The sequence below is a fragment of the Actinophytocola xanthii genome, assembly GCF_001921205.1.
GTDB lineage: Bacteria > Actinomycetota > Actinomycetes > Mycobacteriales > Pseudonocardiaceae > Actinophytocola > Actinophytocola xanthii.
The window spans coordinates 1-51,159 of sequence record NZ_MSIE01000028.1 but is presented as its reverse complement, the minus strand read 5'-3'; the positions used below and the strand labels follow the sequence as shown (position 1 = coordinate 51,159).

Sequence of the window (51,159 nt, the reverse complement as noted above, 5' to 3'; positions counted from 1 at the left end):
CGACCCGCACCCGCGGGGCGGGCAGCCCGGAGCCGGCCTCGGCCAGCACCGCCAGGATGCCGAGCAGCACGAACCCCGCCGAGACCACCACCACGACCAGCAGAAGCGGCTCGACGGGCGCCCCGTCGGCGGCGGCCAGTGCGTCGCGCAGCGGGGCCGGCGACAACGCCAGCCGGGGCGCGCCGAGCTGCCGCAGGGCGGCCGCGCCCACCGCGAGGCACACGGCCAGCACCACGGCCAGTACCCCGGCCAGTACCCCCAGCCGCCTGCCGCGCGGGCCGTGTTCGCGCGGCTCCCGCGGCGGAATGCCCAGGAAGCACACGGTCAGCAGGCCGACGGCGGCGAGGAATCCCAGCGGGCTCCCGCCCTGGGGCATGGGCACCGGTGGCGTCGCCGGGGCGATCGCGAAGCAGGACAACACGACCAGGGCGAGCCCCACCAGCACGACCACCGCCGCCACCCGCGTGGCCGCCGTCGATGGTCGCGGCCGGGCGAGCGCGAGCACGGCCACCGCCAGCACGACCCCCAGCGTGCCGAGCACCGGCTGCTCGGGCGTGGCGTAGCGGCCGACCGTTCCGGCCACCGCGATTCCCGCGGCCAGACGTCCGGAGATGCCGAGCAGGCGGCCGACCGGCGCCTGCCCTGGACGTTGCGAAGTGGACAGGGTGACGAGGTGGGCGATCCCGGCCGCCGGGACGAGGGCGGCGAGCAGCCAGGGGCCGGCCAGCGCGGCCGCCGGCGCCAGCCCGGTGAGCAGGCCGGCTCCGACCGTGGACACCACGCCGGAGGCGACGAGGTCCACCCTGCGCGCCGGTTCGCTCACGGGCCTACCGTGGCAGACCAGCGGACCGGTACTCGACGGTGGGCCTGGCGGTGCACGCCGCCGAACCAGGTCGTTAGCATGCGTCAGCAACTCGACCGACAGGAGCAATGCGTTGACCGCGCCCAAGCTGTCTCTCACCGCCACCCCGGCTGACCAGGCAACCGTCGATGCAGTGATCATCGGGACCGTGCGCGACGGGGAGGACCTCGCGCTCGCGCCGGGCAGCGAGCGGGTCGCCGCCGCGTTCGACGGCGACCTCCTCGACGTGCTGGGCAGCCTGGGTGCCACCGGCAAGGCCGACGAGGTCGTCAAGGTCCCCACGCTCGGGCGCCTGGGCGCGAAGGTGCTCGTCGCGACCGGGCTCGGGACCGGTGAGCCCGGCCCCGAGCAGGTCCGCCGCGCCTCCGGCGCCGCCGCCCGCGCGCTCGCCGGCACCGCCAGGGCGCTCACCACGTTGTCCACTGTGGACCTCCAGGCGGCGGTCGAGGGAACCGTGCTGGGCGCCTACCGGTTCGACGCCTACCGCTCCACGCCCGGTGACGCCCCGCTGGCCAGGCTGGACCTGGCGAGCCCGGCCGACGGGACCGCCAAGGAGCACCGGGCCACGGTCAAGGCCGCCACCGCGATCGCCGAGGCCGTCACGACCGCCCGCGACCTGGTCAACACCCCGCCCAACGACCTGTACCCCGCCTCCTTCGCCGAGCGGGCCGCGGCACTGGGCCGGGCCGCCGGCCTCGAGGTCGAGATCCTCGACGAGAAGGCGCTGCGCAAGGGCGGCTTCGGCGGCGTGCTGGGTGTCGGCATGGGTTCGGCCCGGCCGCCCCGGCTCGTGCGCCTGCGCTACCGGGGACCGAAGGCACGCAAGAAGGTCGCGCTGGTCGGCAAGGGGATCACGTTCGACACCGGCGGCATCTCGATCAAGCCGGCCGCGGGGATGGACGAGATGACCTCCGACATGTCCGGGGCGGCCGCCGTGGTGGCGACGGTCGTGCTGGCCGCGCGGCTCAAGTACCCGCTGGAGGTCGTGGCGACGGTGCCGATGGCGGAGAACATGCCCTCCGGCGCGGCCTACCGGCCCGGCGACGTGCTGACCATGTACGGCGGAAAGACCGTCGAGGTCCTCAACACCGACGCCGAGGGGCGCCTGATCCTGGCCGACGCCATCGTGCGGGCCTGCGAGGACGAGCCCGACTACCTGGTGGACACCGCGACGCTGACCGGCGCCCAGGTCGTCTCGCTCGGCAAGCGCACGGCCGGGATCATGGGCACCGACGAGTTCCGGGACCGGGTGACCGAGATCGCCAAGGCCACCGGCGAGGGCGGCTGGGCGATGCCGCTGCCCGAGGAGCTGCGCCGCGACCTCGACTCCAAGCTCGCCGACCTAGCGAACGTCACCGGCCACCGCTGGGGCGGCATGCTGGCCGCGGGCCACTTCCTGCGGGAGTTCGTGCCGGACGGGCTGGCCTGGGCACACATCGACATCGCCGGTCCGGCCTACAACACCGCCGGCCCCTGGGGCTACACCGGCAAGGGCGGCACCGGGGTGCCGGTCCGCACGCTCGCCGCGCTGCTGGCCGACATCGCCGACAACGGCTGAGGCGCCAGCGGCGACTCTCCTACCGCGTCACCCAGGTCGGCCAGCTCTCGATCTCCCGGCCGGCGCCCTGCAGCTGGCCGCCCAGGGTGACGCCCGAGACCGTGACGTCCGCGTCCAGCTCGTAGACGAAGCAGGCGTAGACAGTCGCCCTCGGGTCGCCCAGGCCCGCGAACGGGGGGCAGTTCGGCATGGTGTCGAAGCCGGTCAGCGGGCTGGTCAGCACCCCGCGGTCGTCCCGCAGGTACACGTGCTCGGCAGTACCCAGCGCCGGGACCTGTCCGCGGACCACGACGTACCGGTTGCCGGCGGCCGGGCGGCGGTTGCCGAGGTAGCCCGAGGGCGTGAGCACGACGTGGAAGCCCGCGAGCACCGGAACGCCGTTGACCGTCACCTCGACGGCGGGCTCCCCGAGCCGGCCCACCTGCCGGACCGGGGCGGCCTCGGGCGAGGCGACCGGGACCGAGACCGGGAACCGGACCGGCCGCGCCGCCCCGGCGCCGGTCCTGCCGAACACCACGGCCACGACCGGTGTCGCCTCCGGCACGGGCAGCACGACGCACGCGTCGAACGAGCCACCCGGCTCGACCGACTCCGGCGGCGGCGTCCGCTCCGGCGCACAGGCGCTCACCCCGCCCTGGAGCGGTCGGATCCACTGCCCCCGCTCGTCCAGCGCCGCGACCTCGTCGACCAGGTCCTGACGCCAGGCGGGGCCGGCGACGTTGGTACCGCTCAGGAACACCGTCACCCATCGGTACCCCAGCGGTGCCACGGCGAACGGCTCGGCCGTGCGCTCGGCCCGCACCCCGGTCACGATCAGCTCCAGCGTGGCCCCCGAGGGGTGGGCGTAGCGCACCGGAGCGCCTGGACGACCGGGCGCGTACGCCTGCTGGCCGACGCCGACGAGCTCCCGGCCGGCGACCTCGGGCGGCAGTGCGGAGTCCTCGGCCGGCGGCGGCGGGCCGCTCACCGGTCCCGGTGATCCCGCGACGAGCTGTCCCGGCCCGACCCCGACGGCCACGACCGCGGCGGCCGCCAGCGCGAGCACCAGCAACGCGGCCGCGACGACCAACCGCCGTCGGACGGGGCGCAGCGGGGTGGCCGGCGCGGGCTCGACCTCCTCGACCTCCTCGGCGGGCGCCGTGGTGTGGGCGCTCTCGGCCGGCGCGCTGACGCCGGCGCTCTCGGCGGCCTCGCCCCGGGAGGTGAGCAGCCGCAGTGCGCCGCGGGCGACCGCCTGCTCGGGATCGGCCGCCAGCGCGACCGGGCGTGACACGGCCTCGCCGACCCGCCGCGCGACCAGCGGCATCCGGCTGGCCCCGCCGACCAGCAGCACCCGGTCGACCGGCACCTCCGCCGTCACCCGTTGCGCCGCCTCCACGATCCGCGCGACGTCCGCGGCGACGACCCGGTCCAGCTCGCCGCCGGTCAGGCCCTCCCCCGAGCCCGTGGCGGCCTGCTCCCGGCGGGCGCGTGCGTCGACCTCGGGTCCCAGGTACTCACGCACGCGCTCGTCGAAGTCGTCGCCCCCGACGGCGAGCTCGGTCGCGGCCAGCACCTCGAACCCAGCCCGACCGGACCCGGCCTGATCGGACCCCGAGCGCTGCCGGCGCACCGCGCTCACCTCGCAGAAGACCGCGCCGAGGTCCACGACGAGCAGCGTCGTGCCCGGCTCGGCACCGGCTCCCGCCGCCGCGGCCACCGGGGCCGCGAGCGTGGCGACCCGGCCGGCGAGCCCGGAGGCGGCGGCTGTCAGCACCGCCACCCTGGCCGAGGGCCACCCCGCGGGATGGGTCAGCACCAGCTCGTCCGGGGGCGCTCCGACGGCGCGCACGACCCGGGTGAGCAGCGTGCGCAGCAGACCGGTGACCGGCAGGACCGTGTCGCCCACCATGACCTCGCGCTCGTCGAGCCGGGGCTTGAGGCGGGACAGCAGCCGGGTGGGGTCGGCGGCCGCGGCACGCGCCGCCGCGTGCCCGGCGACCAGCTGGTCCTCGCGGGTCAGCAGCACCGCCGAGGGCTCGACGGTGACCAGCCGCTCGGGCGGCCCGGCCACAACGACCGTGTCGGCGCTGCCGAAGTCGACGACGGCGGTGACTCCAGTCACGCCCCACCCTCTCCGTTGCGCATCGGGGTAATCACCCTTGATACGGCGGCATGAGGCCAGGAGTTCAACCGCGCTCGCGCTTCTGCCTGGCCTGGTACTCGCGCATCCGCTTCGGGTAGCCGACCCGTTCCACCTCGTAGATCGGCATCGAGCGCTTCTTGGCGAAGTCGAACGCGGCGCCCGCGCTGGACACGCGGCGGCGGGTCCACTCCCCGTCGTGCGCGACCAGCAGCACGGTCGTCTCGGTCACGTGCGTCCGCGGCTCGACGAACGCCTCGACGCCGTGGCGTTGTGCGGCCCAGTCGTCGAGGTGGGCGGTGTCCTGCTTGCTCGCGCCCCGCACCTGACCCGCGCCGGCCTTGCGCTTCTTCTTGCGCAGCGAGTCGAAAACACCCACGGCGGCTACCTCCGTCGCAGAAAGTCGTCCCTTCATTGTGCCCGTGCGGCCACCTCGCAAGCCTGCCGCAGGTAGTGACAAGATGATGTGTGGTGGCGGTGTCAAGACCGGAACGACCGCGACCGTCTGGAGCCGCACGTCAAGGAGAACCCGTGACTGATACCTCCGCTGACCTGGTGATCCTGGGTGGCGGGTCGGGTGGCTACGCCTGCGCGTTCCGCGCGGCCGGCCTCGGCCTGTCGGTGGTCCTGGTGGAGAAGGACAAGCTGGGCGGCACCTGCCTGCACCGCGGCTGCATTCCCACCAAGGCGCTGCTGCACGCCGCCGAGGTCGCCGACCTGGCCCGCGAGGGTGACCAGTTCGGCGTGAAGTCCTCGCTGGAGGGCGTGGACATCGCCGGGGTCAACTCCTACAAGGACGGCGTCGTCGGCGGGCTCTACAAGGGACTGCAGGGGTTGGCCAAGGCCAACAAGGTCACGGTCGTCGAGGGGAAGGGCACCTTCGTCGCGCCGAACACCGTCGAGGTCGACGGCGAGCGGTACACCGGCCGCAACGTCGTGCTCGCCACCGGTTCCTACGCGCGCACCCTGCCCGGCCTGGAGATCAGCGGCCGGATCATCACCAGCGACCAGGCCGTGCACCTGGACTACATCCCCTCCAGCGTCGTGGTCCTGGGCGGCGGCGTGATCGGCGTCGAGTTCGCCAGCGTCTGGGCCTCCTTCGGCGCGGACGTCACGATCGTCGAGGCGCTTCCCCGACTGGTGCCGCTCGAGGACGAGTGGGCCTCCAAGCAGCTGGAACGCGCCTTCCGCAAGCGCGGCATCACGTTCAAGACCGGGGTCCGGTTCACCGGCGCGGAGCAGAACGGCTCGTCGGTGTCGGTCTCGCTGGAGTCCGGCGAGACGATCGAGGCGGAGACGCTGCTGGTGGCCGTCGGCCGGGGCCCGAACAGCGCCGGGCACGGCTACGAGGAGGCCGGCGTCGCGATGGAGCGCGGGTTCGTGCTCACCGACGAGCGGCTGCGCACCAACCTGGACAACGTCTACGCCGTGGGTGACCTGGTCCCCGGCCTGCAGCTGGCCCACCGCGGCTTCCAGCACGGCATCTTCGTCGCCGAGGAGATCGCCGGCCTCGCGCCCCGGCCGGTCGAGGAGGCGGGCATCCCGCGCGTCACCTACTGCAAGCCGGAGGTCGCCTCGGTAGGGCTCACCGAGGCCCAGGCCAAGGAACGCTACGGCGGCGCCGAGACCTACACCTACGCGCTGAGCGGGAACGGGAAGAGCCAGATCCTGAAGACCGCGGGCGGCGTCAAGCTCGTGAAGGCACCTGACGGCCCGGTCGTCGGCATCACGATGGTGGGCGAGCGGGTCGGCGAACTTGTCGGGGAGGCCCAGTTGATCTACAACTGGGAGGCCTACCCGGAGGACGTGGCCCCACTCGTCCACGCCCACCCCACCCAGACCGAGGCGCTCGGCGAGGCCTTCCTCGCCCTGGCCGGCAAGCCACTGCACGTGCACGGCTGAAGCCGCGAGTAACAAGGAGTCAGCGAAACCATGGCGTTCTCCGTCCAGATGCCGGCGCTCGGCGAGAGTGTCACCGAGGGCACGGTCACCCGGTGGCTCAAGCAGGTCGGCGACACCGTCGAGGTGGACGAGCCGTTGCTGGAGGTGTCGACGGACAAGGTCGACACCGAGATCCCCTCGCCGGCCGCGGGCGTGCTGCAGAAGATCGTCGCCCAGGAGGACGACACGATCGAGGTCGGCGCGGAGCTCGCGGTGATCGGCGACGGCGCGGCCGACTCGGGCGACCAGGGCGGCGGTGACTCGGGCGAGGACCAGGACTCCGAGCCAGAGCCCGAGCCCGAGCCAGAGCCCCAGCCCGAGCCGGAACCCGAGCAGGAGTCCCGGCCCGAACCGGCCCGCGAGGAGCAGTCCTCCGGCAGCGGTGGCGGCGGGGACGGCACCCCGGTGACGATGCCCGCGCTCGGCGAGAGTGTCACCGAGGGCACGGTCACCCGGTGGCTCAAGCAGGTCGGCGACACCGTCGAGGTGGACGAGCCGCTGCTGGAGGTGTCCACCGACAAGGTCGACACCGAGATCCCGTCACCGGTGGCCGGCACCGTGCTGGAGATCACCGCGAACGAGGACGAGACCGTGCAGGTCGGCGGCCAGCTCGCGGTCGTCGGCTCCGGCGACGCCGCTCCCGCCGAGCCGCGGCAGGAGGAGCCCGAGCCCAAGCCGGAACCCGAGCCGGAGCCGGAGCCGGAACCCGAGCCCGAGCGCGCCCCCAAGCACGAGGCCAAGCCGGAACCGAAGCCCGAGCCCAAGCCCGAGCCGCGGCGGGAGGCGGCCCAGCCTGCGGCGGCCGGTTCGGCGTCGAGCAACGGCCGGTCGGGCGACGCCCCGTACGTGACACCGCTGGTGCGCAAGCTCGCCGCGGAGCACGACGTCGATCTGAGCACCGTCAAGGGCTCCGGTGTCGGCGGGCGGATCCGCAAGCAGGACGTGCTCGCCGCGGCCGAGGCCGCACGCCAGCCCGCACCCGCTGCCTCGTCCGCGCCTGCCAAGGCCTCGGCCGCCCCGGCGCCGCAGGCGGACCTGCGCGGCAAGACCGAGAAGATGAGCCGGCTGCGCCAGACGGTGTCGCGCCGGATGGTCGAGTCGCTGCAGACCTCCGCGCAGCTCACCCAGGTCGTCGAGGTCGACGTGACCAGGATCGCGAAGCTCCGGTCCCGGGCCAAGTCGGCGTTCGAACAGCGCGAGGGCGTGAAGCTGACGTTCCTCCCGTTCTTCGCCAAGGCCACCGTGGAGGCGCTCAAGGCGCACCCGAAGCTGAACGCGTCGATCAACGACGAGACCAAGGAGGTGACCTACCACGGTGCCGAGCACCTCGGCATCGCGGTGGACACCGAGCGCGGCCTGCTGTCCCCGGCGATCCACAACGCCGGCGACCTCAGCGTCGCCGGGCTCGCGCACCGGATCGCCGACCTGGCGGAGCGCACCAGGGCGAACAAGGTCACCCCGGACGAGCTGTTCGGCGCCACGTTCACGCTGACGAACCTGGGCAGCCAGGGTGCCCTGTTCGACACGCCGATCATCCCGCAGCCGCAGGTGGGGATTCTCGGCGTCGGGCTCGTCGTGAAGCGCCCGGTCGTGCTCACCGACGCCGACGGCAACGACACGATCGCCATCCGGTCGATGGCCTACCTCGCGCTGACCTACGACCACCGGCTGATCGACGGCGCGGACGCCGGACGCTTCCTGAGCACGATCAAGAACCGGCTGCAGGACGGCAACTTCGAAGGCGATCTGGGTCTCTAGATGAGAATCGTGGTCGCCGGCTCGTCCGGGCTCATCGGCACGGCGTTGGTCGAAGGCCTGCGGTCCGGGGGCCACGAGATCGTCCGGCTCGTCCGGCGCCCCCCGCGGGCGCCGGACGAGCGCGAGTGGGACCCGCCGGCGGGTCGGGTCGGCGGCGACGCGCTCGCCGGCGCGGACGCCGTCGTCAACCTGTGCGGAGCACCGATCGCGGGTCGGCGGTGGAGCCACGCCCGCAAACAGGTGCTGATCGACAGCCGGATCGAGCCGACCGAGGTGCTCTCCGCCGCCGTCGCCGAACACGGGATCCCGCTGCTGGTCAACGCCTCTGCCGTGGGCTACTACGGCGACGGCGGCGATCGGGAGCTGGACGAGTCGGCCCCCCGCGGGACGGGCTTCCTCGCCGACCTGTGCGGTACCTGGGAGGCGGCCACCCAGCACGCCTCGAGCGCCGGCGCCCGGGTGGTGCGGCTGCGGACCGGGCACGTCCTGTCCCGCCAGGGCGGGCTGCTCGCCATGATGCGCCCGCTGTTCCAGCTCATGCTCGGCGGCCGGCTCGGCGACGGCCGGCAGTTCATGCCGTGGATCACGGTCGACGACCAGGTCGCCGCGATGCGGTTCGTCCTGGACAACGACGCGCTCTCCGGCGCGGTGAACGTCTGCTCGCCCCATCCGGTCACCAACGCCGAGTTCACCCACCAGCTCGGCCGAACGCTGCGCCGCCCGGCGCCCTGGTTCGCCCCGGCACCCGCCATCCGGCTCGCGGTCGGCGACCACGCCGGGGAGATCCTGTTCAGCCAGCGCACGGTCCCGGCGGCGTTGCTGGAGCACGGCTTCGTCTTCGGCCACCCGCGTCTCGACCGCGCCCTCGAGGCGGTGCTCCGGTAGCGCCACAGGACGCCGTCATTCCGGCGGCGTAAGGTCGCGTTCGTGGCTCATGCTTCCTGCCGCGCGTCCAGCGCCCCCGTCCAGGTCCGCCGGCTCGGATCGATCGACTACCAGCACGCCTGGGACCTGCAGCGCGAGCTGGCGACGGCGCGCGCCGCCGGCGCGGGCCAGGACACCCTGCTGCTGCTCGAGCACCCGTCGGTCTACACGGCGGGCAAGCGCACCGAGCCGGACGAGCGGCCGGAGGACGGCACCCCGGTCGTCGACGTCGACCGCGGCGGCAAGATCACCTGGCACGGCCCCGGACAGCTGGTCGGCTACCCCATCGTGAAGCTGGCCGACCCGGTGGACGTCGTGCAGTTCGTGCGCAGGCTGGAGCAGGCACTGATCGCCCTGTGCGACGAGCTGGGGCTGGTCACCGGCCGGGTGGAAGGGCGCAGCGGCGTGTGGCTGCCTGCCGACCACCGCCCGGAACGCAAGATCGCGGCGATCGGGATCCGGGTCCAGCGCGGCGTCACCATGCACGGCTTCGAGATCAACTGCGACGCGGACCTGAGCGCGTTCGACCGCATCGTGCCCTGCGGAATCCGCGACGCCGGGGTGACCTCGCTGTCGCTGGAACTCGGGCACCCGGTGACCGTCGCCGAGGTGCTGCCGCTGGCGCAGCGCCACGTCCTGGCCGCGCTGGAGGGCTCCCTGCCGGTCGTGGACCGCTGGCTGCCGCGCTGGACCCCGGCCACCCCCGGGGTGAGCTTCGAGCTGGCCCAGCACCGCTGAGCGGCCTGACCAACGCTCACCCGGCCGCGGCCCGGCGCATCCCGGTGAGCACGGCGACGATCGTCTTCGTCACGTCGGCCGCGGCTGCCTTCGGGTCCGCGGAGCCGGCGATCGCCTCGGCGCCGGCCGACAGGGCGCCGAACAGGATCCGGGCGGTCACCTCGAGCGGCAGCCGTTCGATCTCGCCGGCCTCGATCAGCGCCGCCACCGTGGAGCGGACCAGGCCGTAGCTGAAGCGCTCCTCGGCCTGGCGCCAGCGCTCCCAGCCCATCACCACCGGTCCCTCGTGGATCACGATCCGCTGGTAGGACGGTTCCAGGCAGAGCCCGACGTAGGCCTCCACGCCGGCGAGCGCCCGCTCCCACGCGGGGCCGTCGCCGGCCACGGCGGCGGTCAGCCGGTCCAGTGCCGCCGTCTCGACCAGGTCGAAGGCGGCCTCGAACAACGCCTGCTTGCCGCTGAAGTGGTGGTAGAGCGCACCCTTGGTGACCCGGGCACCGGTGACGATCGCGTCGAGGGAGGTCCCGGCGTAGCCGCGCCGGGTGAACAGCTCCAGCGCCGAGTCCACCAGCGCCGCCCGCGTCGACTCCGTGTAGTCGACCCGCCTGGACCGCATCGTCACCACGCCCACACCGTACGACAGATCCCCGTCACATACCGGTGGTATGACGGAGCCCGTCGCCGTACTCTTGGTATGTCCAAGACCGATGGTATGCACAGGGGGCGGGGACATGGGCTGGCAGGAGCACTACCGACGCCGGGACGCCCTCGACGCGGTGATCGCGTCGGGCGGGGAGCTGTCCGTTCCGGAGCCGTTCACCGACCTGGACGAGCTGCTGCTCGCCCTGCACCACCGCTGGTCGATGCGCCTGGCCGGGCGCCTGGAGCTCGCCGTGACAGCCGCCGAGCGCGACCCGGACCTCGACCGGGCGCGGGCCGTGGGTGAGGCCTGGCGCGCGAGCGCCGCGGACAACGCCGCACTGCGGCGCATCCTCGAACGACACGCCGACCGGCCGGTCCTGCGCGAGCGGGTCGACGCCGAGCGCCGCGCGCTGGCCGACGTCGCCGGCCTCACCGCCCCCGGCGACGCCGCCGAGGACCGCGCCGCGGTGGGCGCGGCGTTCCTCGCCCTGGTGGAGACCCGGCCGCGACGCAACCCCGTCGAACGCCTGCTGCGTCGGCTGGCCCCGTCGGCCTGACGGCGTCCTACCCGACGGGCCGTCCGTGCTCGAGGTAGCGCGTCGTCCCGTCCTCCCGGGCCTCGAGCGCCGCGCTCACCCGCCGCGCCAACCGCGGGATCAGCCGCGTCCCCACCGCTCCCGGCTCGACCAGCGCGTAGGACGCGAGCTCCTCGGCCTGCAGTACGATCGCCGCCAGCTGTGCCGAGTCCAGCGTCCCGCCGTCGAACACGAACAGCACCCGGTCGCCGAACACCGGGTGCGGGGCCCAGTCGACCACGAGCAGCCGGCCGGGCACGAGCGTGAGGCCGAGCTCCTCGGCCACCTCCCGGACGCAGGCCTGGCTCGGGGTCTCGCCCACCTCCAGCATGCCGCCGGGGATCTCCCAGTTCGGCTTGTAGGTCGGCTCCACGATCAGCACGCGCCCCACCCCGTCGAGGAACAACGCACCCGCCGCGCTCCGTGCCACCAAAGCCACCGGCTCCCCCTCCGACACGACGGACGGCGTCCTCCCCACCTTGGGGGAGGACGCCGTCGCTCGCCAGGCCTATCGGGTCGCGCTCCAGAAGATTCCGTTGGCCACCTGGGCGAACAGCCCCTTCGGGTGGGCGCGGAACATCGGCTCGGTGCCGAACACCAGCACCCGCGCGCCGCGCTCGTCCACACCGGAGACCACGGCGGGCTGGCCGGCCGCGGCGTCCGGACCGCCGGAGCCGTCGTCGTTGGGCAGCCAGTGCCCGGCGACCAGCGGGTTGCCGGTCCCGTAGCGCTGCTCGACGGTCACCCCCGAACCCAGGCCGGTGAACCACTGGGGCGAATACACGAACGACGTGGACGTCGAGCCGGCCAGGACCGAGGCCGTCTCGTTCGACACCGACACGACGCCGTTCGCGTCCCCCCGCCCGGGCACCGCGGTCACCGGCAGCAGGCCGGCGTCGGCGTTGAACCGCGAGCCGGTCGCGCCCCGGGTGACGACTCCGCCCCGGGCGAACAGCGCCTCGACCTGCGCCCGCGCCGCCGGGTTCAGCTGGTCGAACCGCAGGCCGGCCGACACCACCAGCACGTCCACCCTGGACAGGTCGAACCCGCCGTTGAGCACCGCTGTGGACACCGGCCGGACGTCGAAGCCCATCTCCCGCAGGGAGAACAGCTCGTCGGCTCCCACCGCGGCCGCCACGGTCAGCCGGTGGAGCACCGCCCCCGGGGCACCGGCGGGCGCCGCGGTGAACCGCACGCCGTAGCGGTCGGCGACCTCCCGTGCGGCGGCCCGCGCCGCCGCCGGCACGACCACCGAGCCGTCGGCCCGGCGGCGCAGCTCGATGCCCCGGCCCAGCAGGTCGTTGACCGCGCTCGCGTCCCTGCCGTCCCGCACCGAGATCACCAGGTCGCGGCCGGGGGCGGCGTCGACACCGCCGGTTGGCGAGGCGACCACGACCGGACGGCTGTGCACCCGCAGGTCACCGCCACGCACGATGTCGACCGAGGCCCCCCAGAGCAGGCGGTGGCTCCAGCCGGCGATGTCGTACATCTGCGGTGCGTCCGCGGAGAGGTCCTTGCCCGCCTCGAGCATGGCGTTGGCGAGCCCGCGCTTGGGCTGGTGCATGTCCACGAGGTAGGACCCGGCCGGGTAGGACCTCCCGGCCAGGGTGAAGGCCCGGGTGGCCTGACGCACCCGGACGTCGTGGTCCACGAGGTGGTCCACCAGCCGCGCCGCGGCCACCGCGGAACGCTGCCCCGACCCGGCGGGGATGACGTAGGTGCGGGGGAAGCTGGTCGTGAACCGGTCCTCTGGCCCGAAGCCGGGGACGAAGCCGTCCGGGATGAAGCGCTGCCGCTCGCCAGCCGCTCCGCGCCGGAAGATCTCGATCTGGTTGTCCACCAGGTCGACCCGTTTGCGGGCCACGTAGTCCAGCGTGGCGCGCATGGTGGCCTCGGAGACGTCGGTGTTGATCGCCGAGCGGCGCCGCAGCTCCTCCACCGGCAGCGCGTCGTAGTCGGCGTTGTTCACCCGCAGCGGGATCTCCACGGTGTAGGACACCGCGCCGTGGTACATCGCGTACTGCGCGGTGAAGATCGGCGGCCAGCCGTCCCACTCGCCGGGCGGCAGGTCCCTGAAGGGCACGATGACGTCCTGCGCCTCGTCGTAGCCCAGCGCCTTGACCGCCCGCTCCATGGCGAGCCCGTTGGCGTAGCCGTGCCGGATGTAGAGGTCGAAGTCGTAGTTCTGGCCGTGTGGCGGGGTGGTCGGCTCGATCAGTGTTCCGCCGACGTAGCCGTGCTCGTCGAGCACGACCACGGGCTGGCTGTCGATGATCATGTCCCGCATCGCCCGGTTCTCCGGCTGGGAGTTCGTGACGAAGTCGCGGTTCATGTCGAAGCCGGCGTTGTTGGCCCTGGTGCCGGCGACCCGGCCGTCGGGGTTCGCGGTGACGTTGTAGAGGATCCGGGTGTGCTCGAGCAGCCGTCGCACGGCGGGGTCGCGGCTGGTGGCGAGGTGCTCGATCTGGCGCAGTGCCGCGTCGGTGCCCTCCCACTCGTTGCCGTGAATGTTGTTGTTGATCCAGACCGGCGCCTTGTACTCGCGGTCGATGCGGCGGTCCCGGGCTGCGCGCTCGGGGTCGTTCTCGATGAGCTCGCGCCAGGCCTCCTGCTCGCGGGTCTCCCCCGGGCGCTCCGGCGCGGTCAGGGTGACCTGGTACAGGTCGCGGCCGAGACCGGTCTGCCCGACGACCTCGACCGAGACCCGGTCGCTGATCGCCTGCAGTCGGTTGAGCCGGGGCGCGATCGCGTGGTACGGCGTGAGACCGAGCTTGATCGACTTGTCGGCGGGGTTCTCCGGGTAGACCCGCAGCCTGGTCTGGCGCGGGTAGCCCAGCCGGCTGCCGACCTTGTTCTCGCCGGCGGGAGCGGCGACCCTGGCCCGCGGCGCCTGGTCGGTAGCGGCGGTGGTGTTGCGGTCGGCGCCGTTGGCGGGCGCCTCACGCGGAACTCGGGGGCGGTCGGGCGCGCCGGTCGCCGGTACGGTCGTGGTGATCACGGACACGGCCGCCACACCGGCGGCCAGCGCGATGCGCCCGAGGTGTCTTCGAGAGCGGTTGAGCACGGCTTTTCCTCCACTCGTCCGGGACAGGTGCTGCTTATCGGCCCTGCTGGGGCCCCGTCAAGGGCGGCGTAGCCTGATGGGGTGACCGTTGCTCCGGAGGGGCGGAAGCTGCTGCGGCTCGAGGCCCGCAACAGCCAGACCCCGATCGAGAAGAAGCCGTCGTGGATCAAGACCCGCGCACGGATGGGCCCGGAGTACCGGGAGCTCAAGGGCCTGGTTCGGCGCGAGGGCCTGCACACCGTGTGCGAGGAGGCCGGCTGCCCCAACATCTACGAGTGCTGGGAGGACCGCGAGGCCACGTTCCTTATCGGCGGCGAGCAGTGCACGCGGCGCTGCGACTTCTGCCAGATCGACACCGGTCGCCCGGCGGCGCTGGACCGGGAGGAGCCGCGCAAGGTCGCCGAGTCGGTGCAGGCGATGGGCCTGCGCTACGCGACGGTGACCGGCGTGGCCAGGGACGACCTGCCCGACGGCGGCGCCTGGCTCTACGCCGAGACCGTCCGGCGGATCCACTCACTCAACCCCGGCACCGGCGTGGAGCTGCTGATCCCGGACTTCAACGCGGATCCCGACCAGCTCGCCGAGGTGTTCGGCTCGCGACCGGAGGTGCTCGCGCACAACCTGGAGACGGTGCCGCGGGTGTTCAAGCGCATCCGTCCGGCGTTCCGCTACCAGCGCTCGCTCGACGTGATCACGCGGGCCCGCGAGGCCGGTCTGGTGACGAAGTCCAACCTGATCCTGGGGATGGGTGAGACGCCAGAGGAGGTCACCGCGGCGCTGCGTGATCTCTACGACGCGGGCTGCGACATCATCACGATCACCCAGTACCTGCGCCCGTCGCTGCGCCACCACCCGGTCGACCGGTGGGTGCGGCCCGAGGAGTTCCTCGAGCACAAGGAGGCCGCCGAGGGCATGGGCTTCGCCGGGGTGATGGCGGGTCCGCTGGTGCGCTCGTCCTACCGGGCGGGCCGGCTCTACGCCCAGGCGATCGCCCACCGCGGCGAGGAGGTTCCCGAGGCGCTGCGCCACCTGGCCGAGGCGGGGCCGGCGAACCAGGAGATCAGCGCGGTGCTCGGCCGGCAGTAGGCCTGCGGGGGTAGGTGGGGTCAGCCCCCGGTTTGATTCAGGGGGAACCCGGATGTGCCAGGCTCGGTCCAACTGCCAGACTCGCATTCGCCGGCCTGGAGTGGGTGGCCACAATGGAGGGGAGCCGATCGTGGCGTTGCTGACCGATGTCCTGGAGTGGTTACAGGCATTACCGCAGCCGGCCCTCGTCGGCGCGACCGGCGCGCTGGTGTTCGCCGAGTGCACGATCGGCCTCGGGTTCATCGCACCGGGCGAGGGCGGGCTGCTGATCGCCGCCACGACGGTGGACTCGGTCTCGCGGTTCCTGGTGCTGTGGGCGGTGGTGACGGTCTGCGCGGGTCTGGGGGACTCGATCGGCTACTACATCGGTCGCAGGTTCGGCCCGCAGCTGCGGGAGACCAAGCTCATCCAGAAGTACGGCGTGGAGGGCTGGGACAAGGCGACGGACATCCTGCGCCGCAGAGGCGCCTGGGCGGTGTTCTTCGCGAGGTTCCTGCCGGTGGTGCGCACCCTGACCCCCGCAGCGGCCGGCACGTCCGGCCTTGCCTACCGCAAGTTCCTTCCCGCCGTGGTCGCCGGCGCGGCCTGCTGGTCGGCCCTGCACATCGCGATCGGTGCGGCGCTGGGCGAGGCTGCGAAGCGCATCGAGGGCATGATCACCACGGGTGGCCTGGTCGTGGTCGGCGGGCTGGCCGTGGCGCTGGTGGTGACCGTCGCGGTCCGCAAGCGCCGCAAGAAGACCGCGGCCCCGATCGTCGTCGTGGTCCCCACGGAGCCCTCCCCCGCCACGGCGATCGCCGGTGACGCGGACCCGCAGCTGGAACCGGCCGGCTAGCCGTTGACTTCGCGGTAGTCGTAGTTGGGCTTGATCCGGAGGTTGTAGAAGCGTCCCTGGCTTTCCGCCGCGAGCAGCCCGAAGAAGTCCTTCGGCGGAACGCCGAGGTACTGGTAGACGGACCCGTTGACCAGCTTCACCTCCAGCACGCGGCGCGACCGGTCGTACCCGACCTCAACCAGCACACTGGAGTCGACGGCCTGTCGGTGCACTTTTTCATTATCCAGATCGATGACGTTGCTTGCTCACCACGCGCAGCGCCAGCTCCCAGGGATAGTCGGCCAGCTGCTCGTCCCCCTGTCCCGGCTCGGCCGGCGTGAACCCCTCGCCGCCAAGCAGGATCTGGACCCCGGCGGCCCGCAGTTCGCCCACACTGCGGGCGAACGCGGGGTGGGCGGCCTGCGCGGAGTTGAGAAACGGCAGCACCACCAGCGGCAGCCCCAGCCCGATCCCCTCGGTCAACAAGCCGAGCGCGAGCGTGTCCGCGATCCCCGCCGCCCACTTGTTGATCGTGTTGAAGCTGGCCCCGCCAACCACGATGGCGGTGGGGGGCGGATGAACGTCCGGGGTGCCGGGCTGCTTGTAGTCGTCGCGCACCGGGTAGCCGGTCCGTGCCTCGAGGACCGGCCGGTCGATGAACCGCGTCGCCTTCGGCGTGGCGATGACGCACACCGTCCAGCCCTCTCCCTGCGCCAACTCGACGAGCGTCCCGACGCGCTGGGCGGCGGGGGTGGCACAGGTGACGACGTAGAGGACACGCGCGTCGGTGCTCAGCGGCTGGTTCTCAGCTGGTGGGTCATCGGAGAGCACCGCACGTCCTTCCGAGCAGACCAGGTCGGCGTCGGCGGAATGCTACCGGCGGAGAGTGGCGCCGCCCGTCGTCGGGGACCGGCGCTGCCGCTCGGCCCGAGTGCCGAGATATCCTCGGGGATCAATCCCGACCTTCGGAACTGGTTGAGCGATGCGCATCGGACTGCTCGCGATATACCTTGCCTTCTTCTTCTCGATCGGCCTTGCGTTCCTGCCGTACCGACGCGTTCCGCTGATCCACCTGTTCCTGTCGCTCGCGCTGGTCGGTTGGTTGAGCCTGGCGGTCCACTGGGGCGTGGGTCTCCTGCTGCTCCTGCTCATCCTTCCCGGGATGTGCGTTGCCTGCGTCCGGATCATTCTCCAGACGTCCGGGAGTAGCGACGAGCCGACGCGGGCCTGACCGTTCGCGGCGGTGATCAGCGCAAAGACGCTGGAAATACGCGGAGCCGCCCGGCGTAGCGGTGCGCTCGCCGCCGGGCGGCCCCTCTCCCCGGTCCCCACCGGTAGTTCCACTATGGACGGACCGGGGAGCTGCCGCCAGCGCTGTCCCCCTATCGTGCGACCGGTTCATCATCGCAGGTCAGAGGGGGTAACTCAGGGTCAGGCGACGCCGGGGTCGGACGTCTGCGGTCCGGCCGCCGAGATGTCGTCGATCCGGTACTTCCTGGCCGCCTCGACGACGGTGGACTTCTCCACCTCGCCCCGCCTGGCCAGTGCGGCCAGCACGCCCACGGTGATCGACTCGGCGTCGACGAGGAAGTGGCGCCGTGCCGCCGGACGGGTGTCGGAGAAGCCGAACCCGTCGGTACCGAGCGTGAGCATGTCGGTCGGCACCCAGGGTCGGATCAGGTCCGGCACCGCCCGCATCCAGTCGCTCGCGGCGACGACGGGCCCCGCGCCCTCGGACAGGACGCGGGTCACGTACGGCCGCCGCGGCTCGGCCTCGGGGTGCAGGAAGTTGTGCCGGTCGGTCTCCACCGCGTCGCGGCGCAGCTCCGTCCAGGACGTCGCCGACCAGACCTCGGCCCGCACGTTCCACTCCTCGGCCAGCAGCTCGCGGGCGCGTAGGGCCCACGGCATGCCCACACCGGAGGTCAGGATGCGGGCCCGGGGGCCCGACCCCTCCGGCGCGGCCTGGTACCGGTACAGCCCACGCAGCAGCCCCTCGACGTCGAGGTCGTCCGGCTCCGGGGCCTGCACGTACGGCTCGTTGTAGATGGTCAGGTAGTAGTAGATGTCCTCCGCCTGCTCGCCGTACATCCGCCGCAGGCCGTCCCGCACGATGTGCGCGATCTCGAACGACCACGCCGGGTCGTAGGCGACCACGGCGGGGTTGGTCGCGGCGAGAAGCAGCGAGTGACCGTCGTTGTGCTGTAGGCCCTCACCGGTGAGCGTCGTCCGGCCGGCGGTGGCGCCGAGCACGAAGCCGCGGGCCATCTGGTCGGCGGCGGCCCACAGGCCGTCGCCGGTGCGCTGGAAGCCGAACATCGAGTAGAAGATGTAGATCGGGATCATCGGCTCGCCGTGGGTGGCGTAGGACGTCCCGGCCGCGGTGAACGACGCGGTCGACCCGGCCTCGTTGATGCCCTCGTGCAGGATCTGCCCCTGCTCGCTCTCCTTGTAGGACAGCATCAGCGACGCGTCCACCGAGGTGTAGAGCTGGCCGTGCGGGTTGTAGATCTTCTGCGTCGGGAACATCGAGTCCATCCCGAACGTGCGGGCCTCGTCCGGGATGATCGGCACCAGCCGCGGGCCGATCTCCTTGTCCTTGGCGAGGTCACGCACGAGCCGGACGAACGCCATCGTGGTGGCGACCTCCTGCTTGCCCGAGCCGCGGCGGATCACGTCGTAGACCTTGTCGCCGGGCAGGACCAGCGCCTTGGACTTGGACCGCCGCTCCGGGACGAACCCGCCGAGCTGGCGGCGCCGCTCCAGCAGGTACTGGATCTCGGGCGCGTCGGGGCCCGGGTGGTAGTACGGCGGCAGGTACGGGTCCTTCTCCAGCTCCTCGTCGCTCACCGGGATGCGCAGCGAGTCCCGGAACAGCTTGAGGTCGTCCAGGGTCATCTTCTTCATCTGGTGGGTCGCGTTGCGGCCCTCGAAGTGCGGGCCGAGGCCGTACCCCTTGATCGTCTTCGCGAGGATGACCGTGGGCTGCCCGTGGTGCTCGGTGGCCGCCTGGTAGGCCGCGTAGACCTTGCGGTAGTCGTGGCCGCCGCGCTTGAGGTTCCAGATGTCCTGGTCGCTCATCGGGGTGACGAGCTCCTTGGTGCGCGGGTCGCGCCCGAAGAAGTGCTCGCGGACGAAGGCGCCGTCGTTGGCCTTGTAGGTCTGGTAGTCACCGTCCGGCGTGGTGTTCATCAGGTTGATCAGGGCGCCGTCACGGTCGGCGTGCAGCAGCGTGTCCCACTCGCGCCCCCAGATGACCTTGATGACGTTCCAGCCGGCGCCCCTGAAGAACGCCTCCAGCTCCTGGATGATCTTGCCGTTGCCTCGCACCGGCCCGTCGAGCCGCTGCAGGTTGCAGTTGACCACGAAGGTCAGGTTGTCCAGGCCCTCGTTGGCCGCGACGTGCACCAGGCCGCGGGACTCGGCCTCGTCCATCTCGCCGTCGCCGAGGAACGCCCAGACGTGCTGGTCGGCGGTGTCCTTGATGCCGCGGTCGTGCAGGTACCGGTTGAACCGGGCCTGGTAGATCGCGTTCATCGGGCCGAGGCCCATCGACACCGTCGGGTACTCCCAGAAGTCCGGCATCAGTCGCGGGTGCGGGTAGGAGGGCAGGCCGGCCCCGGGGCCGCCGTGCGAGAACTCCTGCCGGAACCCGTCGAGCTGCTGGGCGGACAGCCGGCCCTCGAGGAACGCACGCGCGTACATGCCCGGCGAGGCATGTCCCTGGAAGAACACCTGGTCGCCGCCGCCGGGGTGGTTCTTGCCGCGGAAGAACCAGTTGAAGCCGACCTCGTAGAGCGTCGCGGAGGACGCGTAGGTCGAGATGTGTCCGCCGACACCCACGCCGGGGCGCTGCGCCCGGTGCACGGTCATGGCCGCGTTCCACCTGATCCACGCGCGGTAGCGGCGCTCCACCTCCTCGTCACCGGGGAACCAGGGCTCCCTGTCGGTGGGGATGGAGTTGACGTAGTCGGTGCTGGTGAGCGCGGGGACGCCGACCCGGCTCTCGCGGGCACGCTCCAGCAGTCGGAGCATGAGGTAACGAGCCCGTTGCTGGCCGCCGGCGGCGAGCATCGAGTCGAACGACTCCAGCCACTCGGAAGTTTCGTCCGGGTCGATGTCGGGAAGGTGGGCGGCCAGCCCGTCACGGATGACCCGAACCCGCTCGGGTGTCCTACCGTTCCCGCTGTTCTGCGTAGCCAAGGGATCTCCAGTGCCTGCGCTCGAAGGCCAACTCTGCCCTTACTCTGCCATCGTCGTCTCGACGAGCGCTCGCGTCATCGTTACTCATGGGTAACACCGGACACGTGCCCGTTCATGCCCAGTCGTGCCCGTTGTCGGGCGTGGGAAACCGGCGTGGGTGGTTGCGCAGGCGGGCAGGGGCAGTGTTCGCTATCCCAATACCGTTGCGCGGGGGCTGGTCCGGCCCCCGCGATGGCGTCGAGGAGGAGTGGAAGCCGTGGTCGCCGCGGGAGACGCCGGCAAGGCTGGCGTCGCCGAGAGGCTCGGGATCGAGCTTGGCATGATCGTCCAAGAGATCGGCTGGGACGAGGACGTCGACGACGGCGTTCGCGCCGCCATCGAGGAGCGGATCGGCGGTGATCTACTGGATGAGGACGCGGACGAGGTCGTCGACGTGGTCCTGCTGTGGTGGCGCGAGGACGACGGCGATCTCGTCGACGCACTCATGGACGCCATCAGCCCGCTCGCCGAGAACGGTGTGATCTGGGTCCTGACCCCGAAGACGGGCCGCGACGGCCACGTCGAGCCGAGTGAGATCGCCGAGGCGGTGCCGACGGCCGGGCTCTCACAGACGTCCAACATCGCGGTCGGTGACGACTGGTCGGCGACGCGCCTGGTCTCTCCGAAGTCCGCGAAGTCCAAGCGCTGAGCCGGGACCGGGCGGGTGCCCTAGGCTGGCCGCACATCCCGGACACGGACTGCAGGAGGAAGCCGGATGGCGGTCGAGGTCGGCGCGACGGCGCCGGAGTTCACTCTCAAGGACTACAACCACCAGAAGGTGGCGTTGTCGTCGTACCGGGACGCGTCGAACGTGTTGCTGGTGTTCTACCCGTTCGCCTTCAGCGGCATCTGCACCGGCGAGCTCTGCCAGCTGCGCGACGAGCTGGCGACCTACAAGTCGGCGGAGGTCCAGGTGCTCGGGGTGTCGGTGGACACACCGTTCAGCCTCAAGGCATGGGCCGAGCAGGAGGGCTACCAGTTCCCGCTGCTGTCGGACTTCTGGCCGCACGGCGAGGTGGCGCAGGCGTACGGGGTGTTCAACGAGCAGGCGGGGCTCGCCAACCGGGGGACGTTCCTGATCGACAAGAAGGGCGTCGTGCGCTTCGCGGAGACCAACCAGCCCGGTGAGGCCCGCGACCAGGAAGGCTGGAAGAAGGCGGTGGCCACCCTGAAGTCCTGACGGCCGGCAGGTCGGGGCACATAGCTCAGCGGAAGAGCTCTCGGTTTACACCCGAGCGGTCGCAGGTTCGAATCCTGCTGTGCCCACCGATGATCAGCTCCGCGCCGCGTCGTCGCGGCTCGCCCACAGCCTGGCGCTGACTATGGACATTCCGGGTAGGAGCAGCAACAGGAGCTGGAAGCCGATGTTCCAGTTCGCCGTGAGCCCGAGCACCACGACGAGGGTGATCGAGACCGCCAGGTGGGTCGGCGGGACCCACCGGTACCCCACGAACGCGAAGGCGAGCGAGAGGAAGAAGAACAGGTAGATGAGCAGGATCGGGTTCACACGCGCTCCTGTTCTCCTGGCCGTCGGGTCCACATCCTGTCGCCTGCCGCATCCGGGGAGTAGCGGAACAATCCGTTCGCTGAATCCTCCGTTCGCGCCTCGGAGTTATCCACAGATCACGCCAACCCCTCCCCGGCCCCCCACAAGCCGATACGCTGGCAAGGCGGGACGCCCCCGGGAACGGGTGGGGGTTGTTCACTGGGGGCTGGATCTTCACAACAAGGCGTGGTTGCTGGGTGGGCCCCACTGCGAGGGCGGTTTCGTTGCTCAACGTCGGTGCGCTGGTCGGCGCCTTCCGGGCGGGCGAAGCCGCGCTCGCTTCTGATCACAGGGGCGGAGTGAGCCCAGCTGACCAGGCTTGACCAGGCCGGCGACGACAACCAGTGCCGCGAACACCGAGCACAGGTTTTGGCTGGTGGTCGCGTTATTGTGGGGCATGGTGAAGGTGTCGGAGGCCACGTTGGGAGCGCTGGACCGGGCTTCCGGGAAGCTGGCCTCCGCGGCCCTGGCCTCGATGGACGAGCAGTTCGCCTGGTTCGGGCGGATGCCCGCCGACCAGCGGGCCAGCGTGCTGCTGATCGCGCAGACGGGCGCCGCCGGGTTCACCAGCTACCTGCGGGACAAGCGTGAGGCCATCCGGCTCACCACCGACGCCTTCCGGCAGGCCCCCCGCGACCTCTCCCGCTGGATCAGCCTTCGCCAGACCGTCGAGCTCGTCCGGGTCGCCGTGCACGTGATCGAACGCGAGGTGCCCGACCTCGCCGCGGACGACGACGAGCGGCAGGTGCTCACCGAGGCCGTCCTGCGCTACGGGCGGGAGGTCGCGTTCACCTCCGCCATGTCCTACGCCTCCGCCGCGGAGACCCGGGGGGCCTGGGACGCGCGACTGGAAGCCTCCGTGGTGGACGCGATCGTGCGGGGCGACGCGGAAGAGTCGCTGCTCAGCCGGGCCGCGGCGCTGGGCTGGGACCTGGACGCGCCGGCCACCGTGCTGGTCGGCAACTCCCCCTCGGACGATCCGCCAACCGTGCTCTACGAGGTCCGCAGCCGCGCCGCGCGGGCCAACCGGCCGGTGTTGCTCGGCGTGCAGGGATCACGGCTGGTTGTCGTGCTCGCCGGCCCCACCGATCCGCCGGTCGACGTGCTGGCGCGGATGGCGGCCTCGTTCGGCGAGGGGCCCGTGGTCGCCGGACCCACCGTGGACAACATCGCCGACGCCCACCGCAGCTCGGCGGACGCCCTGTCCGGGCTGCGTGCCGTCGTGGCCTGGCCCTCGGCCCCCCGGCCGGTGCGGTCGACCAACCTCCTCCCCGAACGCGCGCTCGCGGGCGACCCGGAGGCCGAGTGGCAGCTCATCGACCAGATCGCCAAGCCCCTGGAGAACGCGGGCGGCGCCCTGCTCGAGACCGTCGACACCTTCCTCGAGGCCGGCGGGGTGCTCGAGACCTGCGCGCGCCTGCTGTTCGTCCACCCCAACACCGTCCGCTACCGGCTGCGCAAGGCCGCCGAGCTCACCGGGCACAACGCCACCTCACCTCGTGACGCGCTCGTGCTCCGGATCGCCCTCGCCGTCGGGAGACTGTCCAGGTCACGGGGCTTGTGGTAAGGGAACCGGACAATACAACGTCACCTGGATCGTTCATCCCCAGGTAACTTTTGGAGGATTCCTACAAATCGACCGGCGCGACTTGGTCACTCCCGGCATGCGCGTTCTGGTCGTGAAACGTGTTCAGTAGACACGTGCTCGCACTGCTCGCCCCAGGCCAGGGCTCCCAGACACCAGGCATGTTCGCCCCGTGGCTCGAGCTGGACGGCGTCCGCGAACGGGTCGTCGCCTGGTCCGAGCTGACCGGGCTCGACCTCGTCGAGCTCGGTACGGTCGCCGAGGCCGAGGCCATCCAGGACACCTCGGTCACCCAGCCCCTGGTCGTCGCGCTGGCGCTGCTCGCGTTCGAGGAGCTGTCGCGCCGCCACGAACTGCCCGACGACGTGCTGGTCGCCGGGCACTCGGTCGGCGAGCTCGCCGCCGCGGCCATGGCCGGGGCGCTCAGCGCCGACGACGCGGTCGCCCTCGCCGCCGTCCGGGGCCGGGAGATGGCCCGGGCCTGCGAGCTCGAGCCCACCGGCATGGCCGCGGTCATGGGCGGCGAGCCCGAGCAGGTCGTGGACTGGCTCGCCGGGTACGACCTCACCCCCGCCAACCGCAACGGCGCCGGGCAGATCGTCGCCGCCGGTCCCACCGAGCGGATCGACGCGATGGTCGCGGAGAAGCCGGACTGGGTGAAGAAGGTCATCCGGCTCAAGGTCGCCGGCGCCTTCCACACCCGCTTCATGGCCCCCGCCCAGGAGGCGCTCGGCGAGCGGGCCAAGAAGGCCGCCGTCGCCGACCCCGGGCGTCCCCTGCTCTCCAACGCCGACGGCGGCGTCGTGACCGAGGGACAGGACGTTCTCGACCGCCTCGTCGCGCAGGTCACCCTGCCGGTGCGGTGGGACCTGTGCATGGCAGCGATGAGCGAGCGGGGGGTGCGCGCGACCGTGGAGATGCCGCCGGCCGGCACCCTGACCGGCCTGGCCAAGCGCGAGCTCACCGGCGTACGGACCCTCGCCCTGAAGAAGCCGGCCGACCTCGACACGGTCGCCGAGCTGCTCGACGGCGGGGAGGCCACCGCATGACCGCCATCCGACTCTCCCAGGGGGCCGCGGCCAGCAGGATCCTCGGCATCGGCAGCACCCAACCCGAGCGCGTGGTCACCAACGACGAGCTGTCCACGATCATGGACACCGACGACCAGTGGATCCGCGAACGGGTCGGTATCCGCGAGCGCCGGTTCGGCGGCACCGAGGACACCGTCGTCTCGATGGCCGTCGAGGCCGGCTCGAAGGCCATCGCCGCCTCCGGGCTCACGCCGTCGGACGTGGACACCGTGATCGTCGCCAACTGCACGACGACCGTGCCGATCCCCAACGCCGCCGCCCAGGTCGCCGACCTGATCGGGATCAAGGCAGCCGGCGGCTTCGACCTCAACGCCGCCTGCGCCGGGTTCTGCTACGCGCTGGCCTCCGCCTCGGACATGGTCCGCGCCGGTTCGGCCACCAGGGTCCTGGTGATCGGCTCGGAGAAGCTCACCGACGTGGTCGACCCGGTGGACCGTTCGACCGCGATCATCTTCGCCGACGGGGCGGGCGCCGCGGTCGTCGGACCGAGCGACGAGCCGGGAATCGGCCCGGTCGCCTGGGGCACCGCCGGCGACCTCGCCGAGACGATCACCATGCCCAACGGCAGGCACATCTACCAGGAGGGCCAGGCGGTCTTCCGCTGGGCCACCACCAAGATCGCGCCGATCGCGCTGCGGGCCCTCGAACTCGCCGGGCTCCAGCCCTCCGACGTGGACATCCTGGTTCCGCACCAGGCGAACCTGCGGATCGTCGAGGCGATCGCGAAGAAGCTGCGCCAGAAGGGCGCGCGGGAGGACATGGTCGTCGCCGACGACATCGTGACCTCCGGCAACACCTCCTCGGCGTCCATCCCCATGGCGATGGACCACATGCGCGCGGCCGGCCGGATCCACTCCGGTGACGTCGCGCTGCTGGTCGGGTTCGGCGCGGGACTGTCCTACGCCGGCCAGGTCGTGATCTGCCCGTAGTACACCGACTTCCGGCGGTGAGGCACACCGCCCGGAGCAACCAGAAGGAGAGCACACCCATGGCGAACGCCAAGCCCACCGAGGAAGAGATCCTCGCCGGTCTCGCCGAGATCGTCGAAGAGGTCGCCGGCGTGGAGTCCGACGAGGTCACCGCCGACAAGTCCTTTGTGGACGACCTGGACATCGACTCGCTGTCCATGGTGGAGATCGCCGTCCAGGCCGAGGACCGCTTCGAGGTCAAGATCCCCGACGCCGAGCTCGCCAACCTGAAGACCGTGGGCGACGCGGTGAACTACGTCGCCAAGAACGTCTGACTCACGCACGAACTGACCTCACACCACCACGGAGGGGGACATGAGCAGGGTCGATGTGGTCGTCACCGGCATGGGTGCGACGACGCCGCTCGGAGGCGACGTCGCGTCCACCTGGGACGGCCTGATCGCCGGCCGCAACGGCATCCGAACCAACGACGCCGACTGGGTGTCCCGGTTCGAGCTGCCGTCGAGGCTGGCGGCGCCGCTTGCCGTCGAACCGTCCGAGGTGCTCCCGCGGGTGCAGCTGCGCCGGCTCGACCGCTGCGAGCAGGTCGCGATCATCGCGGCCCGCCAGGCCTGGGCCGACGCGGGTTTCGAGCTCCCGACCGGGGAGAGCCAGTCGGTGGACCCGGACCGGCTCGGTGTCGCCATCGGCACCGGCATCGGCGGACCGGTCACCCTGCTCGACCAGGATGACGTGCTGGAGAACCAGGGGCTGCGCAAGGTCTCACCGCTGACCGTGCCGATGCTGATGCCCAACGGGCCGGCCGCGCACGTCAGCATCGAGCTGATGGCCAGGGCCGGGGTGCACTCCCCGGCCTCGGCCTGTGCGTCCGGGGCCGAGGGCCTCGCCACCGGCTGGCAGATGATCCAGAACGGCCGGGCCGACGTGGTGGTCGCGGGCGGTGCGGAGGCCTGCATCGCGCCGATCACCGTGGCCGGGTTCGCCCAGTCGCGGACCCTGAGCCTGCGCAACGACGAGCCGGAGCGCGCCTCGCGGCCGTTCGACATCCACCGCGACGGGTTCGTGCTCGGCGAGGGCGCCGGCGTGCTGGTGCTCGAGCGCGAGGACCACGCGCGGGCACGGGGCGCGCGGATCTACGGCCGGCTCGCCGGAGCCGGCATCACCTCCGACGCCTACCACATCACCGGCAACCACCCGGAGGGCATCGGCCAGGTCAACGCGATCACCGAGGCCATCCGCACGGCCGGGATCTCCCCCGAGGACGTCGGGCACGTCAACGCGCACGCCACCTCGACGGTGGTGGGCGACATCGGCGAGGCCGTGGCCATCAGGCGGGCGATCGGTGACCACGTCGTGCTGACCGCGCCGAAGAGCTCGCTCGGCCACCTGGTCGGCGGCGCGGGCGCCGTGGAGAGCATCGTGACGCTGCTGTCGATCTACCACGGCATCATCCCGGCCACCCGCAACCTGGAGAACCAGGACCCCAAGGTCGGCCTGGACGTGGTCGCCGGCGAGCCCCGCAAGATGGAGATCGTCGCGGCCGTGAACGACTCCTTCGGTTTCGGCGGGCACAACGTGGCCCTGGCCTTCACCGCAGCCTGACTTGGCACCACAGAGGGGACTTCAGATGACTGCGCTGGCCACCCACCCAACCCAGGACGGACCACGGCAGATCGACCCGCGCGAGCCGGAGGTGCGGCTGGGCAAGCTGCTCGACGAGGGCACGCTCGCCCCGCTGCGACCCAGCGACTCCAGCGGCGTCTACGCGGTCCGCGGGCGCATCGAGGGCGTGCGGGTCATCGCCTACTGCACCGACGCCACCAAGATGGGCGGCGCCATGGGCAGCGAGGGGTGCCGGCACATCGTCGAGGCCATCGACACCGCGGTGCGGGAGCGGTGCCCGGTCATCGGGATCTGGCACTGCGGGGGCGCCCGGCTGGCCGAGGGCGTGGAGTCGCTCGACGGCGTCGGCGGCGTGTTCGCGGCGATGATCCGGGCCTCCGGCCGGGTGCCGCAGATCTCGGTCGTCGTCGGCCCGGCTGCGGGTGGCGCTGCCTACGGGCCGGCGCTGACCGACGTGGTCATCATGTCCCCGGCCGGGCGGGTGTTCGTGACCGGCCCGGACGTCGTGCGGTCGGTGACCGGCGAGCAGATCGACCAGGAGGGTCTCGGCGGCGCCGAGGCGCACGGTCGCAAGTCGGGCGTGGTGCACGTGCTCTCCGACGACGAGGACGACGCCTACGTGCGCGCGCGCCGGATCACCGGCCTGTTCGCCAAGCCCGGCCTGTTCGACCTGCACGCGGTGCGCGACGAGGAGGACCTGCGGGCCCTGCTCCCCGAGCAGCCCAACCGCGCCTACGACGTGAAGCCGCTGCTGCGCCGAATCCTCGACCGCGACGCCGACGAGCGGCCCCTGTTCGAGGAGCTGCAGGCGAAGTGGGCGCCCAACATCGTCGTCGGCCTCGGCCGGCTCGGCGGGCGCACGGTCGGCGTGATCGCGAACAACCCGCTGCGCAAGGGCGGCTGCCTCGACTCGCTGTCGGCGGAGAAGGCCGCCAGGTTCGTCCGGATGTGCGACTCGTTCGGCGTGCCGCTGCTCGTGGTCGTGGACGTCCCCGGCTACCTGCCGGGGGTGGGCCAGGAGTGGGACGGCGTCGTCCGGCGCGGCGCCAAGCTGCTGCACGCGTTCGCCGAGGCGGTCGTGCCGAGGGTGACGCTGGTGACCCGCAAGTCCTACGGCGGCGCCTACATCGCCATGAACTCCCGCTCGCTTGGCGCGACCGCCGTGTTCGCCTGGCCGGAGGCGCAGGTCGCGGTGATGGGCGCGAAGGCGGCGGTGGGCATCCTGCACCGCAAGAAGCTCGCCGCGGCGCCCGAGGAGGAGCGCGAGGCGTTGCACGCCCGCCTGACCGAGGAGCACGAGCGGATCGCCGGCGGCGTGGACCGGGCGATGGCGATCGGCGTGGTGGACGAGGTCATCGAGCCGCGCCACACCCGCCGGAAGCTGGCCGAGGCCCTGGCCGCCGCGCCTGCCGGCCGCGGCGCGCACGGCAACATCCCGCTCTGAGCGCGGCGTCCCCTCAGCCGCAGGCCTCGTGCTGGGGGGACGCGGTCGTCGGACCGCTGTCGATCTTCCAGCCCGAGTCCTCCAGCACCAGGGGGAACACCACGTTCCAGTTGATGCAGGGCTCGGGCAGCTCGCTCGGCGCGTCGGCCACGTCCTGGGTGCTGGTGAACCTGAGCAGCACCCGGGCCTGGTCGGTCTCCGCCAGCTCGATGCGGTAGACGACGATGTTGCCGTCCCGGGTGGACCGGTAGCTCGCCCGCCACACCGGCTCCGGCTGCAGCTCGAGCCGGCGCCGGGTAACCGTGTCGGTCCAGCGTAGGTAGTCGCGGTCGTTGATCGCGTCGAAGTAGGACTGGAGCACCCCCCGGACGGACTCGAACAGGGGGTGCTCGGTCGCGTCCAACACCCCGCGCACGGTGCGCGGCCCCGGCGCCTCCTCGGGCGGGACCGAGGAGGCACTGGGCTGGACGACGTCCGAGGGCCCGGTGTCCGGGTCCGCGTAGAGGTTCCGCGCCAGCAGACCACCGGTCGCGGTGACGATCACCATGATGAGCAGAACCGGCACCAGCCACAGCTGGCGACCACGCGCGGGCGACACAGCACCCTAGGGTGCCACAGCCCGCTCAGCCCACACGGTGCAACCAGGTGACCGGGGCGCCGTCGCCGGCGCGGCGGTAGGGCTCGAGGGCGGCGTCCCAGGACGCGCCGAGCAGCTCGTCGACCCGGTGGGCGAACGCCTCACCGGCCCTGCTCGCGGTGGCGAGGGAGCGGAGCTGGTCCTCGCCGACGACGATGTCGCCGTTGGCCGAAGTTCTCGCCCGCCACAGGCCCAGGGTCGGGACGAAGCAGAACCGCTCCCCGTCCACGCCCTCGCTCGGCTCCTCGGTGACCTCGAAGCGGATCATCGGCCACGCCTTGAGGGCAGCAACCAGCTTGCCGCCGGTCCCCGCCGCTCCGGTCCAGCCGCACTCGGCCCGGAGCTGTCCCTGCGTGGCCGGCTGCGCGGTCCACTGCAGGTTCGCCCGGACTCCAAGGGTGCCCGAAATAGCCCACTCGACGTGCGGACATACCGCAGACGGCGACGAGTGGACGTACACCACGCCACGAGTGCTCACTGCTGACCTCCGCTGCTCGACGAGGAACCGTCTTCCCCTACGTCCTCGTCACGGTGGCCTTCGACCCGCACTCTCGATCTCTGTTGTGCCGCTCATTCTGCCCGGAGCACGTCGCTTCCGCCACACCGATGGCAGATTGAGGGCACGCCCCGCGGTGGGTAGCCCTCCAGATACGGTGAGCGGAGCGAGGAGGTGCGCCGTGCGACTGGTCCGCCTGAGCGAGGAGTCCTCAAAGGTCGGTGCGGACGTGCGGGCGGCGCTGGCGTCCTGGGGCCGGGGCGACACGGTCGTGGGCGGGGTCGCGCTGGTCGGCTACCGCCCCGGCGAGGGCTCCCGGCGCCTGGACGCGGTCGTGGTACTCCCCCGCGGTGTGCTGGTGGTCGCCGGCGTGGACCTGCCCGACCCGGCCATGCGCCTGGACGCGCCGCTGACCGGGCAGTGGCGGACCGACGGCTGGCCGCTGAGCCGGCCGGACGGCCTGGTGAACCCCGCGGCCGAGGTCACCGAGAGCATCGAGGAGGCCACCCACCTGCTGCACCGGGCGGTGCGCGACCAGGCTGGCGTGGAGCCCGTGCCGGTCGGCGCGGTGATCGCGGTCGGGCCGTACGTCGCCGAGGTCCACCAGCCGGCAGAGGACCTCGAGCGCGGCGTCCGCGTCCTGCACCCCGAGCCGGCGACGCTGCTCACCGCCGCCCGCGAGCTGGCCACCCGCCCCCGGCCGTGCACCGCCGAGCAGGCCAGGGCGCTGCTGGAGGCGCTCGAGCCGGAGAACCCGGCCCTCGCCGCGCTCGACCTGACCGCGGAGGGCTTCGCGGCCACGGCCGAGGCCGCCACGTCGGTGACCGCCCCATCCGGGACCGGGACATCCAAGACAGGGACAGCCAAAGCCCGGACATCCGAGGGCGGGACAACTGCGAAACCACCGGCCCCGGCGAGCGCGAAGGCGACCTCGCGGGCCCGCCCCGGCTCGCTGCGCTGGCTCCCGGTCAGCGCCGCGGTGCTGGTCGCGGTGCTGCTGCTGGGCGGCATCGTGTACGCGGTCGCCACGTCCGGCGACGAGGACGACGCGGCGGACGCCAGCCCCACCACCACGACCCAGAGCAACGAGGTCGAGATCGGCGGCCGCACCTTCACCCCGAAGGGAACGGTCTCCGACACCGACTGCGCCGCCCACGCCTACGGCGACGTGCAGGTGTGGCTGGAGCGCAACCGCTGTGGCCAGCTGGTCCGGATGCGGTACGAGTCGACCTCGGGTGAGCGGCGGGCGGCGCTCCTGGTCGCCGTGCTGCGGTTCCCGGAGACCGCCCTGGCCGGCGAGCTGAAGGCGGTGGCCGACCTGCCGGGCAGCGGCGCGATCACCGATCCGTCCACCGAGGACCAGCCGTGGCCGGGTGAGGTCAAGCCGTTCTTCGAGTCGGCGGCCTACGCCAGCGGCCGGGAGGGCAACAGCCTCAAGCTGGTGCAGGCCGTGTGGGTCGGCGCCCCGTCCACCCCGGAGGACCCGGATCTGGTGCGGTTGGCGACCCTGGCCCTGGACATCCCGGCGCCCACCTGAGCGCCGCTACGCCACCAGCGCGTGCGCCAGCGCCGCCGCGCCGACGGCGGCGCCAACGCTCAGCAGCACGTAGCCGGCCGCCGCGAGGTAGCGCCGGCGCTCGACGAGCGTCACGACCTCAAGACCGAACGTGCTGTAGGTGGTCAGCGCACCGCAGAACCCCGCGCCGAGCAGCGCCGCGAGCGGTCCGGGCACCGCCGTGCCGAGCCCGCCGAGTGCCCCGAGCAGCGCCGACCCCGCCACGTTGACCAGCAGCGTCCCCCACGGCAGCGCCCGGTTGGCCCAGATCCCGACGAGATAGCGCAGCGGCGCCCCCACCGCCCCGCCCAGCAGGACCAGCAGCGCGGTCACCGGCGCGCCCGCCGCGCGAGCCACCCGCCGGCCGCGACCGCGGCCAGCGCCGCGAGGACCGTCGCGGCCAGGTAGGCCACGGCCGTTCCCGGCCGCGCCCAGTCCAGCAGCGCGCGGACCTCCTCGGCGTAGGTGGAGAACGTGGTGAAGCCGCCGAGCAGACCCGGGCCAAGGAAGACCCGCCACAGCCGAGGTGTGACCAACGCCATCGACAGCCCGATCAGCAGGCAACCCGTCACGTTGACGGCGAAGGTCGCCCACGGAAACCCGCCGGACCGCGTCGGCCAGACGGCGAAGGCGGCGTACCTGACCAGCGCACCGACCGCGCCACCGGCGGAGACCGCGAGCAGCTCGGTTCGGCGGTCGGTACGCACCCGGCCAGTCTGGCCGTCCCATCGGGACACTCGCCACACCGGCCGTACCTCACCCACCGGCGGCGGCCGGGCGGATATCCTCGTCTCGCTCGTTTCGCGATCCCCCCCGGAGGACCCAGTGGCGCAGAAGACCATCCTCGAACTGGTCGACGACATCGACGGCGGCCCGGCCGAGGAGACGGTGGCCTTCGCCCTCGACGGCGCCGAGTTCGAGATCGACCTCTCCGCCGAGAACGCCTCCCGGCTGCGCGACGCGCTCGCCGAGTTCGTCGGCCACGCCCGCCGTACCGGTGGGCGCAAGCAGCGCGGCAAGGCGGCCGCCGCCCAGGGCAACGGCAAGCCCGACACCCACGCGGTGCGGGAGTGGGCGCGCAGCCAGGGCGAGACCGTGGCCGAGCGCGGCCGGGTCCCCCAGGCACTGGTGATCAAGTTCCAGGAGGCGCACTCCTAGGTAGACGCGCGGCTGAGGGCGTCGCCCAGACGCCGAGCCGGCGCACGGCCAGCACCGGGTGCGGCTGCAGCGGTCCGAGCCGAGGCTCGCGGACCAGGCGCCGAGCGGTGCGCTGGGCGGTGCGCAGCGCACCGGAGAACGTGCGGAGCATGGCCGTCGCGACCGGCTTCGGGTAGGGCCGGCGCCCGTAGAGGTCGGTGGCCCACCGCGGCAGCAGCGAGTACGCCAGGTGGCCGACCAGCGGCTCGTACACCGGCAGGCCCAGCGCGAGCGACCCGCTGACCGGCGGGCGGTGCAGGAAGTCGTAGATCTCGTCGGCGTCGTCGGTGCGGCGCAGCAGGGGGCGCCGGTGCGCCAGGTAGGCCCGCATGGCCACCACGTCGCCTGGCACCTCGTCCGGGTCCAGGCCCACCAGGGCGGCCGCCCTGCGCTGCTCGTCCAGGTACTGGTCGGCGTGTGCGGCGGTGAGCGGGAACCCGGCCCGGCGGACGACGGCCAGGAACGACGAGACCTCCGCGCAGTGCACCCACAGCAGCAGGTCCGGCTCGTCCACGCGGTAGCGCTCGCCGGTGTCCCGGTCGACCACCCGCAGCTCCCGGTGCACCTGCCTGACCCGGAGCGCGTGCCGCTCGACCTCGTCGGTCGGGCAGTAGGTGCTGGCGCCGACGAAGTTGGCGGTGCGGACCAGTCGCCCGAGGGGGTCGTTGCGGAAGTCCGAGTTCTGGATGACGCCGGCGACCGTGCGCGGGTCCAGCGCCTGCAGGTAGAGGCTGCGGATGCCGGCGAGCCACATCGCCGGCTCGGCGTGCAGCTGCCAGGTGACCGAGTCCGGCCCGAAGATGCCGGTGTCGGTCGCGCTGGTCACGGACGTCATACCGCCATTGAACCCCGCGGGGCGGGAGCCGGCCGGCCAGCGTCGGCTCAGAGCAGCGAGGGGACCATGGCCTCGATGAGGTGCGGGCCGGGCTCGGCGAGTGCCTTGGCGAACTGGTCGGCCAGCTCCTCGGCGGTGGTGGCCCGGCTGGCGGGCACGCCCATGCCCCGCGCCATCGAGACGAAGTCCAGGTCGGGTCCCGACAGGTCCAGCAGCTGACCGGCCCGGGGCCCGGCGGCCTCGGCGCCGACCCGCGACAGCTCCATCCGCAGGATCGCGTAGGCCCGGTTGTTCAGCACGACCGTGGTGACGTCCAGGCCCTCCCTGGCCATGGTCCACAGCGACGAGACCGTGTACATGGCGCTGCCGTCGGCCTGCAGGCAGACCACGGGGCGGTCCGGCGCGGCGACCGCGGCGCCGAGCGCCACCGGGAGCCCCTGCCCGATGGCGCCGCCGGTGAGCGTGAGCACGTCGTGGCGGGGTGCGCCGGCGGTGGTCATCGGGATCATCAGGCCCGAGGTGTTGGCCTCGTCGGAGACGATCGCCCCCTCCGGGAGCAGGGCTCCGATGACCTCGGTCCAGTTCTGCGGGGTCAGCGGCCCGCTGGGCAGCGCCGGCCGGACGGGCTCCTGGAGCACCGGCGACACCCCGGCGGCGACCTCGTCGGCCAGGTGCTCCAACGCGCCGGTGCCGTCCTCGCCGAGGCCGGACAGCACGTGCACCTGGCAGCCTTCGGGCACCAGCTCGCTCGGCTTGCCCGGGTAGGCGAAGAACGAGACCGGCGCCTTCGCGCCGACCAGGACCAGGTGCCGGACGTCGGTGAGCTGCCACTGGACCTGCTCGGCCAGGTAGCCGAGCCGCTCCACGGTGGGCAGGCCGGCGCCGCGCTCGATCCGGGCGGGGAAGGTCTCGGCGAACAGTCGCACCCCCGTCGCGGCCGCCACCCGGCTGGCCGCGACCAGGCCGCGCTCCCGGGTGGTGCCGTGCCCGAGCAGCAGCACCGTCGACTCGCCGCCGCGGACGACCTCGGCGATCTGGGCCACCCGGTCGTCGTCCACCGGCACCGGGGGCGGCGGCGGGGTGAACGTGCCCGGCTCGCCGCCCTCCGACCACGACACGTCGGCCGGGAGCACCAGGTTGGCCACCTGGCCGGGTGCGGTGAGCGCGGCGGCGATGGCGCTCGCGGCGTCCGCGCCGATCTCCTCGACCGCCGCGGAGGTGCGTGACCAGCCCTGCAGCCAACCGGTGAGCGCGTCGATGTCGGACTCGAGCGGTGCGTCGAAGGCCTTGTGGTCGCGAGCGTGGTCGCCGATGACATTGATGATCGGGGTGTGTGCCCGCCGGGCGTTGTGCAGGTTGGCCAGACCGTTGGCCATGCCGGGGCCGAGGTGCAGCAGGGTCGCCGCCGGCCGGTCGGCGATGCGGCCGTAGCCGTCGGCCGCGCCGGTGACCGTGCCCTCGAACAGGCTCAGCACCGCACGCATCCGCGGCACGGCGTCGAGGGCGGCCACGAAGTGCATCTCCGAGGTGCCGGGGTTGGCGAAGCACACGTCGACGCCGCCGTCGACGAGTGTCCGCAGCAGGGCCTGGGCGCCGTTCACGATGGTTGTCGTCCCCTCAGTCGAAGAGCACGCCCGGGTTGAGGATCCCGCGCGGGTCGAAGGCCTGCTTGATGCGACGCATCAGCTCGATCTTGTTCGGGTCCTCGAGCTCGAGGAAGTGCCGCTTCTTCTCGTGCCCGATGCCGTGCTCGCCGGAGATCGCGCCGCCGAGGCCCATACCGGCGGCGAACAGCTCGTGCAGCACCGTGTGCCGCACCTCGGGGTCCTTCTGGAACACCGCGAGGTGCACGTTGCCGTCGCCGGCGTGCCCGCACCCCACGACCAGGGTCTGGTGGCCCTGGGCGATCTCCAGGACGCGCTCGAAGAAGGCCGGCAGCGCCGCTCGCGGCAGCACCGTGTCGATGATGTCGTCGGCGCCGGCGCCCTTCGCGGTGTAGAAGGCGTTCTCCCTGGCCTCGATCAGCTTGCGGGCCGCGGGGCCGGGCAGGACGTAGGTGTCCAGCGCGCCGAGCTCGCCGAGCAGCAGCCCGACCGACTCCACGTCGGCGTCCAGCCGGTCAACCGAGGCGCTCTCCAGCATCACGACGAGGTAGGCCTGCGCTGTCTCGCGCACCCCGTCGGGGATGCCCAGCTCCAGGTCGGCGGTGTAGGTGATCGCGCCCATCGTCAGCGCGTCGATGTACTCGAGGATCAGCGGGCCGACACCACTGCCCACCACGCGGGGCACGGCGCGGGCCAGCGAGCCCAGGTCGGGGAACGGGGCGAGCACGGTCGTCTGGTGCGACATCCGGGGCTGGAGCTTGAGCACTGCCTCGGTGACCAGCGCGAGCGTGCCCTCGGAGCCGACGATGAGCTGGGTGAGGTCGTAGCCGGTGCTGGCCTTGACGTACCGGCCGCCGGTCCGGATGACCTCGCCGGTGGGCAGCACCGCCTCCAGGCCGAGCACGTGGTGGCGGGTCACGCCGTACTTGACCGCGCGCATGCCGCCGGCGTTGGTGCTCACGTTGCCGCCCAGGCTCGCGGAGAGCTCGCCGGGGTAGACCGGGTAGAGCAGGCCCACCTCGCGGGTGCGCTCCTCGAGCTCGGTGAGCGTGACGCCTGGCTGCACGACCGCGACGTGGTTGTCGGTGTCGATCTCGAGGATCCGGTTCATCCGCTCGAAGGACACCAGGATGCCGTCCGCACTGGGGTTGGCCGACCCGCACAGACCGGTCCCGCTGCCGCGTGCGGTCACCGGGGTGCCGGTCTCGGCGGCGAGCGTGAGCACCGCGGCCACCTCGGCGGCCGTCTCCGGCCGGACCACGTGCGCGGGTCGCGTCGGCGCGGCGGTCAGGGCCTCGTCGTGGGTGTAGTCCTCGCCCACGGCGTCACCGGACAGCACGTGGCCCGCGCCGACGATCTCGGCCAGTCTCGCCCCGATGTCCGCCATTGGAATCCTCCCGGCCGTGCCGAAAAACCAGCGCCGTCCACCTTAGTTGGCTGATCAACGGGGCGACACGGCCGCGGGGGCGGTGGCGCCGAGGACGACCTCGGCGCCGAGCCGCGCCAGCGCCGGGGCCATCTGGATGCCGAAGCCGCCCTGGCCGGCGAAGAACACGAACCCCGGGTGGTCCGGCCACGCCCCGACGACCGGCTCCCGGTCGGCGACGAACGAGCGCAGCCCCGCCCAGGCGCTGTGCACCGTGCGCAGCCCGAGGGTCGTCGCCTGGTTGACCCGCTCCAGGGCGAGTGCGACGTCGAGCTCGTCCGGCCTGGCGTCGCAGGGCTCGGCAGGGCTCTCGTCGGCGGGGGAGACCAGCACCCGCGAGCCCTCGGGGCGGAAGTAGAACCGGTCGGCGGCGTCGGCGACCAGCGGCCAGGCCGGGTCGACCGGGCGCGTCCCGTCGGCGAGGGCGAGCGTGCGCCGCAGCGGCCGCAGCCCCACCGGCGGCACCCCGGCGCGGGCGGCGACCACGTCGGCCCAGGCCCCGGCCGCGTTCACCACGGTGGCCGCCAGGACCGGCCCGGTGGCCAGCTCGACGAGCCAGTCCTCGCCCTCCCGCCGCAGGGCGGTGGCCGGCGCCGCGGTGTGGACCTCGCCGCCGCGCCGGCGCAGCCCCATCGTGTAGCCCTGGTGCAGTGCCATCACGTCGATGTCGCTGGCCTCGTCGTCCCGGGCCGCGGCGCGGACCTCGCGCAGCACCGGGCAGAGCGCGCGGGCCTGGGCGGGGCTGATCGGCTCGGCCGGCAGCTCGGCCAGGTGGGCGGCGGCGAGCTCGTCGGCGGCGAGCCAGAGCACCGGTCGCGGGGAGAGCAGCGGCGGCGTGCCCAGCTCGGCCTCGAGCTCGCGGTAGCGCCCGGCGCTCGCCTCGGTCAGCGCCCGAACGACGGGTCCGCCGTAGCTGGGGAGGTAGACCGCGGCCGAGCGGCCCGTGGTGTGCGCGGCGAGCGCCGGCTCGGCCTCGGCGAGCAGCACGTCCGCGTGCTCGGCCAGCTCGTAGCCGATCGAGACGCCCGCGATCCCGCCGCCGATGACCAGCACGTCGACCCGTCGCATACGGCGGGAGCTTAGGGCGCTAATTCAGTTGCCCGCGCACCTACGGTGATCGGTATGGGAGCCACCTGGGCAAGGTTGCGGCGTCGCTGACGGCGACGGCCCGACCGAGCTGAGACACGAGCTGAACGTCGACCCGGTTCGCCGGGCGCCGTCGCCGTCTCCACGCACCCACGACCACCTCGTGCCTGGAGCGGCTCTCCCATGCCTTCCCCCCGGCGGCCCCGCGCCGCCCGCTTCCGCCCGTCCTCCTCCGGCGTGCACCTGCTGTCCTGCCGCCACGTGATCGACCGCCTGGTCCGCGGCGCCGGCCTGGGCGCCGGCGACCTCGTGATCGACTTCGGTGCCGGACCCGGCACCATCACCGCGCCCCTGGCCGGCACCGGCGCCCGGGTGATCGCCGTCGAGCGCGACGAGGCGTTCGTCGCCGTGCTGCGCCGTCGGTTCGCCGACCGTCCGCTGGTTCGCGTCCTACCCGGCGACCTGCGCCGGCTCCCCCTGCCCCGCACGGAGTTCGCGGTCGTGGCGAGCATCCCGTTCGCCGTGTCCACCACACTGCTGCGGCGCCTGCTGACCCCGGTCCCCGCCCGGCTCACCCGCGCCGAGCTGGTCTGCGAGTGGGGGCTCGCCCGGCGACTCACCGCCGCACACCCCCGCGACCTGGAGACGGCCTGGTGGACGGCGCGCTTCGAGCTGCGCCTGGTTCGCCGGATCCCGGCGAGCTGCTTCCGGCCGGCACCGTCGGTCGACGCGGCACACCTGCGGATTCGCCGCCGCCCGGGCCTGGACGTCGCGACCCAGGCGGTGCTGTGGTCGCTGCTCGGCGCCGTCCACCGGCAGCCGGACCGCCCGGCCAGGCGCGTGCTCGGCGACCTGGTGGCCCACCAGCGCGCCGGCCGCCTGCTCCGCGAGCGGGGGACCGACCCGGCCACCCCGGCGGTCGAGGTTCCGGTCGGGAGGTGGACCGGGGTGGCCGCGGCCCTGGCCGCCACCGGCGCGGTGAGCCCGCCGCCGCTTCCCCGCGCCCTGCGCGGTGAGCGGTGAGCGCGTCAGGGCGTCAGGGCGTCCAGGCCGGGTCGCGGCCGCTCATCCCGAGCACCCGGTCCAGCGGCGAGGCCTCGGCGGGCACCGCGACCTCCGCGCCGAACACCCCCATCTCCCGGCCCTGCGGAGCCATCGTGGAGACCATCCCGTTCACGGCCTCGGCCACCGCGTCGTCGACCTCCAGCCGCTGGCCGGTCGCCCGCGCGAGGTCCCACCCGTGCACGACGAGCTCGCCGACCATCATCGTGCCGATCAACCCCGCCGGCATCGAACCACCGGCCAGGCCCGTCTGGCCCTCGGTCGCGCCGGGCTCGCCCCAGGCCGCGGTCACCCGTTCCAGCCGGCTCTCCAGGGTGGCCGCCCAGTGCGGGTCCCGGGTGAAGTCGGTCTCCTCGGTGACCGGGTCGTCGGCGGGGACGGGCTGCTTGCGCGCGGCCAGCTCCGAGCGGAACGCCGACCAGAACATCAGGTGGTTGACCAGCGCACGCACGTCCCAGTCCGGACAGGGTGTCGGGTCCTCGAGCTGGTCGGGCTTGACGTTGCGGGCGACCTCGACCGCGGCCGCGGCGGCCTTCGCCATCATCTCGTGCAGTTCCATGTGGGCAACGCTATGCCGCCCGCCGTGCCCGCCTCTTGTACGAACGCGACAGACACGAAAGCCGTGGCGGGAACGCCAGGGCACGATCTACATTGCGGCCGTGGCGGAGTTCGAGATCGACGACGACCCCGGCCGGGTCGACCGGGACGTGCTGTGGGAGTTCCTCTCCACCAAGGCCTACTGGGGCCGCTCGCGCGACCGCGGGACGGTGGAGCGGCAGCTGGACGGCGCCTGGCGGGTCGTCGCTGCCTACCGGGCGACCGATGGGTCGATGATCGGTTTCGCCAGGGCGGTGTCGGACGGGGAGGCGCTCGCCTACCTGGCCGACGTGTTCGTGGTCGAGGAGGCCCGAGGTCTCGGCGTGGGCACGGAGCTGGTCCGGGCGATGATCGAGGACGGGCCGGGCCGGGACTTCCGCTGGATGCTGCACACGCTGGACGCGCACGGGCTCTACCGGCGGTTCGGCTTCGCCGAGCCGGACGCGACCTACCTCGAACGCCGGGCCGCCGGCGCCGGCTACACGGTCGACAGCTGACCGGGCGCGACCTCCAGGAACGGCGTGAGCAGGCCGGGCACCGCGACCTCGGCCAACCGCAGCCCGTCCGTCTCGCCGACGTCGCGCACCAGGTACTCGCCGCTGTTGGCCGCCGTCGTCGCGGCGATCGTCACCAGGCCGGCACGGCGCTGGAACGGTGAGCTGCGCACGGTCCAGCCGATGATCCCGCCGCGCAGCAGCGCGACCGTGCGCCGGCTGCCGGCGCCGTACCGGGTGACCAGGTAGTCCGCGGTCAGCCCGTGGCCGAGGTTGCGGTAGTCGTCGAGCGCGAGCGCGACGGCGATCGGGGTGAGGACGAGCACGGCGATCCAGGCGAGATGCACCAGCACCGTCGTCAGCAGCAGCCCGAGCACGACCAGCACCGCGGCGAGGCCGAACACCGAGTACAGCGCCCATCCGACGCGCCGCCGGCGTGCGGCCGGCGGGTGCGGCCGGAGGTCCGCGTCCGCCCAGGGGTCGGAGCCGACCACCTCGGCCGCGACCCGGCGGGCGAACCGGAGGGGTGCGACGGGCAGCAGCGTCTTGGGGTCGGTGCTGTCCTTCTCCGACCGCGCCCGCAGGCCGGTGGCGACGACGTCCACCCTGGCCGCGCCGAACAGCCGGGAACCGAGGGGCTCGAACAGCTCGGCCCCCCGCAGCCGCCGCTGCTCCAGCGAGAGCGTGCGGGTGGTGAGCAGGCCCCGGCGCACCACGAGCGTGCCCTCCTCGCGGGTGAGCCGGTAGTTCCACCACATCTCGACGAACAGGCCGAGCGACCCGAGGACCCCGATCACCACGCCGACGGCGACGAGCACGAGCACGAGCATGGGCACCGACAGGCCGGCGAAGAGGTCGCCGACCCACTGGACCAGCGCGTTCTGCACGCCGAACCAGTCCGACAGCTGCATCACTGCGCCGAACGCCGCCGCGCCGAGGATGGGCGTGCTCACCGAGACCGGCGCGTACCGGATCCAGGAGCGGTCCAGCACGGCGATCGCCGGCGCCTGGGCGGTGCCCGCCCCGGGGGGCACCGGCTCCCCGGTCCCCGCCGGCGCCCGGTCGAGCAGCACCCGGCGCAGCTCCTCGGCCTCGCCGCGGCCGAGCGGGTCGAGCGTGAGCTGGCTGCCCTGGCCGACGACCTGCTGCCCGGTCCCGATCTTGACCTTGGTCAGCCCGAACACCCGCAGCAGCGGGTTGGCCGCCAGGTCGACCGCCCGCACCCGGTCCCGGGGTATCGAGCGCAGCCGGTGCAGCACCCAGGAGTGCCGCAGCTCGACCCGCTCGCCGGTGACCCGGTAGGTCGTGTGCCGCCAGCGCATGAGGTCGCCCGCCGTGCCGAGCGCGGTCAGCAGCACCACGCCGCCGACGGCGATCAGCAGCACCCGGGCCGGCCGGTGGTCGTCGCGCAGCAGGTTCACCACGATGGGGGTGGCAATCGAGACGCCGAGGCCGGCCACGGTGAGCGCGGTGACCACGACCGTGCGCGGGTGCAGCCGCTGCCAGTCGCCGCTCATGTCGCGTCCCCGCGGTTGGCCTGGGTGGTCTCGGTGAGGCGTTCGACGAGGCCGGCGGCCAGCTCGTGGTCCAGGCCCTGGATCTTGAGCGGACCGGCCGCGGACGCGGTGGTCACGGTGACGCTGGCGAGCCGGAACAGCTGCTCGAGCGGACCGCGTGCGGTGTCCACGGTCTGGATCCGCGACATCGGGGCGACCCGCCACTCCTGCCAGAGCCAGCCGGTCCTGGTGAACACCGCGTCCTCGGTGACCTCCCAGCGGTGCACCCGGTATCGCCACAGCGGCACCACCAGCGCGTAGGGCAGGCCGATCCCGAGCTCGACACCCAGCGCGAGCAGCAACCAGGGCCGGGCCGGCGTGATGAGCACCGCCAGCACCACGAGGACCACCGCCGGAACGAGCGTCGTCAGCAGCTCGTTGGTCAACCAGTAGGTGACGGCACGTCGCTCCACGCGGTTGCGCGGCGGCCGCAGCCGTACCACGTCGTCCACTGTTCCTCCCCTGTCGCGTGTGAACCGACCCTAGGGGCGGTCCATCAGCCCCGGCGTCGTCCGAAAGAACGATGTCGTTCGTCGTTCCCCCGGCCGACCCGCCGGGCTATCTTGGCGGCCATGAGGCGTGCGCTGAGCGTTGTCCTGCTGGTACTGGCCGCGGTCGCGAGCACGGTCGCGACCGCACCGGGTGCCGCCGCCGGCACCGGCTCGCTGTCCTGGACCCTCACCCCGACCGGGACCGACGCCCAGCTGCGCGGGCTCTCCGCGGTCAGCCGGCGGGTCGCCTGGGCCAGCGGGGCGCGGGGCACGGTGCTGCGCACGCTGGACGGCGGACGGACCTGGCGGCAGGTGGGCCCGCCGGACACGGCGGACCTGGACTTCCGGGACATCGAGGCGTTCGACGCGCGGACCGCGGTGGCGCTGTCGATCGGGCCCGGCGCCGCCTCGCGGATCTACCGGACCACCGACGGCGGCGCGACCTGGACCGAGACCTTCCGCAACCCGGAGGAGGCCGCGTTCTACAACTGCGTGGCGTTCTTCGACCACCGCAACGGGCTCGTCGCCGGCGACCCGGTGGACGGCAGGTTCCGTGTGCTGTCCACCTCCGACGGGGGCCGCTCGTGGCGGGTGCTGCCCGACGACGGGATGCCCGCGGCGCTGCCCGGCGAGTACGGCTTCTCCGCGAGCGGACAGTGCGTCGCCGTCGCCGGGCGGCGGCACGCCTGGATCGCGACCGGCGGCGCGGACACCGCGCGGGTCCTGCACTCGGCCGACCGCGGCCGCACCTGGACCGCCGCCGACACCCCGCTGGCCAGCAGCGAGAGCGCCGGCGTGTTCGCGGTGGCGTTCCGCACCCCCGCCCAGGGCATCGCGATCGGCGGCGACTACCTGAACCCGACCAGCGGCGAGGACAACCTGGCGCTGTCCCGCGACGGCGGGCGGACCTGGCGTGAGCCGGCGAACTCCCCGGCCGGCTACCGGTCGGCGGTCACCTACCACCCCTTCCTGCACTCGACGCTGCTCGCGGTCGGCCCGAGCGGCAGCGACGTGAGCGTCGACGGCGGACGTCATTGGCGGCAGTTCGACGACGGGACCTTCGACAACGTCGACTGCGGCTGGGACGGCGCCTGCTGGGCGTCGGGCGCACGCGGCCGGGTGGCGGTTCTGCGGTTCGGCTGACCGGCCGCGGTCGCCGGGGCAGAATCTGGCCGTGATCACCGCGCGCCGCCTGCTCGAGAGCGTCGAGGAGCTCCCCGCCACCGCTCGCCACCGCGAGCTCGCCCGGCAGGCCCGGGAGCTGGCCGGAACACCCGAGCTTCCCGCCCTGCTCGACGAGCTGCACGAGGCGGGCGGCGACTACGAGACCCGCCTGGCCCTGCACCTGGCCCACGTGGGCGGGGAGACCGCCTTCGTGGCGCGGTGCCTCACCGCGTCCAGGCCGGCCGTCGCCGGCCGCTCGCTCGGCCTGGCGGTGCGCCTGGGCGTGGACCCCGCGCTCCTGGTCGGACTGCTCCCCGAGCTCGCGACGGAGGCACGGCGCACCCTCTACCAGCACGTGCGCCGCGGCCGGGCGGTCGAGCTGGCCGAGGCGCTGCTGCCGGCGGTCCGGGCCCGGTTCGGCGAGGAGGAGGCCGCGGTCCTGCTGCCGGTGTGCGGCTCGGCGACCGTGACCGCCGCCCTGCCCGACCTCGCGTTCGCGGTGACCGGCTGGGGGATGCTCGCCCACCGCCACCCCACGGTGTTCCTGGACCACCTCGACGCCGAGCTGGACGCCACCCCGCGGGCGGACTGGGAGCGGATCGTGACCAGGACCGGCCGCGGGATCGCCGCCGCCGCCCTGGTCGAGCCGGACCGGGTGCTCGGGCTGCTCGCGAGGGTCGCACCCCGGGTCCAGCTGCCCCGCGCGCTGTCCCCGGCGTTGACCGCACTGGCCCGGCGGGACCGGGCCGGCCTGTTGGCCGTGCTGCTCGACCCGCGCCGCCGGGGCCCGGTGCCGGGCGGGCGGCGGCTCTGGCGCGCACTGCTCAGCGCCGGGGACGGCGACCTGGGGGCCCTGGCCAGGACGCTCGACCCGTATCGGTTGGTGCGGTTCCTCCGCGTGCTGCCACCCGCCCGCCGGGAGGCGGTCTACTCGGTCGTCGTCGGGAACCGGGACCTGACCGCGGACGGGCTGCCGATCGCCCTGCTCGACCTGTTGCCCGCGGCGGCCAGGGCGAGGGAGGCGGAGCGGCTGCTCGGGCTGCGGGCCGTCGCCGACGACCCGAGCCGTCGGCTCGAGATCACCGCCCGGCTGCCCTGGGCCCAGGTACGGGACCTCCTGCGTGCGGCGACCCGGCGTCCCACCGCGGCCGAACGGGCGCAGGCCTACGGCTGCCTGATCGCTGCCGCGGCGCTCAGCCGGGACCAGGAGGCCGTCGCCGAGGCGCTGGGCTCCCTCGACCGCCTGCGCAACGAGCAGGACCCGGTGCGCCTGGCCGCCTTCGAGGCGCTCGCGGCGGTGCCGCCGTGGCTGTTCCGCCCGGCCGAGGCGCCGGCCCTGCTCACCCTGATGACCGACGCCACACAGGCCAGGGACTGCTCGCCGCGGACGCAGAGCCGCGCGCTGGCGCTGATCGCCGCGCTGGTCCGGCACGGCGTGCTGAGCCGCCAGCCCGAGCTGGTGGACACGGGGGTGGCGGCGATGCAGCGGTTGGGCCGGCGACACCCCTGGCTCCAGCTGGCCGGGCTGGACCGCGAGCTGCCGCGCGGCGGGGAGCACCGGGTGTTCGAGGCGCTGCTGCCCAGGATCGCCGACGACGCGCGGCACGGCCGGTTCGAGACCGCGCTGTCCCTGGCCAGGGGCCTGGGCCGGCGGGCGTGGAAGATGCCGGAGCTGCAGCGGTTCGTCGGCCAGGCCAGGGAGGCCGCCGAGGACAACACCGTCCTCTCGGCGATCGAGCTGTGGCTGGCACCGCCCGCCACCCGGGACGCCCGGATCGGCGAGGTGCTGGCGGCCGACCGGTCCACGATCACCGTCCCCGCGGTGCTCAGGGGGATCGGCTGGCGCCGGACCGACCTGCTCGACGAGGTGCTGCGCGAGCCGCTGCACGGCCGGTTCCTGCGGCGGGGGGTGCGGTTCGTGCCGCACTTCGCCGGCTGCTTCCACCGCTGGCTGCCCCGTCAGTGCGCGGCGTACGCGGACCTGCTGGCCCGCATCGTGGAACACCGGAAGAGGATGCCCTGGGAACGGGTGGCCGCGGTGAGCCGGCTGGGTCGGGTCCCCGGCACCGTCGAGCGCCTGCTCCGGTACACCGCGGACCAGGAGGTCGCCGTCAGCGAGGCGGCGCTGAGCGCGCTGGCCTGGACCGACGCGCCGGCCGAGGTGCTGGCGGAGCTACTCGGCCACGCCGACACCGACCGCGCCAGGGTCGCGGTCTACGCGGCCTCCCGCTGCGCGCGGTTCGTCCGGCCGGCCGAGCTCGGTGCCGCGCTGGCCCCGGCCCTGGGCAGTCGCAAAGTGACCTCCCGCAAGGAGGCCCTGCGGCTGCTCGCCGCGCACCGCGCGCCGGACCTCGGCGCGGTCCTCGCGGCCGAATGGGCGCGCCCCGACCAGCACCGCGACGTCCGGCGCGCCCTGGTCTGGGCGGCAAGGTGGTGCCTGGACCACGAGCGCACCTGGGACCTGCTGGCGGCGGCCGCCGGTTCCGAGCCGGAGGTCGCCACGGCGGTGCTCGAGCTGGACCCGACCACGATCGGCCCCCGGCACCGCGCCCGCTATGCCGCGGTGGTCCACACCGTCGCCGCCGCACCCGATCCCGACACGGCCCGCCGTGGCCTCGCCGCGCTGCCGGCCTGGTCCCGCTGGGACGAGGCCGGGACGGCGATGCTCGTGCGCCTGGTCGGCGACCTGACCGGTACCGCACGCTGGCACCATGCGCTGACCGCCCTGGTCGCGGCGTGCGAGGCACGGGAGGACCCGGCGCCGCTCACCGCCGTTGTCGCGGCGTTGCGCGCGGTACCCGAGCCGACGCCGACCGCCGACCGCGACCTGCCGGCACGCCGGCGCGTCCTCGCCGTTGCCGACGCCGTCGCCGCCGCGGCCCCGTCCTCGGAGACGATGCGGGCGGCCGCCGCCGAGCTGGCCGGCGACCTGGCCACCGACCCGACCCTGCGCCGCCCGGTGGTGGAGCTGGCGACCTCGGCGGTCCCGCTGGACGGCGGCGCCGGGGACCTACCCGCCCTCGTGCGGCTCGCCGAGCTGGCCACCGGTCCCCTGCCGGCCTGGCAGGCACGCGACGCCCTGCTCCGACGGGTGTGGGCGACCGTGGCACGGCTGCCCGAGCGGCACCTGCACGAGGTGGCGAGCGCTCTGGCCGCACGGGAGCCGGCCCCGGCGGCGCCGATGCTGGCGCTGGCGGTGGCCGAGGTGGCCGGGCACCGGGCGGGCTGGCCCGAGCACTGGCGGGAGCTCGTGCTGGCGCTGCGCGAGCACGCCGACCCGGACGTGCGGCCGCTCGCCCTGGACATCGTCACCAGCCCCGAATGACCGGCGGCGCCGGGAGCCACAGGCTTCCGGCGCCGCCGTGTCACTGTCGGGTCAGCTCAGCTCGCCTTCCGGCACACGCTCCTCGCCGCGCACGCCCTGGTCATCCTGGGCGGGCGGGACCGGCGGAACGGCCGTGCCGCGAGGCAGCAGCAGCGCCGGCAGGAACGACACCGCGAGCAGCACCAGCGCCCAGACGAACGTGGTCGCGTAGGCGTCTGCCATGGGCGGCGCGAGGAGGTCGCGCACCTGCTGGGGCAGGTCCCGGAGGGCGGTCGTCGCGGCACCCTCCCCGTCGGAGGGAGCCGCGGGCAGCTGCGCGAGCACCGGCGCGAGGCGCTCCTTGGTCTCGTTGAACAGGATCACCGAGAGCATCGCCGTGCCGATCGAGGCGGCCACCTGCTGGATGATGTTCAGGCTGGTGGACGCCCTGGCCACGCTCTCCGGCCGGAGCGTCTTCAGCGCGATCGACATGATCGGCATCATCGCCATGCCCATACCGAGGCCGAGCACGAACAGCGCCGCACCGATCGTCCAGTAGGAGGTGTCCGCGCCGATCCGGATGAACACCACCATCGAGGCGACGATGGTCAGGATGCCGAGCTGGGCCATCCTGGCCGCGCCGCCCCGGTCCACGATCCGGCCGGCGATCGGCATCATGATCATGGCGCCGATCCCCTGCGGAGCGAGCAGCAGGCCGGCGTTGAGCGCGCTCTCCACCCGCACCTGCTGGAAGTACAGCGGGAACAGCAGCATCGCGCCGAAGAACGCCACGGTGAACAGCACCATCGTGATCGAGGCCATCGAGAAGCCCCGGTCCCGGAACAGCTTCAGGTCGATCAGCGCGTGTGGCGTGCGGCCGGCGTGCACGATGAACGCGGCCACCAGCACCGCGCCCGCCAGCGCCGGCCCGTACACCTCGAGGTGGCCGAAACCCCCGTGTGCGGGCACCTGGGCCAGGCCGTAGATCAGCGCCGCCAGCCCCGGCGAGAGCAGCAGCAGGCCAAGCACGTCGAGCCGCTCGGTCGGGCGGGGCTCGTCGGGCTCCAGGATCCTGGCGCCCATGATCAGCGACACGATGCCGATCGGGATGTTCAGGAAGAAGATCCAGCGCCAGGAGACGTCGTCGACCAACCAGCCGCCCAGGATCGGGCCGACGATCGGGCCCAGCAGCATCGGCACGCCGAGCACGGCCATCACCCGGCCGACCCGCTCCGGGCCGGCGGCCTTGGTCAGGATCGTCATGCCCAGCGGCATCAGCATGCCGCCGCCGAGCCCCTGCAGGACGCGGAACAGGATCAGCGACTCCGCCGACCAGGCCGTGCCGGCCGCGGCCGAGCCGAGCATGAACAGGAACACCGCGGTCAGGTAGATCCGCTTGGTCCCGAAGCGGTCCGCCGCCCAACCGGACAGCGGGATCACCGTGGCGAGCGCCAGGGTGTAGCCCGTGGCGACCCACTGCATCTGGTCGAGCGTCGTGTCGAACTCGATGATCAGGCGGTCGAGCGCGACGTTGACGACGGTGATGTCGAGCATCGCCATGATCGCGCCGAGCACGACGACCGACCCGATCAACAGGATCCGCCGGTCGAGCCCCTGCTCCTCCGCCGACGGCGCCGCCCCCGCGGCAGCGGTCGGAGGTAATGGTTCTATCAAGGCCTTACTTCCCCTCGTGATTCAGCAACCGGTTGTCGGTGTCGGTGTGTCCCCCTGAGCCAGGAGGGGCGCCAGGGCCGCCGAGAGCCGCGCACGCTCGTGCTCGGTGAGCGAGCGGACGCAGTCCCGGACGGCCTCGCGGTGGGCGCGGTCCAACCCGGCCACCAGAGCTCGGCCGCGCTCGGACAGGCGAACCCGCTTGACCCTCCGGTCCTGGTCGTCCTCCCGGCGCGTGACCATCTCGGCCCGGGCCAGCGCCTGCACGGCGCGACCGGCGGTCGCCATTGACAGCGCGAGACGTTCGGCGAGCTCGTTGACCGCCAGCTCCTCCTGGCAGTCGGCGAGCACGAACAGGGCACGCAGCTGGGAGAATGACAGATCGAGCCCGGCGGCGACACCCAATATGTGGGCCTCGCCGCTCTGCTTGAGACGGGAGAGGAAACTGACGACGTCGTCGGTCACCGACTCCACCGACGACGCACTTAGTTTCACGGACGCAATCATTTCACTCGTGAAACTATCCGCAAGGGACTGTGAGCGGGAACTCAGGCCGGCGGGGGTCGCGGGCGCGCGCACCGCTGTCGGTGGCGGGCGGCAGAATGCTCCCACGGGGCTCACCGAGCCGCGGAACCCATCGAGAGGGCGGAAGACTGTGACTGCGACGGCCACCCCGGCATCCGTGTTCCGGCGCATCGCCGAGGAGCTCGAGGTCGCCGAGCGCCAGGTGCGTTCGGCCGTGGAGCTGCTCGACGGCGGCTCGACGGTGCCGTTCATCGCCCGGTACCGCAAGGAGGCCACCGGCGCGCTGGACGACGCCCAGCTCCGCACGCTCGAGGAGCGCCTGCGCTACCTCCGCGAGCTCGAGGAGCGCCGCGCCGCGGTGCTCGAGTCGATCAGGAGCCAGGGCAAGCTCGACGACGCGCTCACCGCGCAGATCATGGCCGCCGACTCCAAGGCCCGCCTGGAGGACATCTACCTCCCGTTCAAGCCCAAGCGCCGGACCAAGGCCCAGATCGCGCGCGAGGCTGGCCTGGAGCCCCTGGCCGACGGCCTCCTGGACGACCCGAACACCGACCCGCAGGCCGCGGCCGCGGTGTTCGTCGACGCCGAGCGCGGCGTCGCGGACGCCCAGGCCGCCCTGGACGGCGCCCGGGCCATCCTCGTCGAGCGGTTCAGCGAGGACGCCGACCTGATCGGCACGCTGCGCGAACGCATGTGGAACCAGGGCAGGCTGGTCGCCAAGGTCCGCGACGGCAAGCAGGAGGCCGGCGCCAAGTTCGCCGACTACTTCGACTTCTCCGAGCCGTTCACCAAGCTCCCCTCGCACCGCATCCTCGCGATGTTCCGGGGGGAGAAGGAGGAGGCACTCGAGCTCACGCTCGACCCCCACCCCGACGACGACCAGCCGCCCGGCCCGTCGGAGTACGAGGCTCGCATCGCCTCCCGCTTCGGCGTCGACGACCAGGGCCGCCCCGCCGACCGCTGGCTCGCCGACACGGTCCGGTGGGCCTGGCGCACCCGCATCCTGGTGCACCTCGGCATCGACCTGCGCACCCGCCTACGCCAGGAAGCCGAGGACGAGGCCGTGCGGGTGTTCGCCGCCAACCTCCGCGACCTCCTGCTGGCCGCCCCCGCCGGCACCCGCGCCACGATGGGCCTGGACCCGGGCCTGCGCACCGGCGTCAAGGTCGCGGTGGTCGATGCCACCGGCAAGGTCGTGGCCACCGACACCATCTACCCGCACGCCCCGGCCAAGCGCTGGAACGAGGCCCTGGCGACCCTCCACCGCCTGGCCAAGACCCACGACGTCGACCTGATCGCCATCGGCAACGGCACCGCATCGAGGGAGACCGACAAGCTGGCCGCCGAGCTGCTGGCCAAGGCACCCGAGCTCAAGCTGACGAAGGTGATGGTCTCCGAAGCGGGCGCGTCGGTGTACTCGGCTTCCGCCTACGCCTCCCAGGAGCTCCCCACCCTGGACGTCTCCCTCCGCGGCGCGGTGTCCATCGCCCGTCGCCTCCAGGACCCCCTGGCCGAGCTGGTCAAGATCGACCCCAAGTCCATCGGCGTGGGCCAGTACCAACACGACATCTCCGAGGTGAAGCTCTCCCGCTCCCTGGACGCCGTGGTGGAGGACTGTGTCAACGGCGTAGGCGTGGACCTCAACACGGCGTCGGTCCCCCTGCTCACCAGGGTGTCCGGCATCGGCGGCGCCCTCGCCGCGAACATCGTCGCCCACCGCGACGCCAACGGCCCGTTCCGCTCCCGAACGGCCCTGCGCGACGTCCCCAAACTGGGCCCCAAGGCGTTCGAACAGTGCGCCGGCTTCCTCCGCATCCCCGCCGGCGACGATCCCCTCGACGCCTCGGCCGTCCATCCCGAGGCCTACCCGATCGTCCGCCGCATCGTGTCGACGACCGGCCGACCTCTCCCCGAGCTGATCGGCAACACGAAGGTCCTCAGGGCGCTGTCCCCCCAACAGTTCGTCGACGAGCAGTTCGGCCTCCCCACCGTCACCGACATCCTGGTTGAGCTGGACAAACCGGGCCGCGACCCCCGCCCCGCCTTCCGCACGGCCACGTTCAACGACGCCGTCCACACCCTCGCCGACCTCAAGGTGGGAATGATCCTCGAAGGCGTGGTCACGAACGTCGCCGCCTTCGGCGCCTTCATCGACATAGGCGTCCACTGTGATGGTCTGGCACACGTGTCCCAGCTCTCCCGCACCTTCGTCAAGGACCCCCGCGAGGTAGTCAAGTCGGGCGACATAGTCCGAGCGAAGGTCCTGGAGGTGGACATCCCCCGCAAACGCATCTCCCTCACCCTGCGCCTGGAGGAGGACACCCCCTCCCGCCCCCGCCAGGACCAACGCGGCGCCCAACAACGCGACCGCACCCAACAACGGGGCGGCGCCACCCAGCAACGCACCGGCGGCCAACAACGCCGCAACCAGCGCGACCGCAACACCCCCGCCGCCCCCACCGGCGCCATGGCCGAAGCCCTCCGCAAGGCGGGCTACCGCCCCAACTGACGCGCTCGGAGCAGCCGCCCCCATTGAGCCCCCAGCCAGCCCCAGGTATGCAGTAGCTCGCACTGCCCGAGGCGGCTGGCAAAAGCGGCTTGCAAAGCCGCGCTTAGCGAGCCGCGCTAACCGAGGCAGCTGACCGAGCCACGCCGCCAAGCACGCCGAGCCGAGCCGAGCAAGCCGAGCCGAGCCGAGCCGAGCAAGCCGAGCCGCACAAAGCCGAGCCGCACAAAGCCGAGCCGCACAAAGCCGAGCCGCACAAAGCCGAGCCGGCAGGCCCAGTGCGAGCCCGGCCAGGCTGAACCCGCCCCACCAGCTGCCTACTCCCCCCGGGCTCCCTCGCACAGGCCGTCCCGTAGCTCCGGGCCACCGGTGTCCAGGGTCGAGCGAAGCGAGATCGCGTCAGCGACGC

The 51,159-nt window shown here is 73.0% G+C and carries 45 protein-coding genes, 1 tRNA gene and 2 pseudogenes; 25 read left to right on the top strand and 23 right to left on the bottom strand.

From position 1 onward, the window contains the following. Nucleotides 1–823, bottom strand: a pseudogene (locus BU204_RS16145) (hypothetical protein); the annotation flags it as partial. Between the two features lie 112 nt (nucleotides 824–935). On the opposite strand from BU204_RS16145, the gene BU204_RS16140 reads away from it, so the two are divergent. Further along, nucleotides 936–2,420: a leucyl aminopeptidase gene (locus BU204_RS16140; RefSeq protein WP_075126504.1), complete on the top strand. Its 1,485-nt coding sequence runs from the start codon at nucleotides 936–938 to the stop codon at nucleotides 2,418–2,420. 19 nt (nucleotides 2,421–2,439) lie between these two features. Here the strand turns inward: BU204_RS16140 and BU204_RS16135 are convergent, their stop codons facing one another. Both BU204_RS16135 and BU204_RS16130 read right to left on the bottom strand, forming a co-directional pair. Next, on the bottom strand, nucleotides 2,440–4,524 hold the full coding sequence (locus BU204_RS16135) for an Hsp70 family protein (RefSeq protein ID WP_075126503.1): 2,085 nt from the start codon (nucleotides 4,522–4,524) through the stop codon (nucleotides 2,440–2,442). Nucleotides 4,525–4,588: 64 nt separating this feature from the next. After that, nucleotides 4,589–4,957, bottom strand: coding sequence for an oxidoreductase (locus BU204_RS16130; RefSeq protein ID WP_075126502.1), 369 nt, complete (start codon nucleotides 4,955–4,957; stop codon nucleotides 4,589–4,591). 116 nt (nucleotides 4,958–5,073) lie between these two features. Between BU204_RS16130 and lpdA the strand changes: the two genes are divergently transcribed. The 4 genes from lpdA to lipB are packed head-to-tail and all read left to right on the top strand — an operon-like array spanning nucleotide 5,074 to nucleotide 9,903. Continuing rightward, on the top strand, nucleotides 5,074–6,444 hold the full coding sequence (lpdA, locus tag BU204_RS16125; protein WP_075126501.1) for a dihydrolipoyl dehydrogenase: 1,371 nt from the start codon (nucleotides 5,074–5,076) through the stop codon (nucleotides 6,442–6,444). 30 nt (nucleotides 6,445–6,474) lie between these two features. Next, the gene (gene sucB, locus BU204_RS16120; protein ID WP_075126500.1) at nucleotides 6,475–8,241 is read left to right on the top strand and encodes a 2-oxoglutarate dehydrogenase, E2 component, dihydrolipoamide succinyltransferase; all 1,767 of its coding nucleotides are present in this window, start codon (nucleotides 6,475–6,477) and stop codon (nucleotides 8,239–8,241) included. Beyond that, nucleotides 8,242–9,126 carry a TIGR01777 family oxidoreductase gene (locus tag BU204_RS16115; protein WP_075126499.1) on the top strand — a complete coding sequence of 295 codons (885 nt, stop codon included), beginning with the start codon at nucleotides 8,242–8,244 and terminating at the stop codon, nucleotides 9,124–9,126. A gap of 42 nt (nucleotides 9,127–9,168) precedes the next feature. Then, a complete protein-coding gene (lipB, locus tag BU204_RS16110) occupies nucleotides 9,169–9,903 on the top strand; it encodes a lipoyl(octanoyl) transferase LipB (protein ID WP_075126498.1) in 735 nt (244 codons plus the stop codon). Nucleotides 9,904–9,919: 16 nt separating this feature from the next. Here lipB and BU204_RS16105 read toward each other — a convergent pair whose 3' ends face one another. Continuing rightward, nucleotides 9,920–10,519 carry a TetR/AcrR family transcriptional regulator gene (locus tag BU204_RS16105; protein WP_075126510.1) on the bottom strand — a complete coding sequence of 200 codons (600 nt, stop codon included), beginning with the start codon at nucleotides 10,517–10,519 and terminating at the stop codon, nucleotides 9,920–9,922. 115 nt (nucleotides 10,520–10,634) lie between these two features. On the opposite strand from BU204_RS16105, the gene BU204_RS16100 reads away from it, so the two are divergent. Then, on the top strand, nucleotides 10,635–11,102 hold the full coding sequence (locus BU204_RS16100) for a hypothetical protein (protein WP_075126497.1): 468 nt from the start codon (nucleotides 10,635–10,637) through the stop codon (nucleotides 11,100–11,102). A 7-nt stretch (nucleotides 11,103–11,109) separates the two neighbouring features. On the opposite strand, the gene BU204_RS16095 is transcribed toward BU204_RS16100, so the two are convergent. Together BU204_RS16095 and BU204_RS16090 are read right to left on the bottom strand one after the other, a co-directional pair. Further along, a complete protein-coding gene (locus BU204_RS16095) occupies nucleotides 11,110–11,577 on the bottom strand; it encodes an NUDIX domain-containing protein (protein WP_075126496.1) in 468 nt (155 codons plus the stop codon). A 51-nt stretch (nucleotides 11,578–11,628) separates the two neighbouring features. After that, nucleotides 11,629–14,184, bottom strand: a complete 2,556-nt coding sequence (locus BU204_RS16090) for a M14 family zinc carboxypeptidase (RefSeq protein WP_075126495.1) — start codon at nucleotides 14,182–14,184, stop codon at nucleotides 11,629–11,631. Between the two features lie 81 nt (nucleotides 14,185–14,265). Here BU204_RS16090 and lipA point away from each other — a divergent pair, with 81 nt between their 5' ends. Both lipA and BU204_RS16080 read left to right on the top strand, forming a co-directional pair. Further along, nucleotides 14,266–15,270, top strand: coding sequence for a lipoyl synthase (gene lipA, locus BU204_RS16085; protein ID WP_075126494.1), 1,005 nt, complete (start codon nucleotides 14,266–14,268; stop codon nucleotides 15,268–15,270). Between the two features lie 130 nt (nucleotides 15,271–15,400). After that, nucleotides 15,401–16,105, top strand: a complete 705-nt coding sequence (locus BU204_RS16080) for a DedA family protein (RefSeq protein ID WP_075126493.1) — start codon at nucleotides 15,401–15,403, stop codon at nucleotides 16,103–16,105. On the opposite strand, the gene BU204_RS16075 is transcribed toward BU204_RS16080, so the two are convergent. Both BU204_RS16075 and BU204_RS16070 read right to left on the bottom strand, forming a co-directional pair. Continuing rightward, on the bottom strand, nucleotides 16,102–16,317 hold the full coding sequence (locus tag BU204_RS16075) for a KTSC domain-containing protein (RefSeq protein ID WP_075126492.1): 216 nt from the start codon (nucleotides 16,315–16,317) through the stop codon (nucleotides 16,102–16,104). The two genes, BU204_RS16080 and BU204_RS16075, sit on opposite strands and share 4 nt — an antisense overlap. Before the next feature lie 7 nt (nucleotides 16,318–16,324). Further along, the gene (locus BU204_RS16070) at nucleotides 16,325–16,915 is read right to left on the bottom strand and encodes a flavoprotein (RefSeq protein WP_075126491.1); all 591 of its coding nucleotides are present in this window, start codon (nucleotides 16,913–16,915) and stop codon (nucleotides 16,325–16,327) included. Nucleotides 16,916–17,066: 151 nt separating this feature from the next. On the opposite strand from BU204_RS16070, the gene BU204_RS16065 reads away from it, so the two are divergent. Beyond that, the gene (locus BU204_RS16065; protein ID WP_075126490.1) at nucleotides 17,067–17,315 is read left to right on the top strand and encodes a hypothetical protein; all 249 of its coding nucleotides are present in this window, start codon (nucleotides 17,067–17,069) and stop codon (nucleotides 17,313–17,315) included. A gap of 200 nt (nucleotides 17,316–17,515) precedes the next feature. Here BU204_RS16065 and aceE read toward each other — a convergent pair whose 3' ends face one another. Beyond that, the gene (gene aceE / locus BU204_RS16060) at nucleotides 17,516–20,287 is read right to left on the bottom strand and encodes a pyruvate dehydrogenase (acetyl-transferring), homodimeric type (protein ID WP_075126489.1); all 2,772 of its coding nucleotides are present in this window, start codon (nucleotides 20,285–20,287) and stop codon (nucleotides 17,516–17,518) included. Nucleotides 20,288–20,543: 256 nt separating this feature from the next. On the opposite strand from aceE, the gene BU204_RS16055 reads away from it, so the two are divergent. The 3 genes from BU204_RS16055 to BU204_RS16045 all read left to right on the top strand — a co-directional run bounded on the left by BU204_RS16055 (nucleotide 20,544) and on the right by BU204_RS16045 (nucleotide 21,592). Then, entirely contained in the window at nucleotides 20,544–20,975 is a 432-nt protein-coding gene (locus tag BU204_RS16055) for a DUF3052 domain-containing protein (RefSeq protein ID WP_075126509.1), read from the top strand. 66 nt (nucleotides 20,976–21,041) lie between these two features. Beyond that, entirely contained in the window at nucleotides 21,042–21,506 is a 465-nt protein-coding gene (locus tag BU204_RS16050) for a peroxiredoxin (RefSeq protein ID WP_075126488.1), read from the top strand. Nucleotides 21,507–21,520: 14 nt separating this feature from the next. Further along, nucleotides 21,521–21,592: transfer RNA gene (locus BU204_RS16045), tRNA-Val, on the top strand. A gap of 7 nt (nucleotides 21,593–21,599) precedes the next feature. Here BU204_RS16045 and BU204_RS16040 read toward each other — a convergent pair. Further along, entirely contained in the window at nucleotides 21,600–21,833 is a 234-nt protein-coding gene (locus BU204_RS16040) for a hypothetical protein (protein ID WP_075126487.1), read from the bottom strand. Between the two features lie 436 nt (nucleotides 21,834–22,269). On the opposite strand from BU204_RS16040, the gene BU204_RS16035 reads away from it, so the two are divergent. The 6 genes from BU204_RS16035 to BU204_RS16010 all read left to right on the top strand — a co-directional run bounded on the left by BU204_RS16035 (nucleotide 22,270) and on the right by BU204_RS16010 (nucleotide 28,544). Continuing rightward, complete coding sequence (locus BU204_RS16035; protein ID WP_075126486.1) at nucleotides 22,270–23,439, top strand: PucR family transcriptional regulator; 1,170 nt, start codon at nucleotides 22,270–22,272, stop codon at nucleotides 23,437–23,439. Between the two features lie 134 nt (nucleotides 23,440–23,573). Next, on the top strand, nucleotides 23,574–24,506 hold the full coding sequence (locus BU204_RS16030; protein WP_198942889.1) for an ACP S-malonyltransferase: 933 nt from the start codon (nucleotides 23,574–23,576) through the stop codon (nucleotides 24,504–24,506). Beyond that, nucleotides 24,503–25,477: a beta-ketoacyl-ACP synthase III gene (locus tag BU204_RS16025; protein WP_075126484.1), complete on the top strand. Its 975-nt coding sequence runs from the start codon at nucleotides 24,503–24,505 to the stop codon at nucleotides 25,475–25,477. Before BU204_RS16030 ends, BU204_RS16025 begins: the two co-directional genes overlap by 4 nt. Before the next feature lie 59 nt (nucleotides 25,478–25,536). Next, on the top strand, nucleotides 25,537–25,791 hold the full coding sequence (locus BU204_RS16020) for an acyl carrier protein (protein ID WP_075126483.1): 255 nt from the start codon (nucleotides 25,537–25,539) through the stop codon (nucleotides 25,789–25,791). Nucleotides 25,792–25,831: 40 nt separating this feature from the next. Then, entirely contained in the window at nucleotides 25,832–27,079 is a 1,248-nt protein-coding gene (locus BU204_RS16015) for a beta-ketoacyl-[acyl-carrier-protein] synthase family protein (protein WP_075126482.1), read from the top strand. Nucleotides 27,080–27,104: 25 nt separating this feature from the next. Next, complete coding sequence (locus BU204_RS16010) at nucleotides 27,105–28,544, top strand: acyl-CoA carboxylase subunit beta (protein ID WP_075126481.1); 1,440 nt, start codon at nucleotides 27,105–27,107, stop codon at nucleotides 28,542–28,544. Nucleotides 28,545–28,557: 13 nt separating this feature from the next. Here BU204_RS16010 and BU204_RS16005 read toward each other — a convergent pair whose 3' ends face one another. Together BU204_RS16005 and BU204_RS16000 are read right to left on the bottom strand one after the other, a co-directional pair. Beyond that, nucleotides 28,558–29,142: a hypothetical protein gene (locus BU204_RS16005; protein ID WP_083661359.1), complete on the bottom strand. Its 585-nt coding sequence runs from the start codon at nucleotides 29,140–29,142 to the stop codon at nucleotides 28,558–28,560. Between the two features lie 25 nt (nucleotides 29,143–29,167). Then, complete coding sequence (locus BU204_RS16000; protein WP_075126480.1) at nucleotides 29,168–29,659, bottom strand: DUF3145 domain-containing protein; 492 nt, start codon at nucleotides 29,657–29,659, stop codon at nucleotides 29,168–29,170. A 199-nt stretch (nucleotides 29,660–29,858) separates the two neighbouring features. On the opposite strand from BU204_RS16000, the gene BU204_RS15995 reads away from it, so the two are divergent. Beyond that, entirely contained in the window at nucleotides 29,859–31,214 is a 1,356-nt protein-coding gene (locus BU204_RS15995) for a hypothetical protein (protein WP_075126479.1), read from the top strand. A gap of 6 nt (nucleotides 31,215–31,220) precedes the next feature. Here BU204_RS15995 and BU204_RS15990 read toward each other — a convergent pair whose 3' ends face one another. Continuing rightward, entirely contained in the window at nucleotides 31,221–31,565 is a 345-nt protein-coding gene (locus BU204_RS15990) for a fluoride efflux transporter FluC (RefSeq protein ID WP_075126507.1), read from the bottom strand. Further along, on the bottom strand, nucleotides 31,562–31,939 hold the full coding sequence (gene crcB / locus BU204_RS15985) for a fluoride efflux transporter CrcB (RefSeq protein WP_233160357.1): 378 nt from the start codon (nucleotides 31,937–31,939) through the stop codon (nucleotides 31,562–31,564). The genes BU204_RS15990 and crcB overlap by 4 nt, the downstream gene beginning before the upstream one ends. Nucleotides 31,940–32,057: 118 nt before the next feature. Between crcB and BU204_RS15980 the strand changes: the two genes are divergently transcribed. Beyond that, entirely contained in the window at nucleotides 32,058–32,390 is a 333-nt protein-coding gene (locus BU204_RS15980; protein ID WP_075126477.1) for a histone-like nucleoid-structuring protein Lsr2, read from the top strand. Here the strand turns inward: BU204_RS15980 and BU204_RS15975 are convergent. The 4 genes from BU204_RS15975 to BU204_RS15960 are packed head-to-tail and all read right to left on the bottom strand — an operon-like array spanning nucleotide 32,365 to nucleotide 37,362. Further along, nucleotides 32,365–33,264: an oxygenase MpaB family protein gene (locus tag BU204_RS15975; protein WP_075126476.1), complete on the bottom strand. Its 900-nt coding sequence runs from the start codon at nucleotides 33,262–33,264 to the stop codon at nucleotides 32,365–32,367. The two genes, BU204_RS15980 and BU204_RS15975, sit on opposite strands and share 26 nt — an antisense overlap. 47 nt (nucleotides 33,265–33,311) lie before the next feature. Continuing rightward, nucleotides 33,312–34,865: an acetolactate synthase large subunit gene (locus BU204_RS15970; RefSeq protein ID WP_075126475.1), complete on the bottom strand. Its 1,554-nt coding sequence runs from the start codon at nucleotides 34,863–34,865 to the stop codon at nucleotides 33,312–33,314. Between the two features lie 16 nt (nucleotides 34,866–34,881). Next, entirely contained in the window at nucleotides 34,882–36,255 is a 1,374-nt protein-coding gene (locus tag BU204_RS15965) for an FAD-binding oxidoreductase (RefSeq protein ID WP_075126474.1), read from the bottom strand. 54 nt (nucleotides 36,256–36,309) lie between these two features. Next, nucleotides 36,310–37,362, bottom strand: a complete 1,053-nt coding sequence (locus BU204_RS15960; protein ID WP_075126473.1) for an NAD(P)/FAD-dependent oxidoreductase — start codon at nucleotides 37,360–37,362, stop codon at nucleotides 36,310–36,312. Between the two features lie 201 nt (nucleotides 37,363–37,563). On the opposite strand from BU204_RS15960, the gene BU204_RS15955 reads away from it, so the two are divergent. Next, the gene (locus tag BU204_RS15955) at nucleotides 37,564–38,403 is read left to right on the top strand and encodes an rRNA adenine N(6)-methyltransferase family protein (protein WP_083661357.1); all 840 of its coding nucleotides are present in this window, start codon (nucleotides 37,564–37,566) and stop codon (nucleotides 38,401–38,403) included. A gap of 13 nt (nucleotides 38,404–38,416) precedes the next feature. Here the strand turns inward: BU204_RS15955 and BU204_RS15950 are convergent, their stop codons facing one another. Then, a complete protein-coding gene (locus tag BU204_RS15950; protein WP_075126471.1) occupies nucleotides 38,417–39,001 on the bottom strand; it encodes a TIGR03086 family metal-binding protein in 585 nt (194 codons plus the stop codon). A 100-nt stretch (nucleotides 39,002–39,101) separates the two neighbouring features. On the opposite strand from BU204_RS15950, the gene BU204_RS15945 reads away from it, so the two are divergent. After that, nucleotides 39,102–39,536: a GNAT family N-acetyltransferase gene (locus tag BU204_RS15945; RefSeq protein WP_075126470.1), complete on the top strand. Its 435-nt coding sequence runs from the start codon at nucleotides 39,102–39,104 to the stop codon at nucleotides 39,534–39,536. Here the strand turns inward: BU204_RS15945 and BU204_RS15940 are convergent. Together BU204_RS15940 and BU204_RS15935 are read right to left on the bottom strand one after the other, a co-directional pair. Further along, the gene (locus BU204_RS15940; RefSeq protein ID WP_075126469.1) at nucleotides 39,518–41,050 is read right to left on the bottom strand and encodes a PH domain-containing protein; all 1,533 of its coding nucleotides are present in this window, start codon (nucleotides 41,048–41,050) and stop codon (nucleotides 39,518–39,520) included. The genes BU204_RS15945 and BU204_RS15940 overlap by 19 nt on opposite strands. Next, entirely contained in the window at nucleotides 41,047–41,532 is a 486-nt protein-coding gene (locus BU204_RS15935) for a PH domain-containing protein (protein WP_083661361.1), read from the bottom strand. Before BU204_RS15935 ends, BU204_RS15940 begins: the two co-directional genes overlap by 4 nt. Before the next feature lie 129 nt (nucleotides 41,533–41,661). Between BU204_RS15935 and BU204_RS15930 the strand changes: the two genes are divergently transcribed. Further along, nucleotides 41,662–42,723 (top strand): WD40/YVTN/BNR-like repeat-containing protein, encoded by a 1,062-nt coding sequence (locus BU204_RS15930; protein ID WP_233160356.1) that lies wholly within the window; start codon nucleotides 41,662–41,664, stop codon nucleotides 42,721–42,723. A gap of 31 nt (nucleotides 42,724–42,754) precedes the next feature. Continuing rightward, a complete protein-coding gene (locus BU204_RS15925; protein ID WP_083661355.1) occupies nucleotides 42,755–46,069 on the top strand; it encodes a hypothetical protein in 3,315 nt (1,104 codons plus the stop codon). 51 nt (nucleotides 46,070–46,120) lie between these two features. Here BU204_RS15925 and BU204_RS15920 read toward each other — a convergent pair whose 3' ends face one another. Continuing rightward, a complete protein-coding gene (locus BU204_RS15920; RefSeq protein ID WP_233160355.1) occupies nucleotides 46,121–47,722 on the bottom strand; it encodes a DHA2 family efflux MFS transporter permease subunit in 1,602 nt (533 codons plus the stop codon). 213 nt (nucleotides 47,723–47,935) lie between these two features. Further along, nucleotides 47,936–48,226: pseudogene (locus BU204_RS42270) on the bottom strand (MarR family transcriptional regulator); the annotation flags it as partial. Between the two features lie 175 nt (nucleotides 48,227–48,401). Between BU204_RS42270 and BU204_RS15910 the strand changes: the two are divergent. Then, complete coding sequence (locus tag BU204_RS15910; RefSeq protein WP_143229533.1) at nucleotides 48,402–50,753, top strand: Tex family protein; 2,352 nt, start codon at nucleotides 48,402–48,404, stop codon at nucleotides 50,751–50,753. The last annotated feature ends 406 nt before the right edge of the window (nucleotides 50,754–51,159 follow it).

What these genes read in the sequence shown, in the direction of transcription:
- BU204_RS15940 (WP_075126469.1), bottom strand. Translation starts at nt 41,050, where the DNA reads ATGAGCGGCGACTGGCAGCGGCTGCACCCGCGCACGGTCGTGGTCACC.
- BU204_RS16130 (WP_075126502.1), bottom strand. Translation starts at nt 4,957, where the DNA reads ATGAAGGGACGACTTTCTGCGACGGAGGTAGCCGCCGTGGGTGTTTTC.
- BU204_RS15965 (WP_075126474.1), bottom strand. Translation starts at nt 36,255, where the DNA reads ATGGCGGACATCGGGGCGAGACTGGCCGAGATCGTCGGCGCGGGCCAC.
- BU204_RS16105 (WP_075126510.1), bottom strand. Translation starts at nt 10,519, where the DNA reads ATGCGGTCCAGGCGGGTCGACTACACGGAGTCGACGCGGGCGGCGCTG.
- BU204_RS15960 (WP_075126473.1), bottom strand. Translation starts at nt 37,362, where the DNA reads ATGCGACGGGTCGACGTGCTGGTCATCGGCGGCGGGATCGCGGGCGTC.
- BU204_RS16020 (WP_075126483.1), top strand. Translation starts at nt 25,537, where the DNA reads ATGGCGAACGCCAAGCCCACCGAGGAAGAGATCCTCGCCGGTCTCGCC.
- BU204_RS16115 (WP_075126499.1), top strand. Translation starts at nt 8,242, where the DNA reads ATGAGAATCGTGGTCGCCGGCTCGTCCGGGCTCATCGGCACGGCGTTG.
- BU204_RS16010 (WP_075126481.1), top strand. Translation starts at nt 27,105, where the DNA reads ATGACTGCGCTGGCCACCCACCCAACCCAGGACGGACCACGGCAGATC.
- BU204_RS16025 (WP_075126484.1), top strand. Translation starts at nt 24,503, where the DNA reads ATGACCGCCATCCGACTCTCCCAGGGGGCCGCGGCCAGCAGGATCCTC.
- BU204_RS16015 (WP_075126482.1), top strand. Translation starts at nt 25,832, where the DNA reads ATGAGCAGGGTCGATGTGGTCGTCACCGGCATGGGTGCGACGACGCCG.
- BU204_RS15975 (WP_075126476.1), bottom strand. Translation starts at nt 33,264, where the DNA reads ATGACGTCCGTGACCAGCGCGACCGACACCGGCATCTTCGGGCCGGAC.
- BU204_RS16065 (WP_075126490.1), top strand. Translation starts at nt 17,067, where the DNA reads ATGCGCATCGGACTGCTCGCGATATACCTTGCCTTCTTCTTCTCGATC.
- BU204_RS15930 (WP_233160356.1), top strand. Translation starts at nt 41,662, where the DNA reads ATGAGGCGTGCGCTGAGCGTTGTCCTGCTGGTACTGGCCGCGGTCGCG.
- BU204_RS15955 (WP_083661357.1), top strand. Translation starts at nt 37,564, where the DNA reads ATGCCTTCCCCCCGGCGGCCCCGCGCCGCCCGCTTCCGCCCGTCCTCC.
- BU204_RS16100 (WP_075126497.1), top strand. Translation starts at nt 10,635, where the DNA reads ATGGGCTGGCAGGAGCACTACCGACGCCGGGACGCCCTCGACGCGGTG.
- BU204_RS16050 (WP_075126488.1), top strand. Translation starts at nt 21,042, where the DNA reads ATGGCGGTCGAGGTCGGCGCGACGGCGCCGGAGTTCACTCTCAAGGAC.
- BU204_RS16035 (WP_075126486.1), top strand. Translation starts at nt 22,270, where the DNA reads ATGGTGAAGGTGTCGGAGGCCACGTTGGGAGCGCTGGACCGGGCTTCC.
- BU204_RS15950 (WP_075126471.1), bottom strand. Translation starts at nt 39,001, where the DNA reads ATGGAACTGCACGAGATGATGGCGAAGGCCGCCGCGGCCGCGGTCGAG.
- sucB (WP_075126500.1), top strand. Translation starts at nt 6,475, where the DNA reads ATGGCGTTCTCCGTCCAGATGCCGGCGCTCGGCGAGAGTGTCACCGAG.